Genomic DNA, 57,671 nt, shown 5'->3' with positions numbered 1-57,671 from the left:
GTCGTCTGGAAGACGCCCATCCTGCCGCCCGTCATCCGGGCCTGGAAGCTGGCGAAGTCGTCGACCTCGACGGCGGCCATCGTCCCGCTCGAGGGATCGTGGCGCTCCGGAATGATCGTATGCAGCTGCGCCGACAGCTCTTCGAACTCCTCCCCGAACAGGAAACGCGCCATGTCGATCATATGAGAGCCCAGATCTCCGAGCGTGCCCGTGCCGGTGATCGCTTTGTTGAACCGCCATATATAAGGCGTATTGTTTGCCGCTGCGCCCCAGCCCTGCAAGTACTGAATCGAGAAGCTGCGGACCTCGCCGAGCTTGCCTTCGCGTATAAGCTCTCTCGCAAAGCGGAAGGCCGGCGTATAGCGGTAGGTAAAGGCGAGCAAGGCCGGAACCGGCTGCCGCTCATGCAGCTCGAGCAGCGGAACCGCTTCCTCGAACGTGCGCGTGAACGGCTTCTCCGCCATAAATGGCTTCCCTGCCTGCAGGCAGCCTCGAATGATTTCCGCATGGACGTTGTTCGGCGTAACGGAAATGACCGCCTCGACGTCCGGGTCTTCGATCAACCGGTTAAAATCCGTATACCGCTTTTCCTCCGCGATGCCGAGCTGCTCCCCGGCCTTGACCAGCGCTTCCTCGTAAACGTCGCTGACGGCCGCGATCTCGAAGCGGCCCTCCGCCTTCATCCAGCGGATATGCTCCTGGGCCATGCCGCCGAGGCCAATCAAACCGATCCGGAATCGTTTCATCTTGAGCCCGCTCCTTCCGCCGGCAAAACCTTCCGCCCGATCGGCTCCAGCGGCGCCGCATTGCCGTACGTCGGCTCCGCCGAGCCGTTTGGCGCCGCCCACCGCACACCGTTCACAATAACCTTCTGGATTTCTTTGTTATGGTAAGTCGGATACGTTTCATGACCCGGGCGGAAGTAAAAGATTTTCCCCTGCCCTCGGTGGTACGTCACGCCGCTGCGGAACACCTCTCCGCCTTCGAACCAAGAGATGAACACCAGCTGGTCTGGCGCCGGGATGTTAAAGTGCTCGCCGTACATCTCCTCCTGCTGCAGCTCGATGTACTCTCCAAGCCCTGCGGCGATCGGATGGGCCGGATCGATGACCCATAGCCGCTCCTTCTCGTCCGCTTCGCGCCACTTCAGCTGCATGGTCGGCGTGCCGAGCAGCTTGCTGAAAATTTTCGAGGCATGGCCCGAGTGAAGCACGATCAGCCCCATGCCCGCCAAAACCCGCCGGTACACCTTCTCGACGATGTCGTCCCTAACCTCGTGATGGGCGAGATGCCCCCACCAGATCAGGACATCCGTCCGGTTCAGCACGTCATCCGTCAGTCCGTGCTCCGGCTCATCCAGAGTTGCCGTTCCTGCGTCAAAACCGGCCTCCGCCAAAAATCCGGCAATCGCGCCATGAATGCCGTCCGGATAAATGCCGCCGACGACCGGGTTTGCTTTCTCATGGCGGTTCTCATTCCATACGGTAACCTTTAGCATGACTATTACGCTCCTTCATTTTCTTTACTCTACGCTTGTGTACCGTTTATAGGCTTCCGTACGAATCTCAACGAGCCGTTTAAGCCCCATTGTGTTCAGCTGCTTGATATAGGCATCCCACTCTTCGTCGACGTTGCCTTTCGTAATCCACTGGGCGCGGGTCGTCTTGACGTAGCTATCGATATCCGTCGTCAGCGTAGGCAGCTCCTGGAACTCCTCCGCGCTGTACATGACGTTCGGGAACGGATCGGTCACGTATTCGCTGCCGAGCTTGTCGATGACAAGCTTCAGCCCGTCGCCGGTCGTCTCGTCCAAGACGATATTTTTCTCGAAGCTTGGGCTTACGTATTTCGGTCCGAAATCCCGCACGGATTGCTCCCAGTACCAGGCATCCGCGCTCGTGCCTTCAGGCGGGGACATCAACGCATAAGTGCCGTCGTCCTTCTTCTCGATAACCGTGCCGATCGCGCCCCAGAAATTTTGGATGCTCGCTTCATTCGTGTAGAACTGGTCCGCCCAGCGCGCCGCGACCTCCGGATGCTTGCCGGATTTCGTGATCAGGAGCTCATTGCGGCGAAGGCTGAGGCCGACCGGGTCGCCGGTCTGGTATCGGTTCCCGTCCGGTCCGGCAATCGACGGAATCGTTGCATATTGATCCTTCCATTTGCCGAACACCGCGTCAGGTATCCATTGGTTGGAGAAGCCGATCAGGGCGACATCCGGATTTTGCTGCTTCGCCGTCGACATCGTGCTGTCCTGCGTGAACAGCTCCTGGTCGATCAAACCTTCCGAATACAGCTTGTGCACCCATTTGATCGCTTCCTTATATTCGTTCGAGGCAGGGTAAAACACCGGATCGCCGTTTTTCAGCATCATGCTGTTGTTATTCAGGTCGGTAATCCCGAACGGGCTCAGGAAGTCCATGCTGATATCGACCGAGCCGCTGAACGGAATTTCATCGGCTTTGCCGTTCTGGTTCGGGTCCTTTTCCTTGAACGCCTTGAACACCTCATACAGCTCGTCGATATTATCCGGCACTTCCAAGCCAAGCTGGTCCAGCCAGGCTTTGTTGATGACCGGCTGCATCGTGCTTTTCGGACGCGACGGCAGCCTTGCAGGCAGCGAGTAGATTTTCCCGTCCGGGAACGTGCTGAGCTTCCTCATCTCAGGCGTTTCTTCCATTGCCGCCTTCAGATTCGGCATATATTGATCGATTAAATCGTCCAGCGGGAGGAAATACGATAAGTTGTTAACGATATCGGAATCCGAGAAGACGATATCTCCGAAAATAATATCCGGCAGCGTGCCGCTCGCCAGCATAATCGACTTTTGCTCGCCCCAGTCGTTGTAGGACATGACCTGCCAATTGATTTTGACGTTCGTCTCTTTCTCCAGCTCCTGCAGCCATGTGTTATTTTTGAACGTGTCCCCCATATTGCCCCAGCGGACGGTCAGAACGTCCAGCGTGACCGGCTCCGATACGATCGGAAGCCCTTCCTTGTTGAATTCGGCCCCCGCTTTGGCAGGAGCGTTCTCCGAATTCCCGGAGCAGCCGATTAAACCGAACACCGTGCAAAAACTAACGAAGGCGATGGACCATCTTTTTCCTTTTGCTTTCGATTTTTGGTACATGCGAAGCTTCCCCCTGTTCAAATTAAAAATGGTCAAGCGGATCCCCTATTTCACGGCGCCGATCATCACCCCCTGGTTGAAGTACTTCTGCACGAACGGATACATGCACATAATAGGAAGCGTGGAAACGATGATGACCGAATAGCGCATCAGATTGGCAAGGCGCATGGCGATAACCGCCGCTTCGCCCGTGCCCATGCTCGACTGCATCTGGTTTGTAATCAGGATATTGCGCAGGATAAGCTGCAGCGGGTACAAATCCTGATCCTTTAAATAAATTAGCGCGTTGAAATACGAATTCCAATACCCGACGGCCGTCCAGAGCGCCAATACCGACAGCACCGCCTTCGATAGCGGAAGCACGATCTGGACATAATATTTCAGGTTGCCGCAGCCGTCAAGCTGGGCGGCCTCCCACAAATCGCCGGGAATGCTCGATTGAAAAAATGTGCGCGCCACGATAATGTTGAATACGGCGACGGAAAACGGCAGCACCATGACGAGAAACGTATCGTACAGATGAAAGTCGCGGATCGTCAGGAAAGTCGGAATCAAACCGCCGTTAAAAAACATCGTAAAGATAAAAAACAAAGTAATCGCCTTGCGACCGGCCAGATCCTTACGGGAAAGCGCATACGCCGCCGAAACGTTGACGGCCAGGCTGATCAGCGTCCCTATGACCGTGTACAAAATCGTATTTTTATAGCCGATCCATATGTTCGAATGCTTTAGCAGCTCTTGGTAGCCGTCCAGCGTGAACCCCATCGGGAGCACCCACATCCTGCCGCCGGCAACCGCTGCCGGATCGCTGAACGACGCGATGACGATAAAATAGATCGGGTACACGATTAAGATCAGCATCATGACCGCGAATAAATAGATCAACGCCTCCAACACATCGAACGTTCGCCTTTTTTCCTTGCTTGCCGCCGGCTTCGCTACTGCTTCCACTGCGTTCATCACTATCCATCCTTTCCGTTACCACAGGCTGTTTTCGCTGTATTTTTTCGCCGCCTGATTGACGAGGATCAGCAATATAAAATTGATGACCGTATTGAACAGGTTGATGGCCGAGGAGAAGCTGTACTGGCTGCTGAGCAGCCCGATCTTGTACACATAGGTTGCGATGACCTCGCTTGAAGATATGTTCAGGTTGTTCTGCATGAGATACACCTTCTCGAAGCCGACCCCAAGCAGACCGCCGATCCGCAAAATGAGCAGCGTTATCGCCGTCGGCAGCAGCATCGGCATATCGATGTACCGGATTCTTTGCCAGCGGCTCGCCCCGTCGACCTTGGCCGCTTCGTACAGGCTAGGATCGACCGCGGACAAAGCCGCAATGTAAATAATGCTGTCCCAGCCGGCGTGCTGCCATACATCGGTCCATACGTACAAGCTGCTGAACATGCCCGCAGACCCGATCAGATTCGGCGCCTCCGCCCCGAACAGCCGGAACAGGTTGCCGAGCAGCCCGTTGCCGGGAGAAAGCAAGATCAGAATCAGCCCCACCATGACGACGGTAGAAATAAAATGCGGCATGTAGGTGACGGTCTGGAACACTTGCTTAAATCGGTTCGCCCTCATCTGGTTGATCATCAGCGCCAGCATAATCGGAATCGGGAAGGTCGCTATGCTGTACAGGCTGATGACAAGCGTGTTCTTGATCGTAATATCAAATTGATAGGAGTTAAAAAACTTCTCAAAATAGTTGAAGCCCGCCCAAGGGCTTTCCAGTATTCCCGTTGCGGGGCTGTAATCCTTAAATGCGATCAGCACCCCGTACATCGGGATATACGCAAATAGCAGAAGCAGCACCGCCGCGGGCAGCAGCAGCAGGTACAAACCCCAGTTTTTTCTGATCCGGCCGAGCGTATGCAGCATGCCGGCGTTTGATTGGCTCATTTTCAAACAAATTCCCCCATCCTTCGTCCTACTCTTTCAGGCTGGCTACTCACTCTCCCTGCCTCTTTATTATAGATCGGGTGAATTTCACAATGCGGACCTTCGAAAACGGTTATTCGGACTTTTTGGACGGATTGGGGAAGACCGGCTTGTCCCCGCATATCCGTGAAAATATCGCTATCCGGACTTTCTATGCCCTTTTTCGGACTTTCAGCGGAAATGCGGGAAATCGGTATGTCTTATCCGGAGGGATTCGCTCTATAATAAACTTTAACGGCGGCTGTAACCGTTTTATTGTTTATTAGCCTAAAAGGACGGAAAGGATTTGGGATGAACCCTATGGCGAAACAAACGACACGCAAATCGTATCCGATCAGGCATTATGTCAAAATTATGATGGTCATCTTATGTTCCGTACTCGCGCTCGATTGTATGATCAGCATTGCCGCGATTTCCATCGTGAAGCAGCAGACTGCCCGGTATATGCAGGATACGGCCAATTTGTACATTAACCGGATCAATCTCGATTTCTCCAATATTAATCAATATATGGGCTGGACGCTCGCCAACGATGAGAACATCGAAGAGATGAAAACGCACAGCCCCGCCGATACCGAATTTTTGAAGGCGAACACGGAGCTGTACAAGCGGTTCGGCGAGCTGCAAAAAAATTACGAGCAAAAATATAACTTCTTTATTTATTTGAAGGATCAGCAGTATTTTTTGAACACCGCCCCGACGAACCTGGTATATCCCGACTTTCTGGCACTAAAAAAACAGATTTTCTCCTATGTGCAGGATAAAAATCTGTTTGAAAAGTTTTATTCCAAATGGTCGCCCATTCTGCTGAACGATAAATCTTTTATCATTAATATCGTACCCTATTATGAGAGCTACCTGATCTGCGTCATCTCCGCCGACAATCTGATCCGGCCCCTGCAGCAGATGGATCTCGGCGATAACGGGTTCGTCACTCTGGTGGACCGGAACGGCGCTGCGATTGCGGCACCGGAGTCGGACGAGGCGGCGGCATTGCGGCAGGAAGCGGACCGGTCATCGCCGCTCGAGCTGGTGCAGTCCAAAACGACCGTCAGCGGCCAGTTCTCGAATGCGGACTTCGGCGTCAACATGCTGATCAAATTCGGAGCGTTCGAGAAAATAATGATCGCCCAGCTGCTGATTCTGCTTCTGGCCGTCATCGTCGCTTTCGCGCTAAGCGGCATGATGATCTATTTCAACCTTCTGATCCTGCGGCCGCTAAAGCATTTCTCGTACAATTTGACGCAGCTTAACGAAGACGACAAACCGCTGGAGCTCAAAATCAACCGAATCGTCGAGCTGGACTACGCGAACAAGCTGTTCAAAAATTTGCTCGAGCAAATTAAAATATTCAAGATCGACAGCTACGAGCATGAGCTCGAAAAACAAAAAATCCAGCTGGATTATATGAAGCTGCAGATCAAGCCCCACTTTTTCCTGAACTGCCTGACGAACATTTACAGCATGGCCCAAATGCATATGTTCGAGGAAATTCAAAGCATGGCGATCTCCACGTCCAATTACTTCCGCTATTTGTTCCAGAGCGGGCAGGACTTTGTCAGGCTGGAGGATGAGCTTGACCACGTCCGGATCTACCTGGAAATCCAGAAGCACCGCTACCGGGATGCGTTCACATACAGCATCGAGAAGGACGGCGGCACGGCGCACATGAAAATTCCGCCGCTTGTGCTCCAGACGTTTATCGAGAACTCGGTGAAATACGCGGTATCGCGGGTGAACGAGGTGCAAATTCGCGTGAAGGCCGGAAGCTTAACGGATTCGGAGGGCGAGACGGCCGTTATCCGCATTTCCGATACAGGACCCGGCTTTGCCCCGGACATTCTGGAGAGGCTGCGCAGCGGACAGCCGCTGGAGCAATCGGACGGGCATCATATCGGCATTATGAATACGCTGAAGCGGCTGGCGTTTTTGTACCGCGGCAAGGCTGACATCCGCTTCTCCAATTCCGAAGGCGGAGGCGCCTGCGTTGACCTTTTCCTTCCTCAAACTCCGCAGAACATGCTGCGAAAGGAGCCGTGAAGCATGAACGTATTGCTTGTAGACGACGACTACTTTGTCGTGACCGCGCTGGAGAAAAAAATGAACTGGCAGGCGCTCTCCATCGGGAAGGTTTATTCCGCGTATAATATCGCCCAGGCGCAGGAGCTGCTGAAGCAGCATCCGATCCATATTTTGATCTGCGATATCGAGATGCCGCAGGGCAGCGGCCTGGAGCTGCTCGCCTGGATCCGGGAGGAGCAGTACAACGTCCAAACGATCTTCCTGACCAATTACGCCGATTTCAACTATGCGCAAAAAGCGATCGAACTGCAAAGCTTTGATTATTTCCTTAAGCCGATCGAGTTCGACAAGCTGACGCTCATCGTCCAGAAGGCGGTCGCCAAAGCGAACGAAGAGCAGGATCAGGCCAAAGCGATACAAGAAGGCTATTACTGGAAAAAAAACCGGAAAAACGTCCAGGAGCATTTCTGGCGCAAGCTGGCGACGGGGAAAACCGCCTATGCCAAGCCTGACGCCATCGGCCGTCTGATCGGAGAGCAAAATCTGGCTTACGCGCTGACGGACATGATACAGCCCGTGCTTCTGCATATTTTCCCTTATGAGGGAAGTCTCGGAAAACGCGATAAGGACTTGTTCGACTTTGCGCTGCTGAACGTGCTGCACGAGCTGTTTCAGGATTCCAGGTTTTCGGTCGAAACGGTGCTGGAGCTGCAGGACTGCGACTGGATGGCCGTGCTGAAGTGGCGGGAGGAGCCGGATACCGCCGCTGCGGAAAGCATTTGCGCAACGTTCATTCAAAGGGCCAATCAGTATCTCAAATGCGACGCCTGCTGCATGATCGCCGCCGCGGGTAAGCTGGAGGACATTCACCAGACGTTGAAGGATCTGCTCGGCATGAACGAAAAGACGATCAAATACCGCAACCAGACCTTCCTGCTGGAGCATTACCGGCAGTCGGACGCCTCTTATTCGCCGCCCGATCTGGCGCTGCTGGAGCAGCTTTTGGAGCAGAACAACCCGTCCGCCTTTCTGGAGGAAACGAGCCGCTATCTGCACCATATTTCGCGCAATCAGATGCTGAATGCGTCCGTTCTCAGCCTGTTCCGGCTCGATATGGTCCAGCTTGTGTACGCCTATCTCAAAAGCAAGGAAATTATGGCGCACAAAATGTACACGGGCAGAACGAACGACCAGCTGTTCATGCAGTCTCTGCACTCGATCGAGGATATGGAGAGCTATCTCCGGTATCTGGTGAACACCGCGACGGAGTACCGCAATTTCGCCGAGCAGCCGAACTCGGTCGTCGAGGAAATCAAGCATCATATCCGCACCCACTGCGGCGACGAGCTTTCCCGAACAAGCCTGGCCGAGATCGTTTTCCTCAACCCCGATTACCTGGCGCGGATGTTCAAGAAGGAAACGGGCATTTCATTAGGCAATTACATTATCCAGGCCCGCATCAAGGTCGCCAAGCATTTGCTCGAGACAACCCAAATCTCGGTCAATACGATCGCGAGCAAGGTCGGCTATTCCAATTACTCCTATTTCACGAAGCTGTTCAAGCAGGAGGTCGGATGTACGCCCGTCGAGTATCGGAAGCAGCGCTAGAAATGGATTTTCTCCAGTTATTTTCACCGTTTTTGGTCCTATTGGCATTTTAACTGGATTGCTTGCACATAATTCCTTTTAAATCCTTAGTTTCCGCCGCAAAGCCAGAAAGTAACGGTAGAAAATCCCGTTATTTCGCATCCTACCGTCGATCTTCCTAAAATAACCGCATAAAATCCAGTTACTCCAAAAACATTCATTCCCTACTTCGGGAAAGCATATGCCTTTGGAACTGGTATTCCAGTAGTCGCAACCAAATATTCAACATAAACGGAGTCTGCCTCATATAATCCTATTTCACTTAAAGTAGGATAGCCGCGTGATTCCATAATCCGGATACGGATCCGGTCTGTCTGTACGGGATCGAACCGGCAAATCTTTTTGTAACCGACAATCTCTCCCGCATACAGCAGCTGCCATGCTCCCTCATTTAACCAATCGGATCTGGAATTTTTCGATTCGCTGTCCTTGTCGAATATACTCTTTGAGCATGATGCGATTAAACGTTTGTGCCTCATCCCATTGCAATTCAATCGCCGCCTGTTCCACTCCCTCGGCAGGGCGCCAAAACGTTTGCGAATTGCCGTCTGTCAGTACATTAGCGCCATGCTCGGCACTCAGCGTATGTGAAGCGGCGATGCCGGCGCCATCCGCTAAATTGCTGCTGTAAGTACGGTGAATCCGCTCGCCCAGCTCCTTCATCGTCCTTGCATCATTCTCATGGATCAGTCCCCTTCTGTCCGGGGGTAAATTAAGCAGAAAAGTCGTGTTTCCTCCGACCGTTCTCTCATAAAGATCCATCAAATGCTCGACCGATTTGACCTGGTCGTTCTCATGATCATGAAAGAACCAGCCCGGCCGAATGGATGTATTGACCTCTGCCGGATACCACACCACTTGATCGGTCCGGGATAAAACCTCGCGGCTGCCCAGATCCTCTTCGTCCGAGCCTAATCTTGTTGCAAATTCGCCGTCATCCGCTTGCTGGGATTTTTCCTGGATTTTTTCATTGTCACGCAGACTCGCCGGAACGACGCTCCATTCCACGTTACGCGTATGGCCGGCTTCATTTCCGCACCAGCGGACATCCGGCCCGCAGACCGAAATAACCGCGTTAGGCTGGAGAAGGCGAATTCTGTTGTAGTAGGCATCCCAATCATACTCTTGCCGTTTGCCGTTTGGCCCTTCCCCGCAAGACCCGTCGAACCAGACGCAAAATAACTCTCCATAACCGGTCAGCAGTTCGGTAAGCTGGTTGAGAAAGTGGGCGTTATAACGCTCCTAGTCGCCATAAGAGGGCTCGTGCCGGTCCCACGGCGAAACGTAAATGCCGAATTTTAATCCGGCTGCCTGACAGGCAAGCGAAACCTCGCGGACGAGATCTCCGGCGCCGTCTCTCCATGGACTATTTTTGACGGAATGCTCCGTATATTGGCTGGGCCACAGGCAAAAACCGTCATGGTGCTTGCAGGTGAGAATAATCCCTTTCATTCCGACTAGTTGAACGCACGGATGACCCGTACCATGCAATTCAAATACAATTATTTCATTGCTGTCCTGACGAAGTAAAGGCCCGGGAACATATAAGTTTTTTTGTCGGCCCCGTTTCCCAGTAGCGCTATGCAGCGAATAATTACCTTTTGGTACTATCCTCTGATGGTTTGAAGATATGATGAAGGGCGGCGGGCTGACATAAAAAAATGGAGGTGCAGGAATTGTTCCTGTACCTCCATTTTTTTAGATTCACGCATTCAACCGCTCAATCAGATAGTCTGCCGTCCGAATAGCCAAGGCGACTGCCGTGAGCGTTGGATTGGCCGCTCCAAGTGTGGGCAGAACGCTGTTATCGGCCGCATATAGGCCCGGGACGCCATGTACCTGGCCAAATCGGTTCGTTGTCGAAGTCAGCGGGTTATCGCCCATCCGGCAGGTTCCGCATTCATGGAAATCACGTCCCGGAATCCACGTGGACATGTCAAGTCTGCCGTTTTTTATATTAATCGGGGCATCCATCGCTTCCGACACCTGAACAAGAGCCTGCGACATGAGCCGGATAACCTCCAGATCCCGATTGCTGTAGGAGAAATCGACCTCTATCATAGGCACCCCGTATTCATCCCGGAGATTCGGACTCAGCCCGACCCTGTTCTCAAAACGGGATTCCACCTTGCCGAACGCCCACATCACATAATCCGAAATGTCACTTACCGGTTTATCGATACTGTAATGATACACGGAAGGATAAAAGGGGTAACCTCCATTGATAAAACCCTGAATCTGCACTTGATAAGGACGGAATTCCGTACCCGGAATTAATAAAGCGAGCGTTCCCGTTATTTCGGGAAATGGCTCCTTGTTCATCGTCCCCCAAGCTTCTACGCCGGAATGATTCGTCAGGTAATGGCCGACGGCATGGCCTTGAATGCCCGAATTCAGCAGAATTCTCGGATTTTCCAAGGTGCTTGCCGATAAAACGACCGTCTTCGCCTTGAGATCATACCATTTTTTATCGGAGCTGACCGCTCTTACGCCAGCCGCTTTCCCGTTTTCGGTAATGATTTGAACCGCCCGGGCTCTGACGGCCAGATCATAGGCGCGCAGCTTCAATGCTCTCGCAAGAAACAGGATGGAACTGAAATAAACGTTAGAATGCAGCTCGCCATATTTCGTCTGAGCAAGATCGGCTGCCATAGGAAGAAAGACCGCTTCAGGAAAACCGTTTTGCCATAGGCGGTTCACCGTAATTTCCGACAGGGTGGATCCTTGCGCGAACATATGGCTTACGAACATCGCCTGCTCGGCGATTTTATAGTACTTCTCCATCTCGCGAAGAGGCACGGGCCAATGGATCATATCGGACCCATGCATCCGGGGGGCGGCAATTCCCCAATTCAAGGTTCTTCCCCCCAGCCCGAAAAATTGCCGCGCGGCCGAATATTGCGGCAAAAAATCGCCGATCGGAAAAAACCGGTTCCCTATGGAGCTAAGCGCCCAACCGGAGGTCGGAAGGTTCATTCCATGAGTCGGCAGCAGCAGGTCTCCGGCTTCGATGACGCCGATTCTTTTGCCGCTGTCCTTCAAGCCCTCGCATAATCTCCACAGTACGGCTCCGCCGCCGGCGCCGGTTCCGACGATCAGCACGTCGTAATCCGTTTGGGCCATTTGCTCCAGCGGCGTTAACGGCAGCCATTGCGGATCCGTTCCCTCGGGAAAATAGGGAGGCACCTCGGCTCTGCTTCGGCGAAAATCGGACATCGCTGCTCATCCTCTCATTTCCCGCAAATGACGGATAGTAAGGCTGCGCTACATCCTATTTATATTCCGCCGCAATTGCTTTATATGCTCAGCCTTGCAGGAGGCTGAACATACGGCTGATGCCGGAGATCGAGCGGCAGCGGCTGCTGTGCCGTCTGGCTTCCGTCCAGCAAGCCCATCATCCTGCTTCGCAATTCGGTGAAGTCGCTGTTCGTGCGAATCCGCGGCCGCGGGATCTCTACGCGCACCGACTGGCTGATCCGGCCGGGACCCGGCGTCATGACGATAATCCGGTCAGCCAGATAGATCGCCTCTTCCACGTCATGCGTCACCAGCATAAAGGTAATCTTTTCCTTCTCCCATATGCGGACGACCTCTTCCTGCAGCTTTAGCCGAAGGATCGCATCGAGCGCGCCGAAGGGCTCATCCATCAGCAGCAGCTTCGGCTTTAAGCAAAGCGCCCTGGCGATGGCGACACGCTGGCTCATCCCTCCGGAAAGCTGGCTCGGATACAGCTCCGCGGCGCCGGTCAGACCGTACGCCGTTAAATACTCCTCCACGATCTCCAGCTGCCTCTTCCGCGGCACCTTCCGCATTTGCAAGCCGAAACGGATATTCTCCTTGACGGTAAGCCACGGAAACAAGGCGTAATTTTGAAAAATAAAGCCGCAGTCCCGGGAAATTCCGCCGCCTCCGCCGCTTTCGCCAGGAAACGAAATCGTGCCGCGGGTGGGCTGCTCCAGGCCCGCGATCAGCTTCAGCAGCGTGCTTTTTCCGCAGCCGGACGGCCCGAGCAGGCAGACGAACTCCGCTTCCCCGATCGACATGGAAATATCGCTTAGGACAGGAACCGCGGACCCGGTCCCTGTCTCATAGTGCTTCGTTAGGCCTGAAATATCGACCTGCATATGCCATCTCCCCCTTCGTTTCCAAACGTTTATCGCTTCCACCGCACCATCCGGCGTTCGATGAGGCGGACCAGTGCCGAGGACGCATAACCTAACGCACCGATCGTAAACATGCCGATGATCGATTGTTTGTAATCCAGCAAATGATAAGCCTGCCATGTCGTATAGCCGATGCCCGACTGGCCCGACATCATCTCCCCCGTAATGACGCCCATCCAGGAGGCGGCCACCCCGACGGATAAACCCGTGCAAATTTCCGGCAGCATCGCCGGCAAATAAATGCGCCACAGCGAGCGCACGGGACCGCAGCCCAGGCAGGAAGCCGCCTGGAGCAGAGAGGCCGGCACCCTCCCCGCGGCATCCTTCACATTAATCAGAATCGGAAAAAACGCTCCTATAAACGTAATGAAAATAATGCTGCCCTCGATCGTGCGGAACAAAAGCATCGCCACCGGCAAATAGGCGATCAAGGGGATCGGTCGGAAAATTTCCAGATTGGTAAACCAGGCATCCCTTGCAAATCGGCTGAGGCCGATCCAGAGACCGAGCGGAACTGCGGTAACAAGACCGAGCGCAATCCCGGCCGTAACACGAAACGTGCTGACGCCGATATCCTTGAAGTAACCCGTTTGAGTCAAATAGCCGATCCATTCCCTGAGCACGTCGACCGGCCCCGGCAAATTGCCGAACTGCAGCGGCCAAAGCACATTCGAGTTGACGGCTTCATGCCAGAGAAACACAAAGACGATCAGCGAGACGATCCGGACGGCATAGGAGCGGAGCAGGATATGTCTGCGGACAGGTACGGCATTAATAAACTTTTCCATCGATCCAGTCTCCCTGAATTTCCGTATCGGTCAGATACGGCTTGCCCGCCGACTCGAGCGCCTCGCGCAAATAAGCATCATCCACGAAAGCATTTAGATCCGGTTTTTTGGAAAGCTTGCCGATACCGGCCAGAAACTCGATGCTTCCGTTCAGCGTATTCAGATCCTTGTCATAGATCGCCGCGTCGAAACGGATGTTCTCCACCATTTTGCGGCATACCTCAGGCGGGAATTTGCTCTCCGCTTCGAATATTTTCGCAGTCTCCTCCGGATTGCTTACGGCAAACTCATGCGCTTCATTCAACGCTCTCAAAAATGCGAGCACGACCGGCTTATTTTCCTTGGCCCAATCCGCATTGGCGACAACGCCGGCCAGGTAATCGATTTGGGTCGCTTCGCCAAACTGGAGCACTCTGCCGATCTCCCGCTGCTGCATTAAGCTCGGATAAGGCTCCCAGGTCGCATGGGCCGCAACCTTTCCTTGCTCGATGCTCTGCATGCCGACGGTTACCGACTGATCGACGATCGTTACCTGATCCACTAAACCCACCTTGCGCAGCGACTCCAGAAGCATACGGTGCGAGCTGCTGCCGATCGGGGTCGATACCGTTTTCCCCTTCAGGTCTTCGATGCTTTGAATATCGCTGTTCTCCGGTACGAGTATCGCTTGATTGCGTCCCAGTGCTCCCTTGCCGTCAAAGGCAAGAAACACGGAATGATAATTGGGCTGCGTAATGCCAAGCACGGCGTTCAGCAGCGAAGGCATATCGCCGAGAAATGAGAGCTGGATTTTGCCGCTGTTCATATTATTGTTCAGCACCGAGCCGGCAGGCGCATCGAACCATTCGACCTTCACGTTAAGGTCCGGCGCCGCCTCCTTCAGATGCTTCTCGAACAGCTTTTTGTTCTTGATAATAAGCGCCCCCCAGGTTTGAGCCGTAGGGGATTGGTAACCGACCGTTACCGTAACCGGATCCTTGCCCGAAGAGCCGGACTGGCCCGAATTTTCCCGGTTCGCATGACCCGCAGAGCAAGCGCTCAAGAGGAGGGTAATCAGCAGGATCGTATTCAGCAGCCAAATATGACGGATTTTAGTAGCCATCGTTTTCATCCTTTCCTTCCAAAGCAGCTATCGCACCAAATAAGGGATATGGACCGTTACCGCATCGACGGGGCAATCCGTCTGACATGGCGTGCAGTACCAGCACTCGTCGTACTTCATATAGGCCTTCCCTTCGACATCCAGCGCCAGAATGCCCATCGGGCACACCTGCACGCAAATATTGCAGCCGATGCATTTATCCCGGTCGATAATAACGCTTGCCTCCGCCCGCTGCGGAATAAAGCTAGTGGACAGATTGCTCATTGGCTTTCAGCTCTCCTTTCGAATTTCCTGCTTCGGTTTCCGGCTCAAGAATGTAAGGCGGAAGCTCCTTCGTATATAATTCGCTGCTGCCGTCCCCGCCTTTGCGGATAATGACGCGCTTCAGCCAGTTCTCGTCATCCCGCTCCGGGTAATCGAGGAAATAGTGGTAAAATCCCCATCTGCTTTCCTTGCGGAACAAGGAGGCTCTGGCCATCATCTCCGCGCAGTCTACGATGCTGTGAATCTCGAGAGCCCTGCCCAGCTCATGGGCATCACGGGCTCCCAGCAGCTTAAGATCGACCTTGCGGAAATGCTCGATTTTTTCCAGGGCGATTTCCATCTTCGTGATCGTTTTCGGAGGCATCAGATACTGGGTGACGATGCGCCGGATCTTATACTCCACCTGCTGGTGCGGCACGCCGTCGGGCCTGCTTAAAATATCCTCGATCCGCGCTCTCTCCGCTTCGATCTGGGCGGGATCGGGCTCTGCATGGGATTGCCCCTGCGCAAAATGGGACGCGTTTGTCCCCGAAATTTTGCCGAAGGTTAACGCTCCGAGCAAATATTGATGCGGTACGCAAGCCATATCGCCTGCCGCATACAAGCCGGCCATCGAGGTTTCCGCTTCGTGGTTGACCAGAACGCCGGAAGCGCTGTGGCCGCTGCACAGCCCAAGCTCGGAGAAGTTCAGCTCGACCATGTCGGTGCGGTAATCCTTCCCTCTTCCCGAGTGGAAGCGGTCCCGGCTCGGCCGTTCGTTGTAATGCAGAATCGATTCGATTTGGGAGATCGTTTGGTCGTCCAGATGAGTAAGCTTCAAATAAAGCGGCCAATCCCCCTTGTTCGCCAGCTTCCACATATTCATGATCAGCTCGCCGCTCCAATAATCGCAGCCCGTCACCCGTTCCCCTTTCGCGTTAGCGGTATAGCCTCCGAACGGACCCGCCACGTAAGCGCAAGCCGGGCCGTTGTAATCCTTCATCGTCGGATTGATCTGATAACATTCGATGCCCGTCAGCTCCGCCCCCGCATGATAGGCCATCGCATAACCTTCGCCGGAATTGGTCGGATTCTCGTACGTGCTGTACAAGTATCCCGAATCCGTCAGTCCCATTCTGCCTGCGGCACCCGCTGTCATGACGACCGCCTTCGCCTGAACGACGACCAGCTCGCCGCTGAATACGTCAAGGCCGATCGCGCCGGTCACTTGATTGCCCTGCGTCAGCAGCCTCGTCACCATGACCCGGTTGACGACCTTGCACTTCATTTTCTTGACTTGCTTGGCCAGAATAAGCTTTAAATCGCTCGCCTTAGGCATCGGCAGCACATATTTGCCGTTCCGGTGTACCCGGTACACCTCGTAATTGCCCTCGGCATCCTTCTCGAAATCGACTCCCCACGAATCCAGCTCCTTCACGATGCCGTAGCATTCCGAAGCCTGCCGGTAAACGGCGCGCTGGTCGATAATCCCGTCATTGGAAGCGGTGATCTCAAGCGTATATTCCTCCGGGGTCGCTTTGCCCGGAATGACTGCGTTGTTCAGGCCGTCCATTCCCATGCTGATCGCTCCGCTGCGCCTGATATCCGCTTTATCCAGCACGAGCACCTGCAGCTCCGGATTCGCTTCCTTTGCCTTAATGGCGGCCATCGTGCCTGCCGTGCCGCCGCCGATAATCAGTACGTCCGTCGTATAGTTTCTTGTTTGCACCCGGCTCACTCTCCCTGATCAAAATAAACAAATAGAGACACGGCATCCCACCTAAGGTTGAGATGATCCGTGTCCCGTCTCTGGTCGTCCAGTCGACATTCCACCGTTTTTAATTCCGACTATTTCACTGGTATTTCACAACAAAATCTTAGCATTCCGGAAAGCGAGCGTCAATGAGATGAAAGGAATAGAGCAGCATTGAAGAGAAGTGAATAGCAATGAGGAACAGTGAGGAAAATGACCTTTTTTATCCAAATTTAAGGACGGAATAGAAAAATATTGCCAGGGAAATAGACAATCATTTAAAATGAATTTAATTCCGATAAATTTGATGAGTTTAATGCACTATTATTTGGGCATAGGGGGATTCGCCAATTGAAACTGCTGACCTTGCAGGAAGCGATGAATGTATTCGGCATCAGCCGTGCGACAATCGATCGCTGGCGCCAGCATAAGCAGCTGCCGTTCATCAAAATCGGGAAGGAGGTTTTTATAGACGCCGCGCAGCTGGAAGCCTGGATCAAGAGCTACTCCTCAAGCGGGAAAGCTGAAACGGAGCCCGACCGGAAAATGCTGAAGGTAGCCGTCGGCTACCAGAGCGGGACCGCCCACATGTGGAGTTCTCTCCTTATTAAGCAAACGGGTTTGTTCGAGGAGGAGCTTAAACGGTTTTATCCCGACCGCCTGCTGGACATCGATTGGCATAACGGCTCAAACGGCTTGGAATTGGTAGAATCCATGGTTGGCGGCAAGCTGCACATTGCTTCGCTCGGCGATTATCCGATTGCCATCAGCGGCATGTTAAGCAAGCTGCTTCCTTCGTTTCAGCCGGTGCTGCTCGCCTTTGACGGAAAAACGTCCAATGGGAAAGGGATTTCCGTTGTCGTTCACCCCTCCGGTCCGATTGAACGCCTCTCCGATCTGTCTAATGCGAGCATTTCGACCGTTGCCAATTCCAGTGCCGGTTACCGGCTTCAGCAGCTGATGTCCTCGATTGGCCGGCACGAAGCTCCGATCACTCATCCCGATATGAGCGCATGCCTTGAAAGCATCCGGGATCGGCGGGTCGGAGCAAGCGTAATGTGGGAGCCTTATGCAAGCCTGTTGAAGGAATCGGGCTCCGGTAGGCTGCTGCTGGAGGAAGGTCTCGGGGCCGACTACTTAACGGGAGTGGTTGCGGATGAACGCTGGGCCAGGGACAACGAGCCGGTCGTTATCGCTTATTTGACGGCGCATCTTAGAGCCCATCGCATGATCCGTTATGAGTGGGATAAGGTCGTGTCCATTATCCATTTGGCAACCGGCTTTCCTCTGCCTGTCATCAGCAGGGTCATGTCCGGCGTACGATGGGATGCGGCAATCTATGCCCGTGACCTTCAAACGCTGCAGCGTCTGGAGTGTCCCGGCGCTGCGGCGTTCCCATTGCCGGAAGCCGGCGGCGTCAGGATCCGCATGGATTATTTGCAGTCCGCTTTTGAGCGGCTGAGCCTGCCTGTGCTGCCGGATGCTCCCGTGACGGGGGATTGGAGCTCCGAATTTGTGTTTTGAGTTAAAAGCCCGTGCAGGCAGCTTGCCGGCACGGGCTTTGCTCCAGATGCCCAGACCTCCAGCACCCTGGCGGGTCCCTGGTGCGTCATCCGAGCCGGAACAACGATAAAAATGTCCGTAATCCGACGCTAAAGTTACCTCGAGGAGAGAATAACGATAGATACTATCGCTATTCCTCACCCCCCGCCCCACCTCGCCGCTGCGTCACCGGAACCGCCGCCTCTTATCAGCCCCGCCGCACTCCGACTTCCGAGCTTTTAATCCGGTTATACTCCTCCCTCGTAATGGAAAGGACCGTGCCATGCTTGAAGCGGTAAGGGAAGCTGAAGCTTTCATCGGAACGGATGAAACGCCCGCTGTCGATATCGTCGGCGATAAACGGAACGTAGCCCTGCCCCTCGCCGACGACACCGAAGAAGTCCAGCATCAGGCACCATCTGCCGTCAGCCAGCTTAAATGCGGTAGGCGCTTCATATGCGCTGCTGCCGAGCTTGGCCATTTCTCCGTCAAACTCTTCGATTCTAGTATATTCGCCGGTGAGGGTGCTGCCCTTTTGCAAGATGATGCCCCCAGGGTTAGACTCACTCTTCAGGAAGCGGTAGAACATGCCGTTCTCCTCGTACACCGCGGAATCGATAATGCCGCTGTCGTCCTTCCGGCACAGCATCTGCGGCTTCGTAAAGGTTGCAAAATCCTTGGTCCGCGTATAATAAATAGCCTTAAAGCCGTAATTGTTCGACGCATGCGCCGAGGACCAGTGAATGACGTAATCTTCCTTTTGCTTGTCGTAAATGACGTCCGGCGCCCAGAGGCAGCCGAAATCCTCGTCGCCCAGCTCGATCATCCGCTGCTCGGACCAGTTCACAAGATCGTCCGACTCCCACAGGGACAGGCATTTGCTTCCTTCCCGCGAAATATGGCCCCAGCTGCCTTTGTACTTCGTCTCGAATAAGCCCGCCAGGCACAGGTCGGTCGCAAGGATGTAAAACTTGCCTTCCTTCGTCCGCACAATCGTATGATCCCGGACCCCCTTATCCCCTTGCTCGCTCCAGAGCACCGGCTGCCCTCCGTTCACCTGCTCCCAGTTAAACCCGTCCGTGCTAAGCGCAAAATAGACCTGCTCCCCGTCCACCGTTTTCTTTTCCTTAAAATGTACAAATAAGTATGCATCCATCTCGAGTATTCCTCCACGATTTTGTTTAAATGGCTTGTGTTAATCAAAGGCGAGCGTCTGTCATTTGTTAAATTAATATTTATATTTATTGAAAAATAAAAATATTAATTTAAATTCATAGTAGGACAAGTTAACCCGGAATGCAATAATAAAATATGTGAACGACCTGCTTGTTGCGTCATCCCCCCACAAAAAAATACCTGCACGACCTCAAGACTCCAACGAGTCTCAAAGCTGTGCAGGCTGATAGAAGAATCAGGCTTGCAATGGTGAATGAGGGCAGGCATAACTGGATTTGTTGTCTTTATTTCAGAAGAGTGAGTTTCCTTTGATTAAATAACTGGATTCAATACCGTAAAATGGACCGCTTCTTTGAAATTCGCGCCATCTCCGAGGATTAGCTGTACTAAATCCAGTTATTATGCGAAAAAGTGGATCCAAGCTCGATTTAGATACAAGAAATCCATTTATTTACTTACTGGGTTCCTGGCAACTCCATATATCGTGCAGGGTCAGCCCATGTTCTCATGCCGTTCATACCAATACCCCGGAATCCGGCTCTCCAAGCGCAGCAGCGCCTCCAGGAAGAAGTAATCGCCCCAGATGACAAAATCGTCGGGAGACACGCCGCCTCTTACGGAATACGAGCCATGTCTCAGGAAACCTTCTTCGGCTTCGTCTCCGGCCGTAAAATAGTTCTCGATGAGAGAATTCATAGACCGGTGCACAGCCGCGAGAAAAAATTCCCGCTCCGGGTCCCCGGCCGGCAAATGCTCAATCAGCTCCAGCAGGCCGCACGCGGTAATCGCCGATGCCGAGCTGTCTCTTGGTGTGCCTTCGGCCTGCGGAGCATCGAAATCCCAATAAGCCACATGATCGTCAGGCAGATGGTCGATAAAATATCGCGCCAGCCGCTTCGATGTTTCCAAAAATTGCGGCTCCCGGAAATACCGGTAGGCAAGCGCGAAGCCGTATATGCCCCAAGCTTGGCCGCGTGTCCAGGTCGAGCCGTCCCTGAAGCCCTGATGCGTGCCGCCGCGCAAGGAATCGCCCGTTTCCTGATCAAAGTAGAACGTATGATAGGAAGAGTCATCCCCCCGCACGAGGAAACGCCTGCTCTTCTCGGCATGAATGCGGGCCGTATCCGCATATGTCGGATCGCCGGTCTGCTCCGCTGCCCAGTACAGGAGCGGCAGATTCATCAGGCAGTCGATAATAATACGGCCGCCGTTATGCGGATCGCCTTCCGGTCCCCAAGCCTGGATAAGCTGCGGGCCTGACCGCCACCGCTTCATTAATATATCCGCGGCCCTTAGAGCCGTCTCCCTCGCGGACTCGTCCTGCTCCAGTATCCACTGCGCCTTGGCCGACAGGGAATACAGAAAACCGATATCGTGGTGCTCCAGATGGCTTTCCCGCTCCAGCCTTTTGCTGAACGAAGCCACGCTTTGAACGGCAGCATCGCGGATAACCGGATCTTGACTATATTCGTAGCTCAGCCATAAAATCCCCGCCCAGAACCCTTCCGTCCAGTCCGTTTGATCCACCAGCCGGTACTTTCCGTCGCCGCTGCTTACATGCGGAAACTTGTCCTTGAAGCGGCTAATATTTGCGGTTGTTGTACGAATAGTTTGCTCAATGGCGTTTGTCCAGTTCATGAGTGGCCTCCTATTGTGTTCTCTTGCTAACTGAATCTATTATAGGAGTAATCCATCATAGGTTTGTTGTGATAATATATAGGTAAATTGTGAATTGGCAGCATCGCATACCGCCGTCCCCCGGCGGCATAGCATCATGAGAGAGGAAATGGATCGATGACTTCATACGACCGGATCGAATTCGAGCTCGGCCCCTTTCTTTGCAAGCATAAACTTAAATCGGAGCACTCCCGCTGGTTTCACGCCCATCAGGGCATTGAAATGCTGTACATTTACGAAGGACAAGGCGAAGTGATGCTGGAAGGCAAAGCTTACCCGCTATCCGGCGGCACTTTACTCTGGATTCAGCCTTATCAGCTGCATCTCGTTGACGTGCCTTCCAAGCCGGACTCCGTTTATGTGCGCACCAATTTGACCTTCGATCCCCATTTTCTGACCGGTTATCTCGCTCCGTTTCCCGGGCTGCAGCGGTTTTACGAGCGGATTTGGAAAGGCGTTTTACCGCGGCAGGTATTCTCGCTCCAGGAAGAGAGCCGGCTGCCCGGAATGCTGGAGGAGCTCGGCCGGGCGTGCCAAGAGCCTCCGGAGGATCGCGAGGAAAGCTTTGGTCTGCTGATGCTGCAGCTGCTTCGTTATCTGCAGCAGCATGTGTTTGCGGACAGCCTTCCCGGCGCCCATGCAAGCCCGCGGGCGTTAAAGCATGTCGAAAGCATTACGGAGTGGCTGGAAACCCACTTCCGCCGCCCCTTCCGCCTGGAAGAGATGGCTGACGACCTGTACCTGTCCCCGTATCATCTGTCGCATTTGTTCAAGGAAGCAACAGGCATCACTTTGTCGGAGTACCTGACGGTCCGCCGGGTAAGAGAAGCCTGCTCGCTGCTCGCCGGCACCTCCAAACCGATCCGCGAGATCGCTTCGGAGGTGGGGGGGCTTGGCCCGTCCTATTTTTGCCAAATGTTCAAGAAAAATAAAGGCGTCACGCCCGAGCAATACAGGAAAACGATTCGCGAGCGGTCCTATTGAACTTGTCCTTTTTGCTTTGTCACAAGGTCCAGCAAAAAAGCTTTCAGGTCGACTATACGCAAATACTTGGGCCTGTGTCCGGTTTCGGAAATAATTAATGGGACAAGCGATTCCATCCGGTACATGGCACCGTGACCGCCGCCGCCCTTATGCGACGGCGAGCTTTTGTCCGCCAGCTCATAGCCCGGCTTCGCTGTGACGATGAGAAACTCTCCGTTTTGCGAATGCAAGGCGCCCGACAACCGCCTCAAGGCGTCGGGATAATCCCCGTACGCAACCGAGCCGCCGGCTGTATTCACCTTCAGATCCAGCACGGTACCGTCCTGCTCGATTGTCCACGCTTGATTGTAAGAATCTTTGAGCCCGCCTCCGGCTTTATACTTAAGCTGCTTGAGAGTCGAAGCCTGAATGACACGAATCCATTCCTTCTCCTTCCATGCGACAAAATCGATACGCGGATCGGTTAAGAGGAGCTCGGCCGTATTCTTGAGCGGCTGATTCTCCTTTAAGGCGTAGACATACGCCATTGTTTCGTTGACGGCCGTCACGAGCTCAGTCCTCTCGGATACCTTCTCACCCGGGCTAAGCACCCTTTCAGGTCCAAGCAGCGCAGGCAGATCGATTTCAGGCTGCTGAGCGGCAGGCAGGATCGGCGTCATTCCGCTATCCCCCATAATAAGAAAGACCGCTTCGTTCAGCGCTTGCTCCGGAGATCCGAACGCTTCCAGCAGGTTTTGCAGCTGACGGTCCGTCTTTTCGACACCCGCCATATCCGACGGTCCGTTTCGATGCAGCTTTTGATCGAGATCAGGCAAATACACGTATAAAAAATCCGGCAAAGCCTTCGTCCGGACCAAATAGCTGACGGTTTCAATCGCAAAGCTGTTATTCAAGCCGAACCGCCCGAACGGTCCGACGGGGAGATGCGCCGCTCCTTCAAGCGGGTTGGATAAAACTCCGAGCGACAGAAAATCGGGTCCTATTACCTGAATTTTATCGGGCAGCGGAGAAACGGCCTGCATCCATCCCGGTATGGACAGTGTATGATTGGTCTGTCCCCGGTAAATAAGCCCGTTGACGGATCCGGATGTAAACCCGCGCCGGGCCAGCTCGTCGTAAATGGTAGGCAGCTTGCCGTTCAGATGGCTTCGGTTCAAATGAACGAGCGCATCGGATAGTACAGGGCCTCCCCCCTGATGCAGCACCTCCATCGGTCCCGTTCCGTAATTGATCAGTCTCCGGTCATCCATCGAATACCAGGTCAATCCCGGCACCCGGTGCTCGTCCGGATAAGCGCCGGTAATCAGCGAGCTGTCGATGGTGACGGACATCGTAGGAAAGGAGCTGACCATCTCTTTATAATATTGCCCGCGGCCGATCAGGAATTGAAACGCCGGCAGCCTGTTTTGCCGGATACCGCGGTCGATGCTCTGAGCCATTAACGAATCTACGACGATTAAAATGACTTTTTTGTTCCCCGCTTCACCTGCCGATTGGATCCGCAGAAGATCTTGCTCCCCCGGCCCACGGGCTTGGCAGCCGGAAACGGAAGCGAGAACAAAAAGGGTCAGCAGGAAAAAAATAGCTTTTTGGCACACAGCAATCACCTCAGGATAAATATTCTAATGGATATTTTTCCTTAAGTGTCTCATTTCCATTCGAGTTATTTCCTTCCGTGGTGCTTGTCCCGATTTGTTCAAGCTGCCTGCTTGTTCGCATGCTTTTCCAAAAACTGAATACAATGAAGTATTCAAGGAACTGGAGGAACCAAAACATGTCACAACCCGGGCAATCGTTCATGAAGGGTACGCTGGTCTTGTCAATCGCCGCTTTCATCAACCGTATTCTCGGCTTTATAAGCGGCATGTATATCGCTCGCGTACTGGGCGCGGAAGGAATCGGCCTCTTGATGATGGCGCATCCGCTCGTGCCGCTTGTCATTACGATTACCGAGCTGGGCTTGCCGGTGGCGATTTCGAAGCTGGTCGCGGAGGCGAGCGCCCGCGGCGAACGGATGAAGGTGAGGCGCATTCTGCACGTCTCGCTCGCCGTCACCAGCGTACTCAGCGTTACCCTTACGACCGTTTCGCTGCTTGGATCCGAGTGGATCGCATCGATCCTGCTCAGCGATCAGCGCGCCTATTATGCGATGCTGGCCATCACGCCGATCGCGCCGATCGTCGCGGTCTCCGCCGTGCTCAAGGGGTACTTTCGCGGCATGCAGCAGATGAAGACGATCGCCGCTTCCGATGTTCTTGAGCATACGGTACAGATCGCCTGCGTACTGGCGCTGGTACACCTGCTGCTGCCCTACGGCGTCGCGTATGCGGCTGCAGGCGCCATGGCCGCCTCTGTCGTCAGCGAAGCGATCAGCCTCTTATTCCTGATGATAAGCTACAAGCTGTACGGTGAATCGAAAAGTCCCGGCGAAACCTGGGCGAGCCATCTGAAGGAAGGAAAAAGCACGCTCGCCGAGCTGCTGCAGATCGGCCTGCCGACTACCGGTCACGGCATCATTCAATCGGTCTACAGCACGTTCCAGCCGTTGCTCATCACAACAAGCCTGGCGCTGGCCGGCGTCGGCACGGCGCTGGCCACGAAGCAATTCGGCATGCTGGCGGGTTATACGTTTCCTTTGCTTTTTATGCCAAGCTTTATTACGCAATCGTTGTCCACCGCTCTTATTCCTGCAATCGGCGAGGCGGCGGCGAACAAAAACAATCTGCTTATGCATGAAAGAATGGATCAGGCGCTTGGCTTGGGCCTTCTGATCGGAGCGCCTGCGACCGTGATCCTGTTCGAATGGGCAACCCCGCTCACGACGCTCGTATACGATGCGCCGGAAGCGGGGCTGCTGCTGAAAGTATTGGCGCCGATGTTTTTCCTGCATTATTTCGACGCTCCGCTGCATGCGATTCTGCTCGGACTCGGCCGCGCGAAAGCAACGCTGTGGAACTACGTCACAGCCATGGTATTCAAGACTGTCTCTATCTTCGTGTTCGGCAGCCAATTCGGTATTATTGGCGTTGCGTACGGCATCGGCATCGGGATTGTCATGCAGACGCTGCTAAACTTCTTCTCGATCTCGAGCTCGATCGGTTTTTACTGGAGCCTTCGGCCTTATGTAAAAGTAGGCATCTGCATGCTGCTGATGGCGATATGCGGGCACTGGAGCTTTGACTATCTTACAGTTCAAGGCCTGCCGATGATTTGGAGCGTCATTGGTTCCATAGCCGGCTCCTTGCTCCTCTACTTCGCGGCGCTTATGCTTACAGGCATGGTAAAGTGGAAGCACCCGCGCCTCCGGTTTTCTATTCCTTGGTAGCCGGCGGAGAATAAAGTTTCGATAGGTCACCTTCTTTTTTTCTTCTTTGCTCCATTCTCCCTTCAGCTCAGGAAGCCATGCTGTAGACATGTTCCTATCCTGAGCCGAGGGGAGAGTGCGCAAAAGAAAAAAACTAGCTATATGCCTCTGCGTAACTTTTCAAGATCCGTTTTGACTGACGATATAATCCGCCGTACGTATGGCCAGGGCGACGACGCTCAAGGTAGGATTGGCGGCGTTCAGGGTAGGCAGCACGCTAAGGTCCGCCGCATAAAGACCCGGGACGCCGTGGACCTGGCCATACGGGTTTGTCGTCGAGGTATCCGGGTCATGGCCCATCCGGCAGGTTCCGGACTCATGCTGGTCGCCTCCGGGCGGCACCACCTGGATCGCCGGTTCGCCTTCCTGCGCGACGATCGGTACTCCTATCGCTGCGGCAGCCTGCTGCAAAGTATTTGCCGCTTGCCTTCTAATTTCCAAATCCTGATCGCTGTAAGAAAAATCGATTTGGATGAGCGGAATGCCGTACTGATCTCGCCTTAACGGATCGATCGCAACCCGATTTTCGTAACGCGATTGGGTTTTTCCGAAGCCGTATAACGTGATTTCCCAATCGTCTCTGAAAGGTCTTTCTTTATACTGCTGGTACATGACAAACCAATCCGGGCCGTACGGCCCGTCTATCTGGATCTGAAAAGGACGATCTTGCGTTTGCGGAATTAAAATATCGAGCGTCCCGAGCATATCCGGGAAATCCTTCGTTTCGATTTTCCCCCTGGCTCTTACATAAGTATGGCCCGTCAAATAATGCCCGATCGCCCTGCCCTCAATTCCGGAATTCAGCAAAATACGCGGATTTTCCAAAGCGCCGGCTGACAAAACGATGGTTTTGGATCTGATCACGTACGATTTTCCGTCCGGCTGCATGACCCTGACTCCCGCCGCTCTTCCGTTTTCCAGATAGACTTGAACGGCCCGTGACCTGACAGCAAGATCGAAAGGCCGGCGGTAAATGCCGGATGCGAAGCATTGAATCGAGCTGAAAAAGACGTTGGAATGTACGACCCCATATTTGGTCGGAGTGAGGTCGGCGGCGATCGGCGCATATTGCGCCTCCAGAAATCCATGATTTTGGAGCCGTCCGAGCAGCATCTCTTGCAGCGACGAATTGTTTTGAAAGTTTTGGGTGACGCTCATCAGCTTTTCGGCAATGTTGTAATAGGCTTTCATTTCGTTAACCGGAACCGGCCATTCCGCAAGGGCGAAATCGGGGACGCGGGGACTGATTAACCCCCATAATAAGGTTCTTCCTCCGAAGGCGATCACTTGCCTGGTGCCCGGAAATTGAGGATGCGATTGCCCCGTGTATGTATAAAGGTCGGCATTAAAATACGGAAGGTTGGCTGCATGCGTCGGGGCTGTCAAATCACCCGCTTCCACGACGCCGATCCGTTTGCCGTTCGCTCCCCACTGCTCGCATAATCGCCAAAGGACCGCACCGCCTCCCGCCCCGGTACCGACGATTATCACATCGTATTCGTTTTTTTCCATTTCCTCCGGAGGCATAGTCGGAAACCAGGGAACCGGACACTGCAGATTTCCAAAAGGACTCGCAGTCCGGTATTCCCTTGACATGGTATGGGTAGGCAAATAAATCGGTTCTCCGGAAAGGAGCTGCCCGGGACTTCCAATTTGCGCATTGAGAGAAAGCAGGGACTCTATAGTAATATTGAACTGTTCCGCAATCCGGCTAAGGGTATCGCCGTCCTTCGCGACGTAAATCCTCATAGCTCCACGTCCTTTTACGCTCGATCCGAACGTTCCGGTTATCCATCACTAATTTATATGCAGTACCTGCCAAAAAAACCTCGCGCCGGGCGGATTTCACCGACTGGCAATCCGTTCCGCCGGACGCATGAAGCACCGTTTCGTCCTTGTCGAGATGCTTGGCGGCAATTTCGCTGACGATTTGCTCGCCCCAAACTTCAAATGCTTTAATCATCCCATACATGCCTACTCCGGGATAAGGAAACGCGGCGGCTTCAAGATTGGCGGGCCGTTTTTTCGTCAGCCCTTATTACCTTAGCCGAAAGTTCAAGCAGTGTACCGGATTTGGCTTCCCGGAGTATGTGCAGCTGGTGCGTATTCGGGAAGCCCAGCGGCTTCTGCGGCCACGGTCCTCAAGATGATCGAGGTTGCCGCGCAGATCGGAATAGAGCCGGTTGCGAATTTCTACAAGCTGTTCAAAGCGGCAAACGGCTGCTCCCCGCTCCAGTACCGCAAGCGCCAGCGGGGGCTGTTCCAAAAGGTTATCGAGTAAGCGAACGGCATCTTTTTAAAGGACAAAAAAGACAATTAGAGAGCAAATTCTGCGATTTCAACATAATAACGGTCATCTCAGCGCCTTACAGCCATGCTTTTAAAGGAAGCACACCTTGCACCCGACCTAAACAACTCTCCTGTCCGTTAGCCGCCGACACTTGCTGCTTCGTCGTTCTAAGCGGCGTTTATGTCCGTTGCTTCAAAACAACAAATGGTGGTGCAGGAATATTCCTGCACCACCATTTGTTCAACGTTTTTTCATCAAGCGAGCTGTTTATCAAGTGAATAAAGTGCTCTGCGGTTCATATAAGAACCAATCGATATCCGCAGCGATTCTGCGCCCGCTGCCTCCATGACCGGCATAGAAGCCTACCATCGTACCCGTAAAAGCCTTTTTCTCCTGCGTCCCCTCGTCGCTTAGAAAAAGCGCGTCGGGAATGCGTCCCGCTTCGATCCATCCTGTATTATCATAGCTATAATAAAATGTTCGTTCCATTCCGTTAACGGCAGCCTTTAAATAAATCGGACCGTCACCGGTAACCTCAATCGCGCCTAAATTCGTCAGCTGTCTGGCCCTATTTTCGATCAGCTTAAGCTTGAGCCCGTTGTCATACGTCGAGCACAGCTTGATAAAACATCTGGAATCGTAATAACATACCAGCCCGGCCTGCTCTCCGTCGCGTTCCGGCTTGAATTCAAGCTTCATCGATGCGGTGTAGCTGTGGTGCTGTTCTCTGCGTACGATCACATTTTTGGCTTGAATCGTGTCCAGATCGCCCGCTCCCGTCCATATCCGGACATGCGAATCTCTCTCCGTAAACGACACATTGCCCTCGTCCGGATTTCGAACGAACTGCCAATGCAGCGGAAGGCTGCCCTCCGCAAATTCGTCCAACGCCGGTTCGCGATAAACGACCTGCTCCAAGGGAGGAGCCTCTTGAATTAATGCCGGCCCTCTTCCTTGATTGACGGTGAACCATCCCTCTTCCGTCCATTGAACCGGTTCCAGGAAGGTTTCCCTTCCCAAGGTGCAATATCCGCCTCCGAGCGGTCTTCCGCCCAAATGTACGATCCACCAGTCGCCTTGCCCGGTTTGCACCAATTTCCCGTGACCCGCTCTTTGAATGGGCGCTTGCGGATCCGTTTGCGTATGGACCGGATTGAACGGGCACGGTTCGTACGGGCCGAACAAAGAGGTCGATCTGGCCGCCGTTACGCAGTGCCCGTATTCGGTTCCGCCTTCTGCCAGAATGACATAATAATACTCGTCTTTCTTTAGAATGTGGGGACCTTCGGGTGCGACTCGTCCCGTTCCTTCCCACAGATGGACTGGCTCTTCTACAGCCTCGGAGCTTTCCTCATTCAGCTTTACAATGGTAACCCCTTTGCTGCCATACGCCATATAGCGGGTTCCATCGTCGTCAATAAAATGCGATGGATCGAGGCCGATGTCGTTAATGACTACAGGCGCGGAATACGGACCTTCCGGCCGCTCGGACTTCATCATGATGTTGGCTCTGCCGGCTCCCTCCAGACGGAGGGTTGCGAAAATATAGAAAACTCCTTCATGGAACGAAATGTCCGGCGCCCAAATTCCGAAAGAATCCGGGAGATGCTCCAGACGGATATGCTCGCTGCGGGCGATCGCATGTCCGATATATTCCCAATGCACCAAATCCCTGGAATGGGAAATAACAATAGCCGGAAAATATTGAAACGTGGAGTTTACCATATAATAATCCTCGCCGACTCTAACGATGGAAGGATCGGGATGAAACCCCGGCAATATCGGATTGTTATACGTCCTGCTCATTCTTTGTGTTCCCCCTTTACCCAATCCCAAAATTGTTCCGAATACACGATTAACGGAGCATAATCGAGCTTGGCCAGCTTGTGGCTCAGCTCCCGGATCCATATCGCCTGCGTTCCGGCGTTCATGTCGCCCTCCGCTACCCCCTTGCCAATCCTTACCGGTTCAGGCATATACGGGTAATGCTCGCCCTGTTTGACCTGCGCCGTGTTCGACGCGGGCGGCGAATGCCCGAGCTCGCGGGAGAAGCCGCCGTCCGGCTTCAGAAACCGGCTTAAATTCGTATAAGTGATTTCCAAAATCTCCGTTAGCTCGCGGTCCGGAATTTCCAGTGGATTCGATATCCGGAATGAAACGGTCCATCTCGAAAATGAAGCGCACTATGCCCGGGTCACGCGGAACCAATCGGCATCCGCATAACCTCCGTTTGGCCCGTCCCCCGAACGGGCGGCGAAGAGCCCGACTTTGGCTCCTACCCAATGGCCTTCCGTCGCTTGAAACGCGTATTCGCCGCACGGAGCAAACTCGCCGTCGTTGACGGAATACTCAAAGGAGCACTCAGCCTCTTTATTCACCGTCACCCGGAGTACAACGTTTGACGCCGTCACATCGGTTGACCAAATTACGTTTTCGCCGGCTGCATTTCCTTCCGCCCTAAGCAGCTCCATCCCGGATCCGTCTTCCTTCACCCGGAACGCCACATATGCATATTGGTAGCCGAACACGATCAGGCCGGCCCGTTCCCCTGCCCCCAGCGTGGTACAATCCAGTTGAGCTTCCGCCTGGAAAGAATCAGCAGGAAACTTTTGCAGCAGCAGGTTTGGTGCGTTGTACATTTCCGGAGCCGGGGAGGCATACAGCCTCAGATGGCTTTCCTTCTGCCCGAGCGAGTACCAAGCCGGACTCGGATTCGCTTGCCATTGCCACTGGAGTCCAAGCTTTGCACGGTCGAACTCGTCGGATTCGTCCGGAACCTGGGCAGGATACTCCTTGCCTACGTTTGGCTTAGCGTGACGGAGAACAGGCTCCCCTATGCCGTCCCTATCGAGATCAATACCCATGAAAGGCCAATCGTCAACCCAACGAACCGGCTGCAGATGAACGATCCGCCCGAATGCTCCCTTGTCCTGAAAATGCATAAACCAGGATTCCCCGGATTCCAATTCAACCCAACCGCCTTGGTGAGGCCCGTTAATCGGAGTATCGCCTTGCTTCAATACGATTTTATCTTCATACGGACCATAGATGGAGGAGGCGCGCAGCACCGTCTGCCAGCCCGTGGCAACCCCGCCTGCCGGCGCAAAAATGTAATAATAACCGTTGCGCTTATACATCTTCGGCCCTTCCATGGTCGGATGATTCTCGGTTCCGTCGAAGATGATCCGGCCTTCGTCCAGAAGCCGTCTTCCATCAGGAGACATCCGGCACAATCTCAGCTTATGTTTAATGCCGCACCGGCTGTTGGCAAACGCGTGAACCAAATATGCCTCGCCGTCCTCATCCCAGAAAGGACAAGTATCGATCAGACCTTTGCCTTCCTGAACGAGGTGCAGCGGCTCCCATTCCCCTGCCGGATCGACTGCCGTGCTCATGAAAATCCCTGCATCCGGATCGCCGTAATATACCCAAAATTTACCGTCGTGATATCTTAGCGCAGGCGCCCATACCCCGTTGCCGTGCTGCGGCTTGTCGTAGCCGGGGATGTCCATCCGCTGAATGACATGATTGATTATGGTCCAGTTGACCAAATCCTTCGAATGAAGAATCGGTAATCCCGGAATATGACCGAAGCTTGAAGCGGTCATGTAAAAATCCTCGCCGACCCGGATCACATCGGGATCCGAGTAATCCGCATGAAGCACGGGATTGATGAACGTTCCATCTCCTTGATCGGAAATCCAAGGCTTATTTTGCACGGTTATTCCCCCTACTCACTGGTTTCTCAAGATGTGCACCTTTTGGTGCCAAAACCCGTCATAATGGCTAATTATACAGAATCTACGCGCTAAATTTTTTGTGATTTCATGCTCATTTGCGCTATTTCTTTGCCATTCTTGTTCTCTTTCTCACTGAAATAAAGAAAACCCTTGATTCATCAGATTCCTGACAAATCAAGGGTTTATTCAGGTGCGCCCGCCGCTAGGAAGCATTCGTCTTCGGAATCCTCGCTACGACTTCCGTTCCAACATTTCGTTCGCTGATCACTTTTAATTTTCCATTAAACGACTTGATAATCTGGAAGCATACCATCATCCCTAATCCGGTGCCGTTTTCCTTCAAGGAATAATAAGGGGAACCGAGCCGTTCCACTTCCTCGTTCGACATCCCTACTCCCTTATCAATCACGCGTATTTCGACCTGAGAATCCTCAGCGGCCATGCAAGAGGCCCAAATCGCCCCGCCATCAGGCATAGATTCAATTGCGTTTTTCAAAATGTTAACCAAAAATTGGTTCATTCTTTGGGCATTGCCGTGAACGAAACAACCGCTCTCAATGTTCGTATGGATCGATACATTTTTGCTTAAAGCATAGTTATGCATCAGAGTCACAGCGCGCTGCAGCTGATTGCCGGCATCCACGAACTCATCACATTCCTCGGGAGGCTTGCCTAATGTCAAAAAATTATGAATGATATTGTTCGCCTGATCCAATTCTTCAATAGCCAGCTCAATATACTGTTTCTTCTTATCCGGCAGATCGGGCGTATCGAGCAGTTGAAGAAACCCCCGGGCTACCTGCATCGGATTGCGGATTTCATGGGCAAATACACCGGTTAAGTTTCCGATCAGACGAAGCCTCTCCGCATTTTGAAGCTCTATGCGCATCCTATGGATCTCTGCCGTGTTTTCATTTAAAACCGTCATCAGCCAGACCAGGCCGGCGGCACAACCGAAGTGCAAAAACTGAACGGTTAAGCTCTCGGTTGTCACTCCCCTCATGACCGAAACTAAAGAAGCGCCCACCAAGCAATAATAAGACGATAGCAGGACAGCCAGTTGAATACGCTTGTCCTTTGACACGTTTTCGAATCTCTTCTGGAAATAAAGGATAACGGAAAAACCGCAGACGATAGCCAGCAGTGAACTGAAGAAGCCTATGTCCAGGCCTACATATAAACGGTATAGAAGCACCAGGACCGCTAAAAACAGGCCGGTTCTTCGTCCGCAATATAAGGTGCCGATTAGCATGGGGACGATTCTGAAGTCATGATGCATTCCGTTTCCGTAGCTGATCGGAAAAGACATGCATAATAAAGCGGAGCTGCCCCAAAGTAAAGCCGGAAAAAGGGCTTTGTGATTCTTAATTCGAATATGGCCTAACAAATAAGCCTGATAAATTCCAACGGGCACAATGACTAGTGATAACTGAAGCAAAAAGTCTTTAATTATGCTCAAACGCCGCCACCTTACCGTCCGTTTGTTTAACACGGACATCCAACTTTTGTCCAGCACTAAGCCTGATGAGTTAAATCAAATTGTACAATGAACCTAGAGTCCTAACAAGCTGTCCGAACAGAAATAGGACTAAAAAATAATGGCAGCGGCTGCCTGGACGGTGAAACCGTCGTCCAAAACTGCCGCTGCCGCTCTACAACGCTCAAGAGTGACTACGATTCGAATAGAGTAAGGATCGAATCCAATGGTCTTCGTCCGGAAGCTACATTTTTAACTTTGGTCATAAATTTCTTTTTGATTAAAAATTTCAGCGGCTGCTCAACCTCGTTGAAATGCTTAAACGCCTCCCTGGCCATCTCGTCCCATTCCTGATAGTAGTGTAAATAATCATCCGCTTTAATTTCCGTTCGGGTCGCCCCATCTTCCGGCACGCATTCAAAATCTTCAACGTCGCCCAATATGCCATAGTCACACGTTAATTGTTCACCAGGCTTGATGTCTCTGGCTGCCAATTGAAAATCGTAAGCCGTATCGATACAGTTCGGAAGGAAGCTGTGATTCATGTACCTGGTGTGATCCCAGTGAAGAATATAGTCGCCGTTATTTTCTTGATACGTGTATTTTAAAATGATGTTTTTCCGCATTTCGTCGAGGGAATCTACATAATCCTCATCCAGTACGATTTCTAAATCATCAGAAATCCAAACGATCGTTCCCTTGGGGATGAATTTTGTAGCAAATACACCGAGACCTACCTGTTCGCTTACAAATCGAAGTTCTGTATCTGGATGAATCATGTAAGCAGTCCCCTTCCACTAATCAGTATTCTAATACAATATGTACACGTTTTTCAGAATGTCACCCGATTTACTCTGAAATCAGCTAATAGCTCCATGAATCAAAAAAAGCCCTTGATCCATCAGTTTTCCTGACGAATCAAAGGCGATTCTGAGCTAAGATTTACATTGATCTGATTTATTTCTTCCTATACCAAGGCAGTCTGCCGAGCGGCACATCGATCTGCTCAACCGCCGGGCCTGTCGCGACACTGCCGTCGTCTCCAATCCAGGTACCTGCAGGAAATTTGACCGTTCTCGTTCTTGCCCCTTTTGTGATGACGGGGGCGACCAGCAGCGAGCTGCCGAGCATGAACTGATCCTGGACGGTTTCCATGCCCTCCCCGGGAAATTCATAGGCCATATGGCGAACAATCGGCTCTCCGGTCCTGGCCGCATGTTTGGCAAGCTCCAAAATTTCCGGTCCGAACCGGGCATGCAGCCCTGCCGCTTCTACGCAATAGCGAAGGTGCTGCTCATCCAGAACGTGCCAAGGAGCCGCGGAAAACTGCATCATCGGAAACAAGGCGGAGCACTGGGCATAACGGACAAACAGCTCCGGATCCAGTCTGTCCGCCGAAAAGCTTTCATACTGCCCTCCGCCGATCATATCGGGACAGATATAGGCATAACCGAGAAGGCCTTGCGCCAAGCCGTCGGGAATTAAGGTATCCAGACCGTTGCCTTCCCACTCGCTGTTCTTATCCTTAAGGCGCTGAACGAGCGGCTGTCCAGCAAGCTTCCAGCAAGCGCGGTATTCGTTCAGCCGATAGTTGAGTCCGACCTTGGCCCATGCCTCGCAATGCCCGTTGCGGGTAGTGGCAGGCACATAGCTGAGGTCGTCCGGCTCATAGTACTCCGGATCTCCTGCGTCCAGCTTGAAGCCGTCAATTCCGTAATCACGCTGCAGCGCATCAAGCTGCTCGTGAATCCATTTCACGGCCTCAGGGTTGGTGCAATCCAGCACCGCACTGTAACCGTTCCACCATTTTCGAATCGCCGTCATGCCGTTGCGGTCCTTCAACAGGATTCCTGTCCGGTCGAGCTTGCGGAACGTGAGGGAATCCGGCGAAACAAACGGGCAAACCCAAAGCATCACCTGGAAACCCATGTCATGCAGCTCCCGAACCATTCGCCCGGGATCCGGAAACCGGCCCGAATGGAAGGTCCAGCTTCCATAAGGCTCATGCCAGTTGTCGTCAATCATAATGACGCCCGGCGGCATCCCGTGAGCAAGCACTTCCCTCGCATATTGCAGGACCTTCTCCTGAGTCGGTTCATAAAGCAGCTCAATCCATAGATTGTATTGCGGCGCCGTAAACAGCAGTTCTTCCGGGATCGACGGATCGGGAGGGAAGAAGGTGCTGGATACATAGCTGTACGCTCCCCGCAACGTTTCGCGGCCTTCACCCGAGAGCAGCTGTCCCTCGCCGCCGGTAACCTTTAAACGATTTTGTCCGAATTGAAAGGAAAAAGGTTCTTCGCTCCAAATATATCTGCCTTTACTCGAGATCAGTAACGGGCAGCCCTGATTTCCCCCCAGGTTGGAAGCCAAGTCGACACTGAAAAAGGAATCGCCGAAAGGCATCCTTCGTCCGTCAGAGGCCCGTCCTCCCCACCAATATTCGCCAGGCAGCAGCTCGATCGTAAGCTCTTGAATGTTCATATCTTGATCACTCCTTATCTATTTCGATCTTACAGCCGGGGGAGGAGAAGGACAATCTTAAAGTTGTGATTAGTACTATAACAAAATTGACTTTTCTCGAGAGGTTACTGCGATGTTCAGATCAGCTGCGTATGGCTTTAGCAATAATGATCGCTCAACCTTGATGCTTGATTATAAAGGTCATGAATCGACCGGGGAGACGGCGGCCGTCTTTTTATGAAGTGTTGGAGTCCGGCGGTCCTTTGTAAAGGACAAAAATGACACCTAGGCCCCATATTGTGCAGTTTCTGCATTCTAACGGTCATCTCGGCGCTTTAAAGCCATGCTCGTAAAGAAAGCAAACCTTCCACCCTGCCTAAACGACTCTCCTGTCCATTAGCCGTCAACACTTGCAAGTTAGTCAGTCTAAGCGGCGATTTTGTCCATTACCTTACCAGACCCCAAAAAAGGCGGTGCAGGGAAAGTTATTCCCTTGGCACCGCCATTTCTTCCTAGAACTTATTGGCCGCCCGCATCCAGATAAGCCTGAACCTGCGCCGTAATTTCCGCGCGGATTTTATCCAGCCCCAGAGCCTTCAGGTCGTTGTTCAGCTTCACGGCATCCGCTTCCCAATCCTTCACTTGACCGGCCTTCAGCATCTGAATAAACGGATCGGCTTTGGATTGAACGTTAGCAAATTCGCCTTTCACATTGGCCGTGTCGAAAGCAAACTTGGCTAACACCGCTGCGTAATAAGTATCCGCTTTAGCCGAATACTCAAAGTACTTCTTCGCTGTATCGTCCAAATCCTCAGGCAAACGGATCATATTCGGGTTCCAGGTGAACTCGTAGCCCGGGAAAATATAGTTTTCGGACTCGTCCAGCAGCTTCAGCTGATTCTCGCCAACCGGCTCCCAGTGCTTGCCCGGAACGCCGTATTCAAACAAATCGTGGTTTTCGCGGCTCTGGAACATCCAGTCGAAAAACTTCATCGTCCTGTCGATATTTTTGGAGGACACCGGAATCGCAATCGAGTTATTGGCCTTGTAGCTGGTCGAGATCGCCTTGGGCTCCATGCTGCGGATCTTGTCTTTGAGCACAAAAAACTCCAGATCCGCACCGGAAATCGTTTCCTGCAGCACCTTCTTATCGGCCGCATAGGAAGAGATCGTTCCGTAATACGACGCAGCTTTGCCGGACATGAAATAGGCTTTGTGATCCTTCTGGCTCAGCACGTCCTTCTCGAGATACTTGCTCCACTCCGCCCATTTATCATATTGCACGAAGGTTGATTTCATCGTGTTGTACGGAGCAGGCAGCTTGGCCCATTCGGAGGCCGGGTCGCCAAAGGCAACGACATTCTGCACCTTCTTCAAATCGTCCGACAGATGAACGAAATAGACAATTCCGCCCAGGTTAAGCGGACGAACCGTATCCAATTCCTCCCGCTCCGGAGCAAGCATTTCCTGGAAACCTCCGATTCCCCTCACGGCTAGCGGAGTTGTGCCTTTTTCGGACTCAAGCACCTTCTCATAGAACTGCTGAAGCTCGTCGTAGCTGGAGATCGGCTTGCTGAAGCCCAGCTTTTCCCGCAAGTCCTTACGGATATAAACCACCGGGATATCATAGAAGTATTGCGTAAACGGAATCGTATAAAGATGATTGTCGTACCGTTTGTTCATCTCGATAAATTCAGGCGAGAACGCCTTTTTCAAACCCGGATACTCATCGTTGTTAAAATAGTTGTCCAACTGGGCGTAAGCGCCCTGCGGAATAAGCTCCCTCAAGTTTTGAAAGTCCGCATCGAATACAAAATCCACCTCTTCGCCTGCCGTCATCATAAGCTTGACCTTTTGTTTATGGTCGGCCGGCGAGTTCCATTGAAATTCGATTTTCGTATTCAGCGTGTCTTTCGTGCGTTTCTCGAACTCCTCCAGCACCAGCGGAAGATCCTTGGGCGCATCGCCGAAAAGCATTCCTTTCAAGGTAACCGCGCCGGGAGGCGTCGCAGCTCCAGAATCTCCGGTTGCGGCCGGGGTGTTGGTTTCTTTCTCCTTGCCGCTGCATGCAGTCATTGAGGCTGCAAGCGCTACGGTCAATAATGCGGTTCCTATACGTTTACCTTTCATGCTGTTCTTTCATCCCCTTTTTCGATGATAAATTTGCTGCTATACTAAACCGCTGCGGAAGCGGAATTAGCCTTTGACGGCGCCTACCATAAGGCCTTTTACAAAATATTTCTGCAGGAGCGGATACAATAAAACGATTGGACCGATCGTGACGACCGTAGTGGCCAGCCGGACGGTCATGGCAGGCGGGATGAAGTTCGGGATATTGATATCCGCCGATACTTGGTTGATATAATCCAGATTGTTCATAATGCGCTGGATCAGGTATTGCAGCGGGTAAAGATCCTTATCGTTAATGTAGAGCACCGCATCAAACCATTTGTTCCAATACCCCAAGGCGTAGAACAGCCCGATCGTAGCCAAAGCCGGAAGAGAGATCGGCAGGATGATTCTGAACAGAATATAAACGTCGTTAGCGCCGTCGATCTTGGCGGATTCCGCAATGGAATCGTCAATGGAAGCAAAGAAGTTGCGGAGCAGGAACATGTTCCAGGCGCTTAACATGCTCGGTATAATCAACACCCAGATCGTATCCTTCATATCCAGATACTTGGAGATCAGCAGATAAGAAGCGACCAATCCCCCGTGAAACAGCATCGTAAAATAAACATAAAAGGCGATATGGTTACGGTATTTGACGGACTTGACCGACAAGGCATAAGCCATCGCGCTGGTCAAAATCATGGACATAACCGTTCCGGCCAGTGTAACGAAAGTCGTGACGGAATACGCCCGATAAATCGTGTTGTCTTTGAAAATCAGCTTGTAGGCTTCAAGACTGAAGTCGGCCGGCCAGAACGTATAACCTTTGCTCAATATGGAAGCCTCGCTGGCGAACGAGCTGGCCACAACGGACCAGAACGGCAATAAACAATAGACGGAGAACAGCCCGATGGCCAAAATAAAGAACCCTTTAAGCAGCCGGTCCGATAAAGTTTCCTTGATCATGTACGGTTTTCACTTCCTTTATTAGAAAATAGCGGACTCCGGCGCGACTTTTTTGGCCGCGTAATTGACGGTCAATACAAGCACGAAGCCCACCAGGGACTGCATAAATCCGATGGCCGCGGACATGCTCATATCGCCGAGATCCATCATGGCGCGGAAGAGATACGTATCGATGACGTCCGTAGTCGGATACAACGGAGGATTGCGCCCAATGATCGCATAGATCATGCCGAAGTCGCCGTTAAAGATGCCGCCTACAGCCAGAATGAGAAGCAGGATCACCGTAGGCTTCAGCAAAGGAAGCGTAATATACCGGATCTTCTGGAATCTGCTTGCTCCATCGATGGAGGCCGACTCATAAATATCCGGGTTGATGCCGGAGATCGTCGCCATATACACGATAGAACCGAAGCCCGCCCCATGCCAAACCTTCAACAGCACCAGAATGACCGGCCAATACCCTGGCGAAGATAGAAACTGGACAGGCGGTATTCCGAACACGGACAGAATTTGATTGATAAAACCTCCGTCCGTCGATACAAAAGCCATGACGAACATGGCTACCACGGTCCAGGACAGGAAGTGCGGGAATATCATGACGGACTGGGTTATTTTTTTGAACCATTTTCCGCCGAGCTCGGTCACCATTACTGCAATCGCAACGGCCGCAAGCGTATTAAAGGCGATAAACAATACATTCAGGAACACCGTATTGGTTACAATTTGAATCCAGTCATTCGACCGGAAAAAAAACTGAAAATTTTTCAGACCGACAAATTCGCTGCGGGCAATTCCTTTCATCGCTTTAAAGTCTTGAAAGGCGATAACAATTCCGCCCATCGGCAGGTAAGCAAAAATAAAAAACCAGATCATTCCCGGCAGCGCCAACAAATACAAAAATTTGTTTTTGATCAGTTCGAAGAAAAATGCCCCGAGGATGCCCCGTTTTTTCGTGCCCGGGTAAGCGTGCTCAGGGATGCTCATAGCGGTATTGCTCAACTTCTGTTCCTCCTTTACTTTCATGCTGCTGATGTGATGACCTCACTTTACATGGTTCTGCCTGATGGCAAAACCTCAAAAACGCGATAAAAAGCATGAAATAAGCGGTAAGCACAGGTATGAAATACAATGATCGGATTAAAAATTCACTTTACGTTAACCCATCGCCGCTGCTTTTCCGGAAATGGTCCGGCGTTTTGCCGCTATGCTTCTTAAAGGAAATGTAAAAATACTTCGAGTTGTCCATCCCGACCATCTCTCCGATTTTATTGGCAGGCAGGTCCGTCGTCAGAAGCAGCTCTTTCGCTTTCTCAAAGCGGTAATCGTTGATGTATTGATTCAGGGAAGTACAGGCGATATCCTTAAAAATCTTCCTCATGTAGTTGACGGAGAGCCCCGCCACCTCGGCCAGCATTTCCACAGTCAGATTAGGGTTCGTATAGTGGTCGTGAATATGGCTTCTCACCTTCTCCACGATCAGCACATTTTTCTGGGAGGACTGCTTGTCTCTTAAGCTGATCGCCGTTTCGCCCAGCCCGATGAACCATTCCTCCACCTGATCCAGCGTCTCCCACTTGTATAGCTGCTGGCCCAAGGATCCGATATCGGTGCTAAGGCCGCTTAAGTCCCCTGTCGCCATCGATTTGGACGTCCGGGTTACGGTAAACAGCAGTTGGTTCAAGAGAAACATCGTTTCATCGAACGGAGCTTTTCGAAGCAGCCTGAAATACTCTTTTAGGGCATTTGCAGTCTTCGCGGAATCGCCAAGCTTCATGCTGTCGGTTACTTGCTTCTCCATCGCGGAGGACAAGCTGCCTTCAATCGGCTCCCGGCTGTCCTCGATATCCGCGGCGATGAGGCAGCCCGGTCCGAACGCCAAGCGGTATCGGGAAGCATTGTACGCCGATTGCCAAGACATAGGGATTTGCTGAAGCCCGTCTGCGTGCAAACCGACGGATGCCGTTGTCGCAAGCTTCAGGAAACGCTCCGTATTCTCTTGAATATCCCGCATAAGCTGCCGGATATCCGGCTCCGTGCCTTCCGCCTTTACAAACAGAATGACGATTCTGTCCTCCCCGCCGTCGAAGCTGAACGTTTGAAAATGCGGGGCACCGAGCTCGTCGGCAATGTTGCAAACGCCGTATTTTAGAAGATAAAGGTCATTGGGGCTGTATGCCTCCGAAAGCGCGGCAAAAGAATCCAGGCGGAGCATGCACACCTGGAAGCCGGAGGTCGGGAGCTGTATTCCGAGCCGGGACAGCCTTGCGGTCATATCCGCTTCGCTGCTCCAGCCTCCCGTCGTGAGCTGCCGAAGCACCTCTCTCCGCTCCGTATTTTGATAGCCGGCCACGCTGGTCTGCAAATCCTGCACCTTTCGCTCCAGATGCCGGAACGTGTCCGAGAGCAGAGCAAACTCGCTGACCGGACGCCCGTTATGAACCGAAGCCGATGTTTTGGTCATATTTTTGATCAGCTCATGGATCGGGCCGTATATCATTCGAGTGAAGAAAAACCCGCTTAAAATAACGATGAGCAAAATAACCGCCGTGACGGTGAGAATGTACTGTTTGACCGCATTCACCTTGCTCAGCAAGCTCATATAATTGACATCGCCAATGAAAATCCAGCCCAGACTGTCGGACTTCATATAGAAAATCCGATGGTTCGTCCCGTCAATCTCGGTTTCGATAACTCCTTGCGAGGAGTCTGTTTTCAAAACGGTCCGAATGGCCTCCAGCCCCGAAATGTCCGTGCCGATCCTCGTATCGTCCGAATGGGAGATGACGATTCCCTGCCGGTTTAGAATCATCGATTGAAAGGATTTGCTGCCTGTGCCGTTCATCATCATATTTTGCAGCACCTGCTGGTCCAAATTAAGAATCATGGCTCCGTTCGAAGCGTCGTTATCGCGGGTACTCGTATAAGCAACCGTTATTAAATTGCCGCTAAACGGCTTCGTATCATAAACATACGATGTGTTCCGCGGAACGAATATGCTGCCGCGCAGAGCATTCGTATTCTCCAGCAGGTGCAAAATTTGCTGATCGTAAAATTCAGGAAAGGACCTGACGGTAGTCAGCGAGGAAAAAACCAGCTCGTGCCTTGTATTCACGAGATAGACGGAATGCACCATCGGATTGGTATGGGCCAGATCCGTCAATTTGTTCCCGATTCTCCCCATGATGCCCGTATCGAAATCATGGGCATAAAACCCGGCTTGAATGTCGTCAGAGGCGTAAGCGTTTGCAAAATGCTGGTAAGTCGAGCTTAACAAGATGTTCGCCGTATTATAGGTCTGCTCCAAAGACCGGTCCGTCGAAAGCGTCAATTCATCCTTCAAGCTCTCGGATACTTTGGAGGTGATGGCCAGCGTCAGTACCGCAATGACTAACAAACCGACAACCAGATAAGAAATAATAATTCGGATCAGCAGGCTTTTCTTAAGCAAAAAGTTACGTACCTTGTTCATAGTCTCCCCCGGTCTATTTTTAGTTTTAGGCTCCATTATATAAAAGGATAACACCCCAAGGAATGCAGTTTTTTATGCTCCATGTACGGTTATTTAAGGAATTCAAAAGAAAAAGACATGAAACCGTTGTCTCATGCCTTTCCTTGAAGCTTTCCTTTTCACTTGCCCTTCGCCAGCTCTTCCCGCACCAGACTGCCGTTCCTGTATTCCCGAAGCAGAAGGGTGTTATGGTCGGACTCGATTTCCTGCACGGTTATTTCCTGCGAACGGCCGTCCTTCAGCTCCACCCGCACCGTATTTTCATTCGAAGAATGAACGGACACAATCATCGGGTCAGACTCATGGGGCTCTACCACGGTAATAAAACGTCCGGTCTCGCCCTTCATCCGGATGCCGTAGGTCATCCGTCTCTGGGCTTCGTCGCCTGGAAAAGCATCCGCCCCGATCAGGCCGACGAAGCGGACTGCGCGCAAGCCTTCCAAGCCGACGCGGATAACAGCCTCCTGCTCATGGTCAACCGGACTCGCCGGAATCGCACCCGGATATTCGTTCCCCACGATCGTTACGCGGCCGCCCTCATAATCCTTCCCGATGCCGAAGCCGGTATCCACGTTGATATATTCGGGAGACAGCTCGGTCAGACGAAGCTTCATGCCATCCGCCGTTATGACGCAGGCTTCGCCCCAGAACAGTCCCTGCTTCGTCCGCTCGGGATACTTCTGCTCGGTGTAGGTCGGATGGTTTTTGACCCGCAGGGTCAACACTTTGACGTCGCTGCCAAGCTTCAGATCGACCTTGCCCTCGCCGAGAATCCAGGCCCCGAAGCCGCCTTGCCCGATGACGGCCCCGTCAGCTTCCACCGCGTATTCCATCGGAATGGTGATGCCGTGGTACTCGGCGGCGCGGCCGATGATCTGCTCCGTACGCTGCGGCCAGGCGGTATGAACATCCATCTTGAGCGGGCCTTGAGTATTGTAGGAGGTCCGGGTTCCCCTCAAATCCTCTCCCTCGCCGAATACCGTCTCGAACCTGGCCACACTTGTTCCTGCCGCCTCGTACCATTGACAGTCCGTAACAAACTGGGCATCAGACAACGGATGATCCGACCATTGGCTCGTATGCTTGATGTGCTTCAGGCGCTCCGCTTTCAGCTCCTTAAAGCCTTTGATCTGGAACAAACAGTCGAACTGATGCTCCCGCTCCCCTTGCAGGTAATCGAACAGGACAATAAAGTCATCCGTCACGCCCATCACCCGCTTCTGGCGGACAGGCTCCGTGAACGCCGACAGCTTTCCGTACTCGGCGTCCGCCGGCTGCGGCGGCAGGGAGCTGGCGTTCATGGCGCAGCGCTCCTCCAGCGTTTCGTTCTCCCGGTATACCATGCCGCCGTAAGGGGGAAATGCCCATGGAGCGGTCGTTTCCACAGCCGCGGCCTGAATCGCGCTTCCGCTGTAGAACAGGCTCCGTCTGGAATCGGCCGGCACCTGCATTTTCCCGTCCACGGTGACCATGTTTTTCGTGATCGAATTTTGGACGTAAAATTTGTACATAAAATGAGCGTATCCCCACCAGACATGCTCCGGATTGAAGAAGCTGCGGCCGTACCGCATGACGGAGAGCAGCCCGGTCCGGTCGAAATGGCCGTGTGCAAAGCCATGGGAACCGTAGCGGAGCACCGCCTGGATTTGCTCCTTCCGCTCCCTTTCGGCCGTCCGGCTCCGAAGCATGGCCACTCCAACGTTATCGGCGAAGGCGTTATTTTTCACATAAGAAGACTCGTAATCCGGAAGCTCCGCATGGCCGAATATCGGATCCGTCTCATTGTTCATCTTGATGACCGGAATGTACTCGGGATCTTTGTAATACGTATAGGCCAGATCGTATGTGGAGCCGAAATGCACGCCTTCCAGCTTCTTCTCGTCGGAATCGCTGATGCCGAACAGAACCCCTCTATGATCGAGGAAAGGAATCGTTGCATCGAACAAATCCTTGATGCGGACGTAGCTTTTGCGGTTGCCGCCCCACTTTTTGTTGTACATGCCGAAACGGATCTTGGCATTTTGTCCGCCGTATGTGCTGTCCACTTCATCGTTGAACGGGATCGGAAAATGCGTATGCAAAATGTTGATGCCAAAAGGCAGGAGCGCATGCGCCGTATGGATATACATCGACGATACCCAGGTGTTGTAGCCGACGGAGCATTCATGCCACCAGCCGTCGTTAAACAGTCCGCAGCTCAGCTGCTGGACGGAACCGCCCGGCCCGTAAACAAACCTCAGCGCTCTCTCCATATCTTGAATAGCCAGGGCGCAATAGAAGGCGCCCGTAATTTCGGATAACAGCCAGTTGGAAATATGCCCTCTTTGAATGTGATGGTCCAGAATATCCATGTAGATGCGGAAGCACTTCTCCACCCCTTTGTGCTCTTCGGGCGTCAGCACCCCTGCATCGTGAATGATGTCATACGGAATGGCGAGATGCTGGAAAAAATGCCCCTCCTGTACGTAGCTTTGGCTGCAGCCCTTCTTCTTGCGCGGATATCCGGTCTCCTCATCGATGAAGTAACGGAAAAACTGCGCCACTTTCTCCGCGTAGCGCCTCTCTCCGGTCAGCGCATACGCATAGGCGGCGGACATGATATAGTGCTCTTCACGGGTATCGTAGCAGTAGTCCCGCTCCTCTACAGGTACGGGAGGTTTAACCGTCCATGCATCGGCATCCTCCAGCATCCGCTTATACCCGGGACGGAAGCTTTCATGCCGTTCAATCAGCGCCTTACGCTCCGCCCACTGCTCCTTCGTCCAATAAATATAGGGATGCGAAAGGCTGCGCAGCGTCTTCAGCTCGACTTGGACGGCGCTGCCGCCGTCTCCGTTCGCGATGAATCCGAGGACGGTCGTTTCATGACCGCCGGGCACCATCGTTTCATGCACCCGAACAACAGCCGTAATCTCCCGGCTGCCAAGAGGCTCCAGCATAAATTGGCGGGGCGCCAGCTCCGGGTGCAGCGATTCCCAGCCGTTATACTTCTGGTTAACCGACACAAGCTGCCTCTCATCCGTGCAGTTATAGACCGTCATCCTGTACTCGACTGCCTCTCCCGCATCTCCGGATTTCCCCCTTACGTCCGCTTGGACAAACAGCCTCTCGCCCCGAACAAGCCGCGCGGACCGAAGCTCCGCATTCCCCTGAAGCTCAAAGCCCTTCAGAAACCGCCAGATGTTGGCTTTGGCGGCTTCGATCTCAAAATCCTCCAGCCTTACCCTGAGCTCGCGTTCACCTGTGCCGGCGGCCGATACCTTGGCCTCCACCGTTCGATCATCCGCAAAATGCGCTTTAATGACGACCTCCGCAGCTTCATCCTCCGTGTTCAAAAGCAGGATCAAGCCATACCAGCCCATGGCATCCAACGCGGAATGATTCCCCCGCTCGAAGCCGATCGGATACCAGCCCGCCGCGTCCTCCTCTGCCGGATATTCCAGCAGAAGCTTGTCGTGCAGGCTGAAGCCCGTATCGGATCGGCTCCCTGTCGCGTTCCATTCCTTGAACAAATCGATATGGACTCTCATTGTTTACCAGCTCTCTCTCTTGATTGATTGCTCTATTTTCACATATCCGCCTGAAACGGATAAGCACGGAATTTTAACGATTAGGTCGATATCTAACGATTTCCCAATACCGCTAAAAAGGAAAAACCGGCCTGCGTCATGATTTCGCAGGCCGGCATTGGTGATTTAAGTGTTATCCGTCTTATACTTTACAATCAATTCGGCAGCAAATTGTCCCGGAGCGCTTGAGCCGGAAATATATTCTTTCGTCAGCGGATTCACTTCCCCGCTTGGAACAGACAGCAGAAACGTGGCTCTGGTGCCTTGATTTGCTTTTGCAATCTCCGTCACGTCCAGATACCAGCTTCCGTTAATGCCATACGCGGCATTTCCATTCTCAGGCGTGACCGTAGCTGACGCATTCGGTCCTCCGAAGAAAGCCAGGGCAGCATTCGAGCTTCCCCCAAAATAACCGGCCTTTAACTCGGCTCCAAGCGTGCCGCCGCTTCCCGGTTCCTTCCAGTCGTCCCACTCGATATGATGCGCGCGAAGAAGCGCCGTTCTCGCATTGGCCCGATACATCTTCAAGGTAACGGATTCTATGGTATCGTCCCCAAAATCCGGTACGTTGTTGAAGGTGACGATTCCGAATCTTTTATTTCCTTCCTCCGTCCCATTGGAAAGAATGGTCAGCTCCTTGAAGTCTCCAGGTGCGCTGGTGTTAAAGCGCAGCGTGGCATCCTTTTCTACCTTCAAGTTAATGAGCCCGTTTTCGCCCGGATATGACTTGGCCGTTCGCGCGCTCTCCATCTTGCCGGGAATAGCTGCGGATACGTACAGAACTCCCGATTCCGCTCCGATTTGCGGAATGCTTACGGTTCCTTTCGCGCTTCCCGTAACGGTTGACCCCATCACGGCTAGATCCGTAGGCGTACGGTATACTTTAACGATCGTCCCTTCCGGCAGACCCGACACTTCGATCGTATCATCCTGACCCACCGCACGGTTGGCCACCTTGATCGAAGTTACGTGAGGCGCGGGCGATTCATTAGGCGGGTAGACCGGACCGGTAAATCCAAGCACCGTTCCATCCGCAGAAATAGCTGCAATCTTATAGACAGGGAAATCTTCGAAGCCCGGTCCGTCATCCTCATACGACAACAACGGTGTTTCTGAAGCCAGGACCGTCCACGGGGAGCCGTCCTCCAGCTCCAGGGTGCCTGATTTGAATACCGGATCGGATAAAGCGGCTTCCGCAGCATCCGTCCGGAAAACACTGAATTTAACCGCCTGCTTGGGTTTGTTCCAAGTAAGCGAAATGCTGTCGCCACTTCTTTTCACATACGGATAAACTTGTCCATTCGGCGTTTCTTCTACGGTAACATCGCTGAAGCTCGCATCCTTGGCGGCAGCGACACCTGCATAAACGGCATATGGGAATGGGGTAAACATCCGCTTAACCATTTGCCAATTTGCTCCATCCTTGGACACATAGGCATGGATGTAATGCGAATCATAGTCGCGAACCAGCTTGATATACGGATAATCTTCCGCACGAAGTCCGAGCAGCAAAGCGTTCATCGGACTTTTCTTTTGCTCCGAGAAAGCGTGGCGGGAATCCCGGGTACGATTCTGAAGCACCAGATTTCCGTCCTGATCGGCGCCGAAATAAATGTACCGGGTATTTTCCTGCAGCCGATCACGCATCATGATGCCGCTGGCGCTGCCATTCCAGCTGTCCAGCTTCGCACTAACGACGCTGCTGCCTGCTGCTGCTTGATTGACAAAATGGAGCGAATCCCGAATATCCCGGTCGTAGATGATCAGGTCGTCGCCTTCTCCCAGGCCGCGGCCGTTTGCGCCGGCTATCGTGATGCTCGAGCCCGATACCGCCGCGCTGCCCGCCGTCGTACCGATCCGGTCGTCACGCCATTCCGTCTTTTTCAATCCGGATACGGGAACCGTCAGATCCACCTTTGCCCGATAAGATTCATCCCCTTTGCCGTTACGGTTCTCAGCATAGACTTTATAGTAGTAAACATTGCCGTTTTTCGCCTTCGTATCTTTGAAATAATTGCCTTTTACCCCTTTGGCAATAACCTTGTACTTGCCGTTTTCCGTTTCGGATCGGGTAATTTCGTAGGATTGTGCGCCAGGAGTCGTCTTCCAGGTAATGCCCGCATAATCGTTGCCAGCCAATGCACTTGTAAAATCAACGATATCCGGCCCTTTTTCCCCATCGAACCCGGTCGTCAATTTCAATACCATCGCGGTTTTTGGCGGTATGGTCACTTTTCCTTTTGGCGATACCGGAAGCTGCTTGCCCGATACGAGATCAAGCACCGTTTTTTCTTTATAATCCGACGGGATGGTGACATCAAAGGATTGTTCGTTTCCATATACTCCGCGGGTCGTGTTAAACACGATAAAATATTGGCCATACCTGGCCGTCAGCAAATCCGGATAACCGGCATAAGGAGTATCCGCTTCAAAATTATCGCGGTCGGTCTTGCCGACTCCGGGCTGATACGTAATCGGTATGATTTCACCCGCCATCGCTTGCGGCGCTGTGGCGCCGTTCGTCAACTGGTCTTCGAAGAAAATCATGTCGATATTGTCCATGCGAATCCAATAGTCCTGGTATTGGTATTTGCCGTCGGTCGCGATCTGGACGATATGGTCGTAATTTTCGCCAAGTACGTGCAGCCTGCCGTTTGAGCTGTACCCTTTATTGAGCTCGTTCAGGTTGCCGAACATTCTGAAATCGCCGTCCCGCAGCGAAATGAACATATTGTCGACGTCCGCCCAGGCAAACTGTTCGTAGTCGGCCGGGTTTACGCCAAGCTCCGCAATTTCATTTTCCGAATAATAATCGAAATCCGTCTGCGGAAGTACGACGCCCGCCGCTACGCTGTCAAACCGGTCGTAATCGTCGCGTGTTTCCGTGATGTACTTATACGTCTTCGCCAGATGGTAATCCTCGCCGCTATTCGTCCCTCTTGTTCCGAAGGTGAAATTGAACAGTTGATGATCTGCAAGCTGCTGCTGCGCGAAACCGACCGCTTCCTTCGCATACCGCCAGTACTCCTCCCATTCCGGGCCGCTGTACTTTTGCTCGTTATGAACCATCTCCATTTCCAGGGAAGCGTACTGCAGCGCCATTCCGGTTGAAGTTCTCGCACCATACGCGTAGAATCCGGGAAAAGCCGTGTTCCGCTCATCCGTAACTTGTTCCGCTCTCATAATCCGTTTCCCGCCATCATCCACACTCGTGTACCGGGCGAACCCGCGGGCATGCATGTTTTTCAACGCCAGCTTCAGGATCTCATCGTTCAATGCCTCATCGCCGGGGTGGTTTAACGTTTTGTAGAAGTACTTCAAAAGGTAGTTTGCCGCCTCGCCGTAATTGGAGACATATCCGTTTTCCCTTGTTTGTCCCGCTTCCGTCAGGCCGGTGTAATGCTCGCCGTACGGCAGCCGCCTGACGACGTTCCCGTTCGCATCCAGCTTGCTCTTCGCAAGTCCCTTAGCGACAATTTGCAAATAATCTTCCGTAAATCTGGCCGTCTGGTCATGATAGAACAAGGAATGGTACAAATCCAGTTCTTCGCCGTTCGGGCCGACCAGCACTTCTTCTCCGAGGAACGGCTGTCCCCCTAATGCTTCAAGAAGCATCCGGTGGCTGCGCTCCTTGCCTTCGAAGAACGGAGAGCCGATGATGCGCAGTCCTTCGTGCGCTTCCCATGCGCCTTCGTACGTATACACCACTTGATTATAAATGTAAGACAGTCTGGAACGGGCAAAGTCAAAATTCGCTTTCAGCACACGCTCCCATGCTTCCCGGCGGGATAATTCCCCTCCGTTCCAGTCTACTCCCGCAAGAGAGTACAGCCCGTCGGCGGTTCCGGTTACAAACGGCTCATCGAGAAATGCGTCGAACGCCTCTTCTCCGTAGATGCCGTCATCCTTGATGAGTTGTTCGACAAGATACAGCGATTCGCCCAAAGCGCCGTAATAGCCGCCCCAGTCGCCTTGATGGCCGCCCCTTGTCACCAGTCTGATATTGCCGTAATAATCCTTGACATGGTTGTCGATCACTTTGAAAATACGTCCCAGCGCCGCCCTTTTCTCTTCGGCCGTCTTGGCGGGAGACCAGTCATAATGGAGTGCGCTCGCATAAAACTTCAGATCGTCCTTATACCGTTCAATTGATAGTTTGGCATTGGGGCTGCCGTCTATTAGAGCGGAATACGAATTGAACGTATTGACCATGTTTAATAGATATTGGTCGACCATCGTCTGCTTCTCATCGTCCGTCAGATCGTCTCTTAGATAAGATTTCCCTTCCTCAAGCTTGGAGCCCTGAACCTCGCCGGATACATCCAAATTAGCTTCGGTATGCGTGTAAGCTTTGTAATAGCCTCTGGCGGGCTGGCTTACGGTATCTCCGAAGTTTCCGCTGTATGTCCTTAACGAAATTTCCACCGTGTCGTGCCCGTAAGTATGCTCCAGCGGAAGCAATGTCGTACTGTAATAGAATCGATTCGGCAAAGCATTGCCTGTGCCGAGCTCAAGCGGCTGATAGTCCCCGGTGCGCCGGTAACCGATCTGCTCGCCGTTAATATACACCATCGTTCTGTAGCTTGACGCATCGCTACCCCAAAATTTAGCCGTGAAATAGTTTTGGGCAACCGGATCGACTTTCATAGTGAAAGTCATTTCTCCGCCCTGAATATCGGGCGGAGTGCGGGGAAGCGCTGCCCGTGCGGATTCGCCGAGCGCCCCGTCGATTACGTTTGTGAAGTCGCCTTTGAACCGGTGTGCCTGCTCCGAATCCGGGTCGCCGAAAATCATTTTGTCTAATAAGCCATTTGTCGATTGCTTCTCCTTAGCCATAACTTTACTGTAATCTGCCGCCCCTATCATCGGCATTGCAATTGCAGCGACAAGAATAACAGTGAGGATTTGCTTCACAAGCCTGAACCTGTTCATCTGAATTCCTTACCTCCTAATCGTTTTGAATTGAATGCGTTTACATACAATGCTGATAATCAGAATAACATGGGAGGAAATGTCTGATAATGTACTTTTTTTAAGTTATAACCGCAGGTTTTTTAAGGCATTTACCGATCTGCAGCGATAGAAGCCCGCCAGACTCCTGCGGGACTACTTCACCGCAAGGAACTCGTCGATTTGCTTCAGGGACGCGAGTGATTCGCGCCCCTGTATCGTCCCCTACTTGTCATATTCTTCATTAAACAGCTTTACACCATAATGCTCCTCAGCTGTCTCCAGCCGAAGTGAAACGTTCTCTGCTTGAAGCGATACCGCTCCATTCTGCCGGGCGATCATGTGAAGCTTTGGCTTTCCATGCTCCTTCGGATACAGAACGGTTAGAAACCCATCCTTCGCATCGGCGACGGTCCGGATATAGTCCATCATAGAGACGCCCTGATGCCCGCTCTCGAAAAATGGCGTGGATCGTCCTTTCTCCAGCCGGATCGATCGTACCGGACTCAGAAACACCGTTTCCAGATCCACCCCGTACACGCCTTCCGAATAGACGCCGCTCCCGTCGATAACGGTATGCCTGGCTGCCACGGGCAGCGAAAATTGAACCGGTCCTTCAAAATCCTCCACCGTATCCCGGATCACGTAGAGATCCGGCTCCTTGACATACGAGACATGCCGGATATGCCGGCCCTTCCCTTCCGGATTCAGGATCTCGATCGTAATGCTCTCCACGGAATCGCCCAGCTTTACGTCCAGTACCCGGCTTGTCCGGGGCACGTCCACCCAGCCCCGCTCCAGGCTGTACGTTCCCGCGGATAAATTAATAGCGCCTGCCTGGTCCGCGGGAATGACGCTCCGCCTGGTCGCAAACTGCAGGCAGGCATGGGAATAGGAGCTGATATGCCAGCTGGTGCTGCTGTCAAAGTAACCTTCAATCCCCGAATCCATGACGAGAGGGACGGAGTTTTTGTATAAGATGAAGGAGCCCTGGTCCAGATGCCCGTGAGCGACAGGCTCGGGACTGGACATAATGGCGAAGTAGCTTTGGTCCGGACTGCCGAAGGACTTGCGGAAAATATAAATACCGGCTTGGGGGAAACGGTCCGTCGAGCCCAGCTTCAACGGTTTTGAAGGCACGTAATTGTCGCCTTGGCCCAAAATATTTTCCAGGACGATGCCTTCCCCCCACAGCTTTTTAAACGGTTTGCCTGCCGCCGCCCAGGTAGGGTACATCCGGTCCGCCAGATCGCGGTCCACTGCGGCAATATCCGCCAAATAGGTCGCGAAGCTGCCGAATTCCCCGCCTCCGCCTAGCGCATGGTCGCCGAATGGAGGCGTTCCGATCCGCCCCGAGAAGTAGCCGCAGCCCGGTGTCTGCATCTCGATACTGTATCCGAACATCCGCGCCAGCGGCGTCGTTTCGAACCAATTTTCCCCGAAAACGTTGTGCAAAACCTTTGCGTATCCGGCAAATCGTTCCAGAGCGGCATGATGGTACCGGATCGATTCCGGCCACGAACAATCCGGGTTCACGTTCAGCTCCAGCTGGGCCTTCAGGACCGCGTTCGCGTTATACAGCCAGGTATGCCGGTGAGGGAAATCGGTCAGCACCATCATCATGAGACCGGTTCCGGCGCACATATCGGTCTGCCAGTTGCTGCAGCCCTGCTGCGCTTCGTAAGGCGTCCACTCGGTCCGGTCCCGAAGGTCCAGCATATAGCGAAGCAGATAATCGACGAGCCCGTAGAAGCGCTCCTTCTCCTCCCCGGAGAAAACCCCGGCTTCCTTGATGAAGGAATAGCTGACCGCCGCGCTGCTGAGCAGCCTTCCGCCCTGAACCGCTCCATAGCTGTCGCTTCCCTCCGGACGCAGATTGGTAACGAGCCAGTGCTCGGCGCCTTGACAGAAATCATGAAGGATGTACAACAAGGCATGCTTGACCTTCCGTGCAAGCTCAACCTCCCCCGTCATGGCGTATTGAATCGCATCGCATTGCATCGCCAGCTGGAAGCGGCCGCCCGGGATGGAAGACTTCCGGTTAAACACATATTCGTATTTGCCGGCCGGCTGCCCCGCTTCATCCAGAAAGGTGATGACGGTTTTCAGTCCCGTCTTCAGCTTGCCGTCAAGCTTGGCTTCGAACGTTAACGTATATCCGGCTCCGCCCTCTACCTCAAACGGTTCGCCATATGTCCAGGCTCCTTCGTCTTCCCCGGTAGGGTTGCAAAGATAGAGGGAATGCCTGGAGACGCCGTCCTTGTATCGAGGCGCGACTTGGGATGAAGGGTTGGCCGGCTCGATCCGGTCCCGGTCGCCTCCGCCGCAATAGGGATATTGATCCTCCCATTTCATAACGGGGCTGCCTTTGCGCACCTCCGGTATCCAATAACGGGGTCCGGCGTCCCCCTCATCGAAGCCGGCATTCCGAATGTCGAGGCTGCCCCCGTTTGCCGACAAAATCTCCAGGTTATCGATCCAGACGTGTCCCAGGCCCTCCTCCTCATTTTCCTCCGATGGAAGCACAAAGGAGAGGACAGCCTTGACCGCTTGCTCCGGCGCCTTGAAATTCGCAATTTTGTCCGTAGAGCTCCACAGATAGAAATGACGGTTCAGCTCGCTGTATCCGGCTTTTCCCTCCATGATCATGGTAACGGCTTTCTCGAGATACTCCGGACTGTAGAGGCCGGAAATACGGACGATCTCATCGTACTGCTGCCGGATAAGCGGATCCGATGCGATCACGTCTTTCACCCGGTCCAGCCCTTCCCGGGTCAAATACAAGGAAGCGGCGGAATCTGCATCCGTCCGGAGCACGCGGGAGTGGCGGCATTCGCGGATCCGGTTAAAGCAATCTACGATTGCGGCAGCCAGCTCCTCTCCGGAATGCTCCGGGCTGAAACGGTCCATCGCCGTCTCCAGATCATTTAACGAAGCCTTTAGCTTGTTGAAGGCCTCTTCGCCGAAGCATCCGGCTGCCTCTCCCGGCCCGGCCTCCCCCAGCAGCTCCTTCGTTTTATTCCGCGCCGAATCCGCTTTGAGAGGGAGCGTCTCCTTGCCTCCGTAAAACATGTCCTGCTTTTCAAACCACTCCAGCGCAGGCTCCAAGCCATAATGCGTATAGACGCTGTGCTCTTCCGCAAATGGAGGCACCATCGTAAACCGCTTGGCCGCAAATCGGATCGTCTCCTCCTCGCGGGGAACGCAAAACTCGCGATTTCGCACGAATGGCAGACGGTCCTCGCCCTTTAAAGCTTTTTGTGCCGCTTGAATCATGTCTGACAATGCAAGCCTGGCTCCGTCGGTGAAGTACCGGTCTTTCGCCCCGATCAGTTCCTCCGCCCGGCTCACTAAAGCCTGCAGCTTCTCTCTTTCCGCAGATGCAAATGCCATCTCTTACCCTTCTCTCTTTCGTTGTTTGCTCTATTTTCACATGTTCGTCCGAGAGGAGTAAGGACGGAATTTTAAAGATTGGGTCGGGATCCGGTTCCGGGCAAGCATCAAATCTTAACGATTACCCCAAAATTCAATTTCACGGCTGGCGCTCGGAACCCGTTCCGGCTCCGGTGCCATGCAGCTTCCGGTAATAGTCCGGCGTCATGCCTTCCTTCTGGCGGAACGTGGCCACAAAATGACTCGCATCGCGGAATCCGACCGCCTCCCCGATGCGGCGAACGGTCCAATCCGGCCGGGAAGGAAGCCACTCTTTCGCCTTGCGGAGCCGCAGCTGAATCAAATAAGCGTATGCCGTCTGGCCGAACAGCTCGCGGAATCTTTCGTTCAGCTGACGCTCGCCGATGCCGAGCTGCGACGCCATCTCCGCCAGTCCGATCTCCGGGCTCGCGAATTCCGTTTCAAGCCAGTCCAGCAGACCTTGAAGCCGCTCCAGCCGTTTCGACATGGACGGCCGGTTGTCCGTGCGGGCATCGGTCCGGAGCAGCGTCAGAAACCGGTACAAATCCGCCGAAGACTGCCAGCCCGACGGATCGCCGCCGGACTCGGCGGACGCCAGCATCGCTTCCAGCTGATCGGGTATCCGGCCGCTGCCGGTTTCCCATTGAAAGCGTTCGGCCGTGTTCCAGCCAAGCGACTGTACGAAGCTTGCGGCCATGCTCCCCAAAAAGGTAATATAACCGGTCCGCCACCGACCGCTTTTCGCCTCATACCGGTGCGGCGTCCCCGGCGCCAGAAGAAAACCGGACCGCTCCGTTATTTTCCAGGTTTGGCCGTTCGCCGACAGCTCTCCTTCTCCTTCCAGCGTCTGAAGCCAGTGGAAATAAGGATAGCCGCATGGCCGCTCCAACGTCTCCTGATCGGGATTCATTCCGATCGTCTCCAGCTGCAGGGGAAGCATCTCCGCCGGGAGGGCGGGAACGATTCGTCGCATCATAACAAACCTCCATATTCTTATATGTGAATTCGGTTATTTTATATAGGATCAAGCAAACTTAAGTCATAAAATATAGGTATATAATGCGATTTTATCATATGGAACGAGGAGGACAACATGATTAACGCAAACAAACCGAAGATATGGTACGGCGGCGATTACAATCCCGATCAATGGGAGAAAGAGATTTGGGAAGAGGATTTGCGTTTGTTCAAGCTTGCGGGCATTGACGTGACGACGCTTAATGTATTCTCATGGGCGAAAAATCAGCCTGACGAGGAAACCTACGATTTCGGCTGGCTCGACGAAATGATGGACAAGCTGCACGCGGACGGCGTCGGCGTCTGTCTGGCGACAAGCACGGCGGGCCATCCCGCCTGGATGGCCCGCAAATATCCCGACGTGCTTCAAGTCGACTTCCACGGGCGCAAGCGCAAGTTCGGAGGGCGCCACAACTCCTGCCCGAACAGTCCGACTTACCGCAAATATGCGGTGAGAATGGCGGAGAAGCTGGCGGAGCGCTACAAGAACCATCCGGCTCTTCTCATCTGGCATATCAACAACGAATACGGCGGCGCAGGCAATTGCTACTGCGATTACTGCGAAGCGGCTTTCCGCGAATGGGCCAAAGCGCGTTACGGCACGCTGGAGCAGTTAAACCGCGCCTGGAATACCGCCTTCTGGGGCCATACGTTTCACGATTGGGAAGACATCGTTCTGCCAAGCGGGCTCAGCGAGGAATGGATCGGCGCGAACGGGCGGACGGAGACGAACTTCCAGGGCATTTCCCTTGACTATATGCGCTTCCATTCCGACAGCCTGCTCGAGTGCTACAAGCTTGAATATGAAGCGGTCAAAAAGCATACGCCGGACATTCCCGTCACCACGAACCTGATGGGCGCCTTCAAAAAGCTCGACTACCATAAATGGGCGAAGCACATGGACGTCGTGTCATGGGACAACTATCCCCGCTTCGATACGCCTCACAGCTACACGGGCATGATGCATGATCTGATGCGCGGCTTGAAAGACGGTCAGCCGTTCATGCTGATGGAGCAGACCCCGAGCCAGCAAAACTGGCAGCCTTACAACTCGCTCAAGCGCCCTGGCGTTATGCGGCTGTGGAGCTACCAGGCGGTGGCGAGGGGGGCAGATACAATCTTATTCTTCCAGCTGCGCCGTTCGATCGGGGCCTGCGAAAAATATCACGGAGCCGTCATCGAGCACGTCGGCCACGAGCATACCCGCGTATTCCGCGAATGCGCTCAGCTCGGCGCGGAGCTCGAAAAGCTCGGCGATACGCTTCTGGATGCCCGGGTGAAGGCCAAAGTCGCGATTGTGTTCGACTGGGAAAACTGGTGGGCGGTTGAAATGTCCAGCGGTCCGACGATCGCTCTCCGTTATGTCGACGAAGCGCACAAATTCTACGATGCGCTTTACCGTGCGGGCATCGCCGCGGACGTCGTAAGTGTGGAAGCCGATCTCGGCGGCTACGACCTCGTCATCGCTCCTGTTATGTATATGGTGAAGCAAGGCGCAGCGGACAAACTGGAGCAATACGTTCATGCCGGCGGTACGCTGATCTCGACCTTCTTCAGCGGTATCGTTAACGAGAACGACCTGGTTAAGACGGGCGGATATCCCGGCGAGCTGCGCAAGCTTCTCGGCATCTGGGCGGAAGAAATCGACGCCTTGCTTCCGAGCCAGCGCAACCGGATTGTCGTACAGGGCGGCGCTCCCGGCTTGAAAGCGGAATACGAATGCGGCATGCTTTGCGACCTGATCCACTCCGAAGGAGCCGAGGTGAAGGCGGTGTACGGCGACGATTTTTATAGCGGCATGCCGGCGCTTACCGTCAACAAGTTCGGAGCAGGCGAAGCCTGGTATTTGGCGACAAGCCCGGAAGCGGCATTCTTGCAGGATTGGCTGCCGCAGCTGTGCTCCTCCCGCGGCATTGCCCCTCTCGTTCCCGCGGCGCCGGAAGGTGTGGAAACGACGCTGCGGACCAAAGACGGCCAAGATTACTTGTTCGTGCTTAACCACAACGCGGAAGCGGCAGCGGTCGATCTTGGCGAACGTTCCGGCACCGAACTGATCAGCGGACGCGCGCTGACGGGCGGCAAAGCGGAGCTCGCGGGCCGCGATGTGTGGATCGTGAAGCTGAAGTAAGCAGAACCATACGAACTGGAAAGAAGCCTGTTCCTGGCGGAGCAGGCTTCTTTCTATTTCTCTATCGCTCGACGCCGAGGCAAGGCCTTTGTCGGAGCAGCCAAAAAACGGGAATCTGCACACCTACTACATTTGGACTTGATTCGTAACGGACTGGTCTCGTATGGGACTTGGCTGGTAACGGACGGTATGGAGCTTGTCGGGTAACGGACATCATCGTCTCTTAGGATGATCTACACACAAGTATGGGCAGCTAACGGTCAAAGGAGAAGCATAGGCGGTATTGAAGCATCGTTTTTCTAGTTTATTTGCTCTTAGCTGCCAGGATGACCTTTAGAATGGTAACGTCGCACAATAGGCTGTCTAAAAGTCATTGTTGTCCATTAGATTAAGAAGAAGTCCGCAGAATAAGAAGCGGAACAAGCAGCAGTCCGCGCGATCTGCTCAATAAATCGAGTAGGCCTATGCGCATGCGCATAGGCCTCTCTCAGATCCGGACGTGCGG

The 57,671-nt window shown here is 53.2% G+C and carries 38 protein-coding genes and 2 pseudogenes (1 of these 40 running past the window's edge); 8 read left to right on the top strand and 32 right to left on the bottom strand.

All coding sequences use genetic code 11. The annotated features are described in order from the left end of the window. The 5 genes in view from KP806_RS12740 to KP806_RS12720 are tightly spaced (at most 45 nt apart) and all read right to left on the bottom strand, a layout consistent with a single transcriptional unit that may run on beyond the window. Positions 1-746 carry the 5' portion of a Gfo/Idh/MocA family protein gene (locus KP806_RS12740; RefSeq protein ID WP_224724072.1) on the bottom strand. Its footprint begins 307 nt before the window's first position, so only the first 746 of its 1,053 coding nucleotides appear in the window; its start codon is at positions 744-746; the stop codon falls past the left edge of the window. Further along, on the bottom strand, positions 743-1,498 hold the full coding sequence (locus KP806_RS12735) for a ThuA domain-containing protein (RefSeq protein ID WP_224724071.1): 756 nt from the start codon (positions 1,496-1,498) through the stop codon (positions 743-745). Before KP806_RS12735 ends, KP806_RS12740 begins: the two co-directional genes overlap by 4 nt. A 24-nt stretch (positions 1,499-1,522) precedes the next feature. After that, on the bottom strand, positions 1,523-3,130 hold the full coding sequence (locus KP806_RS12730) for an extracellular solute-binding protein (protein ID WP_224724070.1): 1,608 nt from the start codon (positions 3,128-3,130) through the stop codon (positions 1,523-1,525). Positions 3,131-3,175: 45 nt separating this feature from the next. Beyond that, entirely contained in the window at positions 3,176-4,090 is a 915-nt protein-coding gene (locus KP806_RS12725) for a carbohydrate ABC transporter permease (protein ID WP_224724069.1), read from the bottom strand. 18 nt (positions 4,091-4,108) lie between these two features. After that, positions 4,109-5,032, bottom strand: a complete 924-nt coding sequence (locus KP806_RS12720) for an ABC transporter permease (protein WP_224724068.1) — start codon at positions 5,030-5,032, stop codon at positions 4,109-4,111. A 339-nt stretch (positions 5,033-5,371) separates the two neighbouring features. Here KP806_RS12720 and KP806_RS12715 point away from each other — a divergent pair, with 339 nt between their 5' ends. Next, a complete protein-coding gene (locus KP806_RS12715) occupies positions 5,372-7,111 on the top strand; it encodes a sensor histidine kinase (protein ID WP_224724067.1) in 1,740 nt (579 codons plus the stop codon). A 3-nt stretch (positions 7,112-7,114) separates the two neighbouring features. After that, entirely contained in the window at positions 7,115-8,701 is a 1,587-nt protein-coding gene (locus KP806_RS12710) for a response regulator transcription factor (protein ID WP_224724066.1), read from the top strand. Between the two features lie 426 nt (positions 8,702-9,127). Here the strand turns inward: KP806_RS12710 and KP806_RS12705 are convergent. The 7 genes and pseudogenes from KP806_RS12705 to KP806_RS12675 form a co-directional block, all read right to left on the bottom strand. Next, positions 9,128-10,192 (bottom strand): annotated as a pseudogene (locus KP806_RS12705) (alpha-L-fucosidase). 252 nt (positions 10,193-10,444) lie between these two features. Further along, entirely contained in the window at positions 10,445-11,956 is a 1,512-nt protein-coding gene (locus KP806_RS12700) for a GMC oxidoreductase (RefSeq protein WP_224724065.1), read from the bottom strand. Between the two features lie 80 nt (positions 11,957-12,036). Further along, positions 12,037-12,864: an ABC transporter ATP-binding protein gene (locus KP806_RS12695; protein WP_224724064.1), complete on the bottom strand. Its 828-nt coding sequence runs from the start codon at positions 12,862-12,864 to the stop codon at positions 12,037-12,039. A gap of 29 nt (positions 12,865-12,893) precedes the next feature. Next, complete coding sequence (locus KP806_RS12690; RefSeq protein WP_224724063.1) at positions 12,894-13,691, bottom strand: ABC transporter permease; 798 nt, start codon at positions 13,689-13,691, stop codon at positions 12,894-12,896. After that, entirely contained in the window at positions 13,675-14,793 is a 1,119-nt protein-coding gene (locus tag KP806_RS12685) for an ABC transporter substrate-binding protein (protein WP_224724062.1), read from the bottom strand. The genes KP806_RS12690 and KP806_RS12685 overlap by 17 nt, the downstream gene beginning before the upstream one ends. Before the next feature lie 27 nt (positions 14,794-14,820). Then, complete coding sequence (locus KP806_RS12680) at positions 14,821-15,057, bottom strand: 4Fe-4S dicluster domain-containing protein (protein WP_224724061.1); 237 nt, start codon at positions 15,055-15,057, stop codon at positions 14,821-14,823. Further along, complete coding sequence (locus KP806_RS12675) at positions 15,038-16,765, bottom strand: fumarate reductase/succinate dehydrogenase flavoprotein subunit (RefSeq protein WP_224724060.1); 1,728 nt, start codon at positions 16,763-16,765, stop codon at positions 15,038-15,040. The genes KP806_RS12680 and KP806_RS12675 overlap by 20 nt, the downstream gene beginning before the upstream one ends. 375 nt (positions 16,766-17,140) lie before the next feature. On the opposite strand from KP806_RS12675, the gene KP806_RS12670 reads away from it, so the two are divergent. Further along, a complete protein-coding gene (locus KP806_RS12670) occupies positions 17,141-18,313 on the top strand; it encodes a helix-turn-helix domain-containing protein (RefSeq protein WP_224724059.1) in 1,173 nt (390 codons plus the stop codon). A gap of 226 nt (positions 18,314-18,539) precedes the next feature. On the opposite strand, the gene KP806_RS12665 is transcribed toward KP806_RS12670, so the two are convergent. Together KP806_RS12665 and KP806_RS12660 are read right to left on the bottom strand one after the other, a co-directional pair. Next, complete coding sequence (locus KP806_RS12665) at positions 18,540-19,487, bottom strand: glycoside hydrolase family 43 protein (protein ID WP_224724058.1); 948 nt, start codon at positions 19,485-19,487, stop codon at positions 18,540-18,542. Between the two features lie 512 nt (positions 19,488-19,999). Then, complete coding sequence (locus tag KP806_RS12660; protein ID WP_224724057.1) at positions 20,000-21,145, bottom strand: glycoside hydrolase family 88 protein; 1,146 nt, start codon at positions 21,143-21,145, stop codon at positions 20,000-20,002. Between the two features lie 156 nt (positions 21,146-21,301). On the opposite strand from KP806_RS12660, the gene KP806_RS12655 reads away from it, so the two are divergent. Continuing rightward, a complete protein-coding gene (locus KP806_RS12655) occupies positions 21,302-22,168 on the top strand; it encodes a helix-turn-helix transcriptional regulator (protein ID WP_224724056.1) in 867 nt (288 codons plus the stop codon). On the opposite strand, the gene KP806_RS12650 is transcribed toward KP806_RS12655, so the two are convergent. Then, a complete protein-coding gene (locus KP806_RS12650; RefSeq protein ID WP_224724055.1) occupies positions 22,162-23,766 on the bottom strand; it encodes an alkaline phosphatase family protein in 1,605 nt (534 codons plus the stop codon). The genes KP806_RS12655 and KP806_RS12650 overlap by 7 nt on opposite strands. 176 nt (positions 23,767-23,942) lie before the next feature. Here KP806_RS12650 and spoVB point away from each other — a divergent pair, with 176 nt between their 5' ends. Next, positions 23,943-25,493 (top strand): stage V sporulation protein B, encoded by a 1,551-nt coding sequence (gene spoVB, locus KP806_RS12645; RefSeq protein WP_224724054.1) that lies wholly within the window; start codon positions 23,943-23,945, stop codon positions 25,491-25,493. 159 nt (positions 25,494-25,652) lie between these two features. Here the strand turns inward: spoVB and KP806_RS12640 are convergent, their stop codons facing one another. Together KP806_RS12640 and KP806_RS12635 are read right to left on the bottom strand one after the other, a co-directional pair. After that, a complete protein-coding gene (locus KP806_RS12640; protein ID WP_224724053.1) occupies positions 25,653-27,281 on the bottom strand; it encodes a GMC oxidoreductase in 1,629 nt (542 codons plus the stop codon). Beyond that, positions 27,244-27,495 (bottom strand): hypothetical protein, encoded by a 252-nt coding sequence (locus KP806_RS12635; protein ID WP_224724052.1) that lies wholly within the window; start codon positions 27,493-27,495, stop codon positions 27,244-27,246. The genes KP806_RS12640 and KP806_RS12635 overlap by 38 nt, the downstream gene beginning before the upstream one ends. Before the next feature lie 46 nt (positions 27,496-27,541). Between KP806_RS12635 and KP806_RS27985 the strand changes: the two genes are divergently transcribed. Then, positions 27,542-27,682: a helix-turn-helix domain-containing protein gene (locus tag KP806_RS27985; protein ID WP_224724051.1), complete on the top strand. Its 141-nt coding sequence runs from the start codon at positions 27,542-27,544 to the stop codon at positions 27,680-27,682. Then, positions 27,679-27,813: a helix-turn-helix domain-containing protein gene (locus KP806_RS27980; protein ID WP_224724050.1), complete on the top strand. Its 135-nt coding sequence runs from the start codon at positions 27,679-27,681 to the stop codon at positions 27,811-27,813. The genes KP806_RS27985 and KP806_RS27980 overlap by 4 nt, the downstream gene beginning before the upstream one ends. A 279-nt stretch (positions 27,814-28,092) precedes the next feature. Here KP806_RS27980 and KP806_RS12620 read toward each other — a convergent pair whose 3' ends face one another. The 15 genes and pseudogenes from KP806_RS12620 to KP806_RS12555 form a co-directional block, all read right to left on the bottom strand. After that, complete coding sequence (locus KP806_RS12620) at positions 28,093-29,628, bottom strand: glycoside hydrolase family 43 protein (protein WP_224724049.1); 1,536 nt, start codon at positions 29,626-29,628, stop codon at positions 28,093-28,095. Beyond that, positions 29,625-29,924, bottom strand: coding sequence for a hypothetical protein (locus KP806_RS12615; RefSeq protein ID WP_224724048.1), 300 nt, complete (start codon positions 29,922-29,924; stop codon positions 29,625-29,627). Before KP806_RS12615 ends, KP806_RS12620 begins: the two co-directional genes overlap by 4 nt. 81 nt (positions 29,925-30,005) lie before the next feature. Then, on the bottom strand, positions 30,006-31,547 hold the full coding sequence (locus KP806_RS12610) for a glycoside hydrolase family 43 protein (protein ID WP_224724290.1): 1,542 nt from the start codon (positions 31,545-31,547) through the stop codon (positions 30,006-30,008). Positions 31,548-31,764: 217 nt separating this feature from the next. Then, positions 31,765-32,646, bottom strand: coding sequence for an ATP-binding protein (locus tag KP806_RS12605; RefSeq protein ID WP_224724047.1), 882 nt, complete (start codon positions 32,644-32,646; stop codon positions 31,765-31,767). Positions 32,647-32,679: 33 nt separating this feature from the next. After that, a pseudogene (locus KP806_RS27975) lies at positions 32,680-33,060 on the bottom strand (LytS/YhcK type 5TM receptor domain-containing protein); the annotation flags it as partial. A 173-nt stretch (positions 33,061-33,233) separates the two neighbouring features. Beyond that, entirely contained in the window at positions 33,234-33,818 is a 585-nt protein-coding gene (locus KP806_RS12600) for an SET domain-containing protein (RefSeq protein ID WP_224724046.1), read from the bottom strand. Positions 33,819-33,996: 178 nt separating this feature from the next. Next, on the bottom strand, positions 33,997-35,523 hold the full coding sequence (locus tag KP806_RS12595; protein WP_224724045.1) for a glycoside hydrolase family 31 protein: 1,527 nt from the start codon (positions 35,521-35,523) through the stop codon (positions 33,997-33,999). A 498-nt stretch (positions 35,524-36,021) separates the two neighbouring features. Beyond that, positions 36,022-37,632, bottom strand: coding sequence for an ABC transporter substrate-binding protein (locus KP806_RS12590; protein WP_224724044.1), 1,611 nt, complete (start codon positions 37,630-37,632; stop codon positions 36,022-36,024). 66 nt (positions 37,633-37,698) lie between these two features. Continuing rightward, positions 37,699-38,580: a carbohydrate ABC transporter permease gene (locus KP806_RS12585; RefSeq protein WP_224724043.1), complete on the bottom strand. Its 882-nt coding sequence runs from the start codon at positions 38,578-38,580 to the stop codon at positions 37,699-37,701. Positions 38,581-38,601: 21 nt separating this feature from the next. Next, entirely contained in the window at positions 38,602-39,579 is a 978-nt protein-coding gene (locus tag KP806_RS12580) for an ABC transporter permease (RefSeq protein ID WP_224724042.1), read from the bottom strand. Positions 39,580-39,730: 151 nt separating this feature from the next. Further along, entirely contained in the window at positions 39,731-42,049 is a 2,319-nt protein-coding gene (locus tag KP806_RS12575) for an AraC family transcriptional regulator (RefSeq protein ID WP_224724041.1), read from the bottom strand. 158 nt (positions 42,050-42,207) lie between these two features. Continuing rightward, entirely contained in the window at positions 42,208-45,618 is a 3,411-nt protein-coding gene (locus KP806_RS12570; protein ID WP_224724040.1) for an alginate lyase family protein, read from the bottom strand. A gap of 165 nt (positions 45,619-45,783) precedes the next feature. Beyond that, positions 45,784-50,589 carry a fibronectin type III domain-containing protein gene (locus KP806_RS12565; protein WP_224724039.1) on the bottom strand — a complete coding sequence of 1,602 codons (4,806 nt, stop codon included), beginning with the start codon at positions 50,587-50,589 and terminating at the stop codon, positions 45,784-45,786. A gap of 243 nt (positions 50,590-50,832) precedes the next feature. Beyond that, positions 50,833-54,000 (bottom strand): heparinase II/III domain-containing protein, encoded by a 3,168-nt coding sequence (locus KP806_RS12560; protein ID WP_224724038.1) that lies wholly within the window; start codon positions 53,998-54,000, stop codon positions 50,833-50,835. 139 nt (positions 54,001-54,139) lie between these two features. After that, positions 54,140-54,997 carry an AraC family transcriptional regulator gene (locus KP806_RS12555; protein ID WP_224724037.1) on the bottom strand — a complete coding sequence of 286 codons (858 nt, stop codon included), beginning with the start codon at positions 54,995-54,997 and terminating at the stop codon, positions 54,140-54,142. Between the two features lie 117 nt (positions 54,998-55,114). Here KP806_RS12555 and KP806_RS12550 point away from each other — a divergent pair, with 117 nt between their 5' ends. Beyond that, positions 55,115-57,166 (top strand): beta-galactosidase, encoded by a 2,052-nt coding sequence (locus KP806_RS12550; protein WP_224724036.1) that lies wholly within the window; start codon positions 55,115-55,117, stop codon positions 57,164-57,166. Positions 57,167-57,671 lie beyond the last annotated feature (505 nt).

It is taken from the genome of Paenibacillus vietnamensis, from assembly GCF_020169515.1.
GTDB lineage: Bacteria > Bacillota > Bacilli > Paenibacillales > Paenibacillaceae > Pristimantibacillus > Pristimantibacillus vietnamensis.
The sequence above is the reverse complement of the archived record's forward strand: the minus strand, read 5'-3'. Positions and strand labels throughout refer to the sequence as shown.

Bases quoted from the DNA above. Each gene is read 5' to 3' on its own strand.
- KP806_RS12735 (WP_224724071.1), bottom strand. From the start codon at position 1,498: ATGCTAAAGGTTACCGTATGGAATGAGAACCGCCATGAGAAAGCAAAC.
- KP806_RS12730 (WP_224724070.1), bottom strand. From the start codon at position 3,130: ATGTACCAAAAATCGAAAGCAAAAGGAAAAAGATGGTCCATCGCCTTC.
- KP806_RS12725 (WP_224724069.1), bottom strand. From the start codon at position 4,090: ATGAACGCAGTGGAAGCAGTAGCGAAGCCGGCGGCAAGCAAGGAAAAA.
- KP806_RS12720 (WP_224724068.1), bottom strand. From the start codon at position 5,032: ATGAGCCAATCAAACGCCGGCATGCTGCATACGCTCGGCCGGATCAGA.
- KP806_RS12715 (WP_224724067.1), top strand. From the start codon at position 5,372: ATGGCGAAACAAACGACACGCAAATCGTATCCGATCAGGCATTATGTC.
- KP806_RS12710 (WP_224724066.1), top strand. From the start codon at position 7,115: ATGAACGTATTGCTTGTAGACGACGACTACTTTGTCGTGACCGCGCTG.
- KP806_RS12700 (WP_224724065.1), bottom strand. From the start codon at position 11,956: ATGTCCGATTTTCGCCGAAGCAGAGCCGAGGTGCCTCCCTATTTTCCC.
- KP806_RS12695 (WP_224724064.1), bottom strand. From the start codon at position 12,864: ATGCAGGTCGATATTTCAGGCCTAACGAAGCACTATGAGACAGGGACC.
- KP806_RS12690 (WP_224724063.1), bottom strand. From the start codon at position 13,691: ATGGAAAAGTTTATTAATGCCGTACCTGTCCGCAGACATATCCTGCTC.
- KP806_RS12685 (WP_224724062.1), bottom strand. From the start codon at position 14,793: ATGGCTACTAAAATCCGTCATATTTGGCTGCTGAATACGATCCTGCTG.
- KP806_RS12680 (WP_224724061.1), bottom strand. From the start codon at position 15,057: ATGAGCAATCTGTCCACTAGCTTTATTCCGCAGCGGGCGGAGGCAAGC.
- KP806_RS12665 (WP_224724058.1), bottom strand. From the start codon at position 19,487: ATGGATGCATACTTATTTGTACATTTTAAGGAAAAGAAAACGGTGGAC.
- KP806_RS12660 (WP_224724057.1), bottom strand. From the start codon at position 21,145: ATGAACTGGACAAACGCCATTGAGCAAACTATTCGTACAACAACCGCA.
- KP806_RS12655 (WP_224724056.1), top strand. From the start codon at position 21,302: ATGACTTCATACGACCGGATCGAATTCGAGCTCGGCCCCTTTCTTTGC.
- spoVB (WP_224724054.1), top strand. From the start codon at position 23,943: ATGTCACAACCCGGGCAATCGTTCATGAAGGGTACGCTGGTCTTGTCA.
- KP806_RS12640 (WP_224724053.1), bottom strand. From the start codon at position 27,281: ATGAGGATTTACGTCGCGAAGGACGGCGATACCCTTAGCCGGATTGCG.
- KP806_RS12635 (WP_224724052.1), bottom strand. From the start codon at position 27,495: ATGATTAAAGCATTTGAAGTTTGGGGCGAGCAAATCGTCAGCGAAATT.
- KP806_RS27980 (WP_224724050.1), top strand. From the start codon at position 27,679: ATGATCGAGGTTGCCGCGCAGATCGGAATAGAGCCGGTTGCGAATTTC.
- KP806_RS12620 (WP_224724049.1), bottom strand. From the start codon at position 29,628: ATGAGCAGGACGTATAACAATCCGATATTGCCGGGGTTTCATCCCGAT.
- KP806_RS12600 (WP_224724046.1), bottom strand. From the start codon at position 33,818: ATGATTCATCCAGATACAGAACTTCGATTTGTAAGCGAACAGGTAGGT.
- KP806_RS12595 (WP_224724045.1), bottom strand. From the start codon at position 35,523: ATGAACATTCAAGAGCTTACGATCGAGCTGCTGCCTGGCGAATATTGG.
- KP806_RS12590 (WP_224724044.1), bottom strand. From the start codon at position 37,632: ATGAAAGGTAAACGTATAGGAACCGCATTATTGACCGTAGCGCTTGCA.
- KP806_RS12585 (WP_224724043.1), bottom strand. From the start codon at position 38,580: ATGATCAAGGAAACTTTATCGGACCGGCTGCTTAAAGGGTTCTTTATT.
- KP806_RS12575 (WP_224724041.1), bottom strand. From the start codon at position 42,049: ATGAACAAGGTACGTAACTTTTTGCTTAAGAAAAGCCTGCTGATCCGA.
- KP806_RS12570 (WP_224724040.1), bottom strand. From the start codon at position 45,618: ATGAGAGTCCATATCGATTTGTTCAAGGAATGGAACGCGACAGGGAGC.
- KP806_RS12565 (WP_224724039.1), bottom strand. From the start codon at position 50,589: ATGAACAGGTTCAGGCTTGTGAAGCAAATCCTCACTGTTATTCTTGTC.
- KP806_RS12560 (WP_224724038.1), bottom strand. From the start codon at position 54,000: ATGGCATTTGCATCTGCGGAAAGAGAGAAGCTGCAGGCTTTAGTGAGC.
- KP806_RS12555 (WP_224724037.1), bottom strand. From the start codon at position 54,997: ATGATGCGACGAATCGTTCCCGCCCTCCCGGCGGAGATGCTTCCCCTG.
- KP806_RS12550 (WP_224724036.1), top strand. From the start codon at position 55,115: ATGATTAACGCAAACAAACCGAAGATATGGTACGGCGGCGATTACAAT.